Raw genomic sequence first — 44,720 nt, forward strand, 5'->3', positions numbered from 1 at the left:
GCGGCGGCTCCGAATTCGGGATGTGCTCGAGGCGTTTGGCGACGAGCCCCATGCCGTCGAACAGCACGAAGATGCCCGGCGGGGTCGGCATGCAGCGGGCAAGGTCGACGAGCACGACGTCGCCGTCGTGCAGGGTCGGCATCATGCTGTCGCCCTCCACATGCATGATGCGCAGGTTTGCCGGGTTGGCGCGCAGCCGATGCGTGATCCACGAGTTTCTAAAATGGTAGGGTTCACCGTTTTCCACTTCGTCGGCGACGATCTTGCCACCACCCATCGATGCGGTCACCGCGACAGAGGGGATCGCCACGAAGGGGTCCGCCACTTCCATGTCCGGCTCATCGCCGTCGACCACGCCCTTGCCATGCAGCAGCCAATTGCGATCGACCTTGATGATCGCAGCAACCTTGTCGAGCTTTTCGATGTTCGGGCGTTCTGAGCGTCCGCGCATGATGTCGTAGACGAAGGACCTGTTGACGCGCGCCTGTTCGGCCACCTCTCGCGCGTTCAGCCCCATCTGTTCGGCTCGGGCTCTCAGTCTATCGGCAATCGTGGTGCTCATGGTTTTGTCCGGTATGTGGAATTTGTGGATTAGAGAGGATTGATTCATCCGCGTCAAGCAAATAGAACATAACAGGAACACATTCACAAGCGGGGATGCGGCATGGCGACCATCGAGAAGGATTATTTCGCGCTGGAGGAACTGGAAGAGCGCTGGGAGGTGCCGCAGCGGGACCTGGTCTATCTGGCCGAGAATGGCCTGCTGAAGGTGTCGGTTCGTCTCTATGGCGTCCACCTCGAGCAAGGCAGCTACGAGGAGGTCGACGAGGGCCAGTGGTGCAGCATCCCCCACAGCCAGGCTCCCTTTCACGGGCTCCAGGACCTGCGCACCCATGACGCCTACCGGCTGTTTCACGAGGGCGCGCTGCGCATCGATCGCTTCGATGCGCCAAGGGATCGGTACTGCGTCGTGCTGCGACCCGAGGACGGGATCATGATCCGCAAGGACGAGTTGGTCGTCCGACGCGAGGAGCGCGACCGCGCCGAAGCCAGGCATGGTCTGGGCGGCACGCAGCGAACATCCGGAATCGTCTTCGAGCAACGGCACGATTTCAGCGAGATCGTTCTCGGGGAGCGAACCTTCGTGCTCGGCCAGATCCAGGCGCGCGTCGTGCGCATCCTGCATGAGGCGGCCATGCGCGGCGTTCCATGGCAGCCCGGCAAGGCGGTGCTGGCCGAGGCCGGCTCCTCCTGCACACGCCTGTCGGACCTGTTCAAGAGGCAGCCGGAATGGCGCAAGCTGATCCAGTCCGATCAGCGCGGCCGCTATCGGCTCAATATCCGTTTCTCCTGACCCCCCTCCCGCAAGCCCGGGCTCGTCGGGCGTTTTCATTTCTGCATGCCGGCAACATCCCCTCCCGTCCCCTTCTCATCCCCCTCTCGATCCCCCTTTGCGCGTAGCAGACGGTGATTCCGATCCCCTGACGATCCACTTCCGATCCCGACGACACCAATCTCATCCTACGCCATCCTCTCCGCAGGTTTTCGTCAGACCCCAAGGAGAACGAGATGGCTACCAGACACCTCTCTCAGATCGAGCTCGCCGCTCGCTGGAACATTTCGCACCGCACGCTCGAACGCTGGCGCTGGACGGGTGAAGGCCCGCAATACGTCAAGCTCGGCGGCCGCGTCGTCTACCGGCTCGAGGATGTCGAAGCCTACGAGGCCGAGCAGATCCGCCAGAGCACTGCCAGCTACCGCCACCAGGCTTCGGCGTGAGGGTGCGGCGATGACGATCCCCAACCACATCACCCTCGGTGATCTGCGCACCATGCAGATCGCGGCAATCGTTGCTCTGCCGCCCGAGCAACTTGCCCTTCTGCAGGATGCGGCCAGTGAAGCCCTGCGCAGCGCCAAGGCCACCAGCGACTGGCTCGAAGGCGCCATCGCGCTCAAATACGCTGACCGCGCCGTCATGGCGCGTATGGAAGCGAGCAAGGACACCGGAACGGTTCGCTTCGAGGACGGTGCGGTCACCGTGATCGCCGAACTGCCGAAGCGCGTTGATTGGGATCAGGCACAGCTTGCCGATCTGGTCGAGCGCATCAGCGCCGCCGGTGACGACCCCACCGAATATGTCGATGTCAGCTTTAAGGTGCCCGAGCGCAAATACGCCGCCTGGCCCGAGTCGATCCGACAGTCCTTCGCGCCCGCCCGCACCGTCAGGACCGGGGCGCTCAAGGTAAAACTCGAGCTCAACGGAGGCGGGCAATGAACGGCGCGCTTCCCATCATCTTGGCCGACCAGCGTCTCGCGGCACCCCGCAGCATCAAGGGCTGCATCTTCGGCAAGTCCGGCATCGGCAAGACCTCGCTGCTATGGACGCTCGATCCCGCCACCACGCTTTTCATGGATCTGGAAGCCGGCGATCTCGCCATCGAGGGATGGGCCGGTGACACGATCCGCCCCAGGACCTGGGACGAATGCCGCGACTTCGCGGTGTTCATCGGTGGCGCCAACCCGGCACTACGCGACGACCAGCCCTACAGCCAGGCGCATCACGACGCTGTCGTCACCCGGCTCGGCGCTCCGGATCAGCTCGACCGCTACCACACGGTGTTCATCGACTCGATCACGGTTGCCGGCCGGCTCTGCTTCCAATGGGCCAAGGGCCAGCCGGAGGCGTTTTCCGACAAGACCGGCAAGCCCGACATTCGCGGCGCCTATGGCCTGCATGGCCGTGAGATGATCGCCTGGCTGCCCCATCTGCAGCACACGCGCTCGAAGAACATCTGGTTCGTCGGCATCCTCGACGAGAAGCTCGACGACTTCAATCGCAAGCAGTTCGTTCCGCAGATTGATGGCGCCAAGACCGGGCTCGAGCTGCCCGGCATCGTCGACGAAGTCATCAGCATGGTCGAGCTGAGGGATGATGACGGCGCTCCCTACCGCGCCTTCGTCTGCCAGACGCTCAATCCTTACGGCTTTCCGGCCAAGGACCGCTCGGGCCGCCTCGACATGATCGAGCCGCCCGACCTCGGCCGGCTCATGGACAAGATCCGCAGCGGCTCACGACTGACTGTCGCCGCGCCCGCATCAGCAGCTTCCACCCAACCGCCCGCCAATGCAGTTCAAGAACAAGGAGCCTGACCCATGTCGGCATGGAACGATTTCAACGATGCCCAGACCAACACCAACCTCATCCCCAAGGGCACGCTCGCCAAGGTGCGGCTCACCATCCGCCCCGGCGGCTTCGACGATCCGTCGCAGGGCTGGACCGGCGGCTATGCCACGCGCGGTTCGACCGGCGCCGTCTATCTCAATGGCGAGTTCACCGTGCTCGAAGGTCCCTATACCCGCCGCAAGATCTTCACCCTGATCGGGCTGTACAGCCCCAAGGGTCCGGACTGGGCCAATATGGGGCGCGGCCTGATCCGCGGCATGCTGAACTCGGCCCGCGGCCTTTCCGACAAGGACCAGAGCGAGGCGGCACAGGCTGCACGTCGCATTTCCGGATTTGCCGATCTCGACGGGCTGGAATTCGTCGCCCGCATCGACATCGGCACCGACACCAATGGCGACGACAAGAACGAGATCCGCTCCGCCGTTACCGCCAGCCACAAGGACTATGCCGCGATCATGGGGATGGTCGCGGCAATGCCGCAGCCCGGAGCCGCACAGGGCAATGCCTATGCCGCCGCCAAACAGCACGGCGCAGCGCCGTCTGGCCGTCCCTCCTGGGCACAGTAGAGCGAGGATCCGGCCATGATGCTTCGTCCTCGCCAGAAGCAATTCGTCGAGCGCAGCGTCCGCGCGCTCGACACCCACGCCAACACGTTGGGTGTGGCACCCACCGGCGCTGGCAAGACCATCATGTTGTCGGCCGTTGCCGGCCGGATGATCGGCGATACCGATGCGAAGGCGGCTGTGCTCGCCCATCGCGATGAACTGACCACGCAGAATCGGGAGAAGTTCACCCGGGTCAACCCCGACATCACCACCTCGATCGTCGATGCCGGCCAAAAGTCCTGGGGCGGCCGGGTCACCTTCGCCATGGTGCCGACGCTGTCGCGCAGCACCAACCTCGCCAGCATGCCGGCGCTCGACCTGCTGGTCATCGATGAGGCACACCACGCCACCGCCGACAGCTACCGCCGCATCATCGATGAGGCGCTGAAGCGCAATCCGTCCTGCCGCATCTTCGGCGTCACCGCCACGCCCAATCGCGGCGACCGCAAGAGCCTGCGCGAGGTGTTCTCCAATGTCGCCGACCAGATCCGCATTGGCGAACTGATCCGCTCCGGCCACCTGGTGCCGCCCCGTACCTTCGTCATCGATGTCGGCGTCAGGGACGACCTGGCCAAGGTCCGCAAGACCGCAAGCGACTTCGACATGAGCGAGGTTGAGCGCATCATGAACCGCGCGCCGGTCATGGATGCCATCATCCGACATTGGAAGGAGAAGGCCGCCGGGCGGCAGACCGTGGTGTTCTGTTCGACGGTCGACCATGCCCGCAGCGCCACCGATGCCTTCAACGAGGCCGGTGTCGCAGCCGTTCTCGTCCATGGCGAGATGGCTGATGGCGAGCGCCAGGCGGCGCTTGCCGCCTATGCTGCCGGCGACGTCCAGGTCGTCGTCAATGTCGCCGTGCTGACCGAAGGCTGGGACCACCCGCCGACCTCCTGCGTCGTGCTGTTGCGCCCGTCCTCATACAAGTCGACCATGATCCAGATGGTCGGTCGGGGTTTGAGAACCGTCGATCCCAACGAACATCCGGGCGTCGTCAAGACCGACTGCGTTGTGCTCGATTTCGGCACCGCCAGCCTGATGCATGGCTCTCTCGAGCAGGAGGTCGATCTCGCCGGCCACGAGGCCTCCGGCGAAGCGCCGACCAAATGCTGCCCGCAATGCGAGGCGGACATCCCGCTCGGCTGTCAGGAATGCCCGCTTTGCGGTTTTGTCTTCGACAGCATCGGCGACGACGGCGGCAATGTTCCGCTCGGCGATTTCGTCATGTCGGAGATCGATCTCCTCAAGCGCTCCAGCTTCCAGTGGTGTGACCTGTTCGGTGACGATGCAGCACTTATGGCCAACGGGTTTTCCGCCTGGGCCGGCGCCTTCTTCCTCAACGGACGCTGGTACGCGGTCGGCGCGGCGAAAGGGATCGAGCCGCGCCTGCTCTCGATCGGTGAGCGCATGGTGTCCCTGGCCGCCGCCGACGACTGGCTGAACGAGCACGAATCCGATGAGAGCGCCCACAAGACACGGCGCTGGCTGTCGCAACCGCCCACCGACCGGCAGCTGGCGTACCTTCCGGCCGATTACCGGCACGATTTCGGGCTGACCCGCTATCAGGCTTCGGCGCTGCTCTCCTTCCAGTTCAACCGCAATGCCATCCGCAGCCTGGTCTTCGGCGCGGACGGACAGGACCTGGCGAGGGCGGCATGATGATCGACCCGACCGAAGCCGAACAGGCAGCGATCCGCAGCGCCATGAAGCCGGTCGCCGAGATCATGGAGGAGATCGGCTGGCAGACCCGGCTTGCCGATCTTTCCGAACAGCAGGTGCTGACCCTGATCGAGGTGACCGCCACCGGTTTCCAGGACGCGCTTCGTGAACACGCCGCCGCCAATCCCACCCTCGTTCCGGAGGTGCCGTTCTGATGAAACTCTGCACAAAATGTGGCGTCGAAAAGGACCTCGGCGAATTTGGTCGTCGGAAGCTGAGCGCGGACGGTCGACAGAGCTGGTGTCGAGATTGCCGGCGTGAGTACCAACGAATCTACGCTCAGAACTGCAGGGATCCGAAGCGACATCGCGAAGCACAACGCCGATACCGCACGCGGCATGCCGAAAAGCACCGTGCCCACTGCATTGTCAGGAAAGCGATTCTGAGCTGCCGGATCATCGTGCCCGTCTGGTGCCAGCGCTGCGGCTGTGTGACCGAACTCGAAGCTCACCACCACGACTATTCGCAGCCACTCGCTGTCGAATGGCTGTGCTCGATCTGCCACGGGCGCGCGCACCGTCGCTACGAGGGAGGCGATCATGCTGGACTATAATCGCCGCCTGGGCTTCGCCGACCACATCAACACAGCCATCGATGCAGCACTTGTCGCCGAGAACGAGGCCACGCCGCCGCGCGATTACCTTGGCGGCTCTCGTCTCGGTGTTGCCTGCGAGCGCGCCCTGCAGTTCGAGTTTGCGGCGACGCCCAAGGACGACGGCGCCGGCTTTACCGGCCAGACGCTGCGCATCTTCGCCATCGGTCACCAGCTCGAGGATCTGGCTATCCAGTGGCTGCGCGCCGCCGGCTTCGATCTCTATACGCGCAAGGGCAACCGACCCGACGGCGAACAGTTCGGCTTTTCTGTCGCAGGCGGACGCATTCGCGGTCATGTCGACGGGATCATCGCCGCTGGCCCCGAGGGTTTTGGTCTCGCCGTTCCCGCGCTGTGGGAATGCAAGACCATGAACGCGAAGAACTGGCGCGCCTGTGTCAAGGATGGCGTGACGAAGTCCAAACCCGTCTACGCCGCTCAGATCGCCCTCTACCAGACCTATATGGAAGCCTCGGTGCCCGGCATTGCCGCCGCTCCGGCGCTGTTTACCGCCATCAACAAGGACACCGCCGAACTCCACCACGAGCTTGTGCCGTTCGATGCCGGTCTCGCGCAGCGCATGTCCGATCGCGGCGTGCGCATCCTGCAGGCGACGGACGCCGGCGAGCTGCTGCCGCGCATCGCTACCAGTTCTGACTTCTTCGAATGCCGCTTCTGCCCATGGGCCAAGCGCTGCTGGGAGCAACCCGTATGAGCGACGAGCATGACGACGACATGACCGGCTCCCCGAAGCCGCCCGTCAGCGGCGAGATTGTCCATTTCAATCCATGGCGCGACTTCAACGACGCGCCCCGCCAGATTGACGTGTTCGGCGACGAGCCAGACCCCGAGCAGATCGCGCAGTTCATGGAGGTGGTGTTCGGCTACTGCGAAGGCCTGATCCCGGTGCGCAGCTTCATCGACAAGGGTCAGGGATTCGATGGCCGCCCGCACAACATCTGGATCGACGCCGACAACACCGTGGCCGAGAAGATGGCGACCTTCGCCAGCTGGGCCGGCCGCGAAGGCGCCGCCGTCTATGTGATCCCCGGTACCGTTGCCGCCAAGGGCCAGGCCAAGGCCGCCGACATCCTGCAGATGCAGACCGTGGTCGTCGATATCGATACCGGTGACATCGCCGCCAAGCGCGCCCATCTCGAGCGCCATCTCGGGTCCCCCACCATGGTGGTGGAAAGCGGCGGCGTGACACCGGATGGACAGCGCAAGGCCCATGTCTGGTGGAAGCTGACCGAGCCGGCCGAAGGCCACGATATCACCCGCATCTGCCGTTTGCGTGGTGACATTGCCGCCAAGGTCGGCGGCGACACACATTTCCGATCGCCGCATCAGCCGATCCGGGTGGCCGGCTCGGTCTATTACAAGAACAGCCTCAAGACGCAGGTGCGCATCGTCGAGCTCAATGCCGATCTCGAGCGCGATCTCGAGGAATTCATCGAGGCCGTCGCCGACATGCCGCCGGCGCCCGGCATCTCGCTCCAGCCTGACTTTTCCGTAACTGACAAGCCGGCCGTCGCCGATGTGCTGGTGACCCCGGTGCGCGAGGGCGCGCAGGATGACTGGTCGCGCTTCGAGGGCGCCTCGGCCGCCATCGGCCACTACATCCGCATGGTGCACGACGGCCGGCTGTCGAAGGGCGAAGGCTGGCAGGCAATCTGTGAATACAACGCCGCCATGTTGCGGCCTGCCTGGCCGGTGGAGCGGCTGAAGCGCGAGTCGGAGCGGCTCTGGTCCATCCATGTCGAAAAGCACGGTCCCCCGCTGGTCCGCCTCGACAGCGCGGCACCCGCGCCGAACGAGCTTCCCACCTTCACGCTCGGCGCGCTGCTTGACGACACCACCCCAATGCCGGCCGACATCATCGCGCCGCGCGTGCTGACGCCGGGTGGCCTTCTGGTGCTCGGCGGCGCACCAAAGGTCGGCAAGAGCGATCTGTTGATCACCTGGCTCGTGCACATGGCCGCGGGCGTGCCCTTTCTTGGCTTCACGCCGCCGCGGCCGCTGCGGATCTTCTACCTGCAGGCGGAGATCCAGTATCACTACCTGCGTGAGCGCATGCAGCAGATCGGGTTGCCGTCCGACATGCTGGCCGCCGCCCGCGACAATCTCGTTGCCACCCCGAAGCTGCAGATGCTGCTCGATGCCGAGGGCAGTGTCCGCGTCGCCGCGGCGATCCGGCGCTCCTTTCCGGCCGAGCCTGTCGACATCATCTGCATCGACCCGATCCGCAACCTGTTCGACGGCGGCCCGGATGGTGGCGGCGAGAACGACAACGCCGCCATGATGTTCTTCCTGAAGGACCGGGTCGAGACCCTGCGCGACCACATCGATCCCGACTGCGGCGTCATCCTCGTCCACCACACCAGGAAGCTGTCGAAGCAGCAGCTCAAGGACGATCCATTCCTTGCGCTCTCCGGCGCCAGCGCGTTACGCGGCTTCTACACTACCGGCCTCATCCTGCATCGGCCGGACGAGGACTCGTCCCAGCGCCGGTTGGAGATCGAACTGCGCAATGGCCCGGCGCTGCCAGCCAAGCTGGTCGACAAGGTGAATGGTCGCTGGGTCGAGCTCAACCCGATGAACGAACGGCTGGTACGTGCAGAAGTAGGCGCCAAGCACGATGCTGAACGTGTGCGCAAAGGCGATGTGATCCTGCAACTCCTCTTCGATGAGGCCCGTTCCGGACATCTTTATACCGCTTTGCAATTCGCTGAAGCCTTCGAGAACAAGGCCGGGCTCGGCGGCAAGGACACGATCCGGGAGCGGATCAGCGTGCTTGCGACCAAGGGTTTCATCAAATTCGTCCGTGATGGCGCACCGTTCGGGCTGCCCACCTCAAGGTCGAAATTTGGCTATCTCTGCGTCGAGGGCATGAGGTTTCCGACCGGCGAAGCCGACGCCGATGCCGAGACGGGTGAGATCGTGCCCGTTCTCAATCCTGTGCTGCCGACCATCTACAAATGTCCGCAAAGCGGCGCGGCGCTCCCGGTCGAGAACCCGACCGTATGGGTCTATCCGGAGGGTGTCGAATGATCATCTGGCACCGCGTCCCGTATTGCGCAGCATTGCGCAGCTTCAAGTTGGGGAAGTTGGGAAGTTTTCTCCCAACTACCTGCGCTGCATCACTGCCGATTTCGCAGGCTCGCGCGCCAGCAAGTTGGGAAGGCCTTTCCCAACTACCTTTGATCTTCCTCGCACCATCACGCTGTGACACGCAGCTTCAAGTTGGGAACGGCTTGAACGTTTCTGGCCTCCACAACTTGATTTTATCAAGCAATCACAAAGGCTTGCCTGCCTTTTCAAGTTGTGGGGGTGAAACCCACCCTTACAGGGTGGGGAGGAGGACGCCCAGCGTAGCCGCTGGCGTCTCCTCCTCCCTCTGCCCGGTTCGGGAAGGTCCGGCGTGTCTTCCGTCCGTTAGCAGTAAGAGGTGAACCATGAATCAGCGACATGTCGTGCATGCGCTCAACTTTTCCAATCCTCCACAAGTAGGCACGGTGCTGCTGCGCGAAGGACAGCGATACGAACTGCTCGAAATCCGACCCTACGTCCGACGCGATGGAAAACAGACCTGGCTGCTCGTCTGGCAGTCCCACTGTGCAGATTGCGATCGCGCGTTCGAGGTCATCACCGGCATCAAGACCTCCGTCGGCAACCTCAACCGTCGTTGTTCAATCCATCATAGTCCAGGGCGAGCCGTCTCGGCCGCCGGTGTTGCACGCCGCAATCGCTTTCTACGCCGCAAGGCATCTCGCAAGCCGTGAGCGCAAAGATCCCGACCAGACGACGGTGGCCCGTACCGCCAAGCACATGACCGCCGTCGTCCTCCACCACAGCAGCCAACCCGAGAAGGAGACCACCCATGGCTGACCCGACTCTGCGCATTGCGGATCACAGCGCAATCCCCGCACTCCCCGTCGCGATGGCCCACCATCGCCCGATCCTCGCCCTCGACCTCGGCACCACCACCGGCTGGGCATTGCGCGATGGCGATGGCCTGATCACCAGCGGCACCGTCTCGCTGCGCCCGGGCCGCTTCGATGGCGGCGGCATGCGCTACCTGCGCTTTGCCAACTGGCTGGCCGAGATCGACCGGCTGTCCGGGCCGATGGCCGCGATCTGGTTCGAGGAGGTGCGCCGCCATGCCGGCACCGACGCTGCCCATGTCTATGGCGGGCTGATGGCGACGCTGACCGCTTGGGCCGAGCAGCATGGCGTGCCTTATCAGGGCGTTCCGGTCGGCACGATCAAACGTCACGTGACGGCCAAGGGCAATGCTGGCAAGGAGGCCGTGCTTGCCGCGGTCCGTGCGCGTGGTTTCAGTCCCGCCGACGATAACGAGGCCGACGCCATCGCGCTGTTGCTGTGGGCGGTGGAAACCGCAGGCGGTGTGCGATGAGCGGTTGGACGCCGAGCATGGTCGAGGAGCGGCTCGCAGAAGCCGCCGCAGTTCTCAACCGTCTGCCCGAACCGCGGCGGCAGGGATATTTCAACACCTGGCCGGATTACTTCTACGAGTTCGCCGACCTCGTCGGTCAGGAACCGCAGCCGATGCGCCTCGTCCCGTCGCCCGCCGCCATCAGCCAGATGGAGGAAACGCTGACCTGGACCTTCGACCTCGACCCGGTCGACGGCAGGATCGTGTGGATGAAAGCCCATGGTTGGCGCTGGAAGGCGATCTGCGGCCGGGTCGGGCTTCAGCGGTCCGCAGCCAACCAACACTGGCTTTATGCGCTGTGCCTCATCGCCCTGAAGCTCAACCGGCGGCGTTTCAATCGCAACCTGTCGAGGCGCAAGGTGATCGAACTGGCTTGTGCGTCGCAAGCATGAGAACCGGGTAGAACTTTGTTCGGCGGACAGTTTTCGAACGGACAAAACCGGCTTGTTTGGGGTAGATTCTGGATATGCTCGGGAGAGCAGCGCGCCCGCGACGGTGAAAACCATCGCGGGCGTTGTCGTTTCCAGTACTACCGTCACCATCATCAGCATTATCGACGAGATCAGCATCATGCCCGTTCGTCCTCCGCTCCATCGCCCGGTTGGCCGGCGCGAAAAGCGGGAGCGCGATCGGGACTACGCTCGCAAGCGGGATCCGCTGGCCCGTGCGCTCTATCGCTCGAAGCGCTGGCGAACGGAACGCGCCGCCTTTCTGCACGATCATCCGCTGTGCGTGGAATGCGCGCGTCACGATCTGATCCGCCCGGCAAGCGTCGTTGATCATATCGATCCGCATGGCGGTGACGAGACCGTGTTCTGGGATCGCAGCCGCTGGCAGGCGCTGTGCGCATCGTGCCACGGCCGGAAGACGGCAGCGAAGGATGGCGGCTTCGGCAATGCCCGGCGCTGCTGATAGGCCCCCCGGGGAGGTCAAATCTCTGGAGAGTTCGACCCCAGGACCGCGCGCCACCAAAAGCGCATCCGTGGCCAAAATGAAGCATGGGGGGTGCGCGGCTAAGATGTTGATTTCACTGGATACCGAAAATGACAATCGCTGAAACTGCGCATATCGGTGTTGATGGCATTGAGCGTCAGCTGGCCGTCGAATATCGCAAGCTTGATGATCTGGTTCCCTATGCACGCAATGCTCGCACGCATTCGGAAGGGCAGGTGGCCGAGATTGCCGGATCGATCCGCACCTTCGGCTTTACCAACCCGGTGCTGATTGCCGAGGATGGCACGCTGATTGCTGGTCATGGCCGCGTGCTGGCGGCGCGCAAGCTTGGCATGGATACGGTGCCGACGATCGTGCTGACGGGTCTGTCCGAGACGCAGCGCCGGGCGCTGGTTCTTGCCGATAACCGCATTGCCATGAATGCCGGCTGGGACGAGGAGCTGCTGGCGCTCGAACTGTCCGACCTGCAGGAGGCCGGCTTTGACCTTGGCCTCACCGGCTTTGCCGATGACGAGCTGCAGAACCTGCTTTACGGCAGCCATGACGAACAGGACGGGCTGACCGAGGACAGCGCCATTCCGCAGGTGCCGGTCACGCCGGTGACGCGGCGCGGCGATCTGTGGCTACTGGGTGATCACCGGCTGCTGTGCGGTGATAGCACCTCGCCGGAAGATGTTGGTCGCCTGATGGCTGGCGAGCGGGCGGCGCTGTTTGCCACCGACCCGCCCTATCTCGTCGATTATGACGGAACCAACCATCCGACGAAGAAGACCGCCTCGGCGCGGGCGAAGAAAATCGCCAACAAGGATTGGTCTGAAGATTATATCGAACAGCCCCACTGGGATGATTCCAGCCAGGGGCCAGAATTTTATGAAGCCTTCTGCCGGGTGGCGATCGATCATGCCATTGCCGAGGATGTCGCCTGGTATTGCTGGCACGCCTCGCGCCGTCAGCGCATGCTGGAAAATGTCTGGGACCAGTTCGATGTTCTGCATCATCAGCAGATCATCTGGGCCAAGTCGCGCCCGGTGCTGACGCGTTCGGTGATGCTGTGGGCGCATGAGCCCTGCCTGTTTGGCTGGGTTCGCGGCAAGAAGCCAAGGATCAATCGCGAGGGTTTTGAAAGCTGGCCGACCACGGTGTGGAACATTCCTTCGTCCGAGATCGAGACGCGCGAGCATCCGACCTCGAAACCGGTGCGGGTGTTCACGCTGCCGATGCAGCTGCACACAAGACCGGGCGACATCTGCTACGAGCCGTTCTCCGGTTCGGGCTCACAGCTGATCGCCGGCGAGAAGACCGGCCGCCGCGTCTATGGCCTCGAACTGTCGGAAGCCTTCTGCGATGTGGTCGTCAAGCGCTGGCAGGCATTCACCGGCAAGGCGGCCAGGCTCGATGGCGACGGCCGCCGTTTTGATGAGATCGCCGCCGAGCGCGTGCCCGATACCGGAGATACCGCCAAGGATGCAGCGGCATGAAGCAGTCGCGCACCATGTCGCTGGTGGAATCGCTCACCAATGTCGCCATCGGCTATGGCATCGCCGTCATCACCCAGATCCTGGTGTTCCCACTGTTCGGGCTTTCCACCACGCTGGCCGAGAACATGGCGATGGGCGCGATTTTCACCGTGGTGTCGATCGCACGCAGTTACTGTCTGCGCAGGTTGTTCGAGGCGGTACGCCTTCGCGGTGACGGCACTGGATAATGCATGGAGTTTTGACATGGCCGGCCGCAAGCCGCTGCCAACGCATCTGAAGCTGGTGAAGGGCACGGCCCGTCCGCACCGCATCAACAAGGCCGAGCCGAAACCGGTGGTGGCAGTTCCCGCGCCGCCCGATCATCTTGATGAGGACGCCCGGAAAAAGTTCTCCGAGATGGCCGAGCTGCTGGCCCGCCATGGCGTGATGACGGAACTTGATGCGGGCGCGCTGGCCCGGTACGTGGTCATCTGGCGGCGCTGGCTGGAGGCGGAGCAGGAAGTGAAGCGCCGTGGCCCTGTGGTGAAGACGTCGAATGACAACATCATCCAGAACCCGTTCTTGGCTGTGGCCAACAAGTGCCTGGCGCAGATGGCGCAGATCGAGGCCGAATTCGGACTGACGCCGTCCAGCCGCTCGCGCATCCGTATGGCGGAACCCGCCGAGACGAGCGATCCGTTCGAGGAGTTCCTGAACCGTGGCCGCAAAGCCTAGTTCCCGTGCTTCGCGCCCACTGGACGGGAGCGGCAGGAAAGCACCACCCTGTCCGGTTACAGCCTATGCCCGTGCGGTGGTTGGCGGCCGGATCGTCGCCGGCCGGCTCGTGCGTCTGGCCTGCGAGCGGCACCTCGCGGACCTGAAGGTGGGGGTAGAACGCGGCCTGGTCTGGGATGGCGCTGCGGCACGTCATGCGATCGACTTCTTCGGCCATCTGCGCCACTCGACCGGCGAATGGGCCGGCGAACCCTTCGTGCTGCAGGGCTGGCAACAGTTCGTCGTCGGCTCGCTTTATGGCTGGAAGCGCAAGGATGGATTGCGCCGCTACCGCACAGCCTATGTCGAGGTAGCGCGCAAGAACGGCAAGTCGGTGCTTCTGGCCGGCACGGCGCTCTATGCGCTGATTGCCGATGGCGAGCCCGGTGCACATGTCTATTCGGCGGCAACCACGCGCGATCAGGCGCGCATCGTCTTTGGCGAGGCCGAACGCATGGTGGCGGCGAGTTCGGCGCTGCAATCGAGGATTACCAGAACCGTGAACAATCTGGCCGTGCTGCCGACCTCGTCCTGGTTCCGGCCGCTGTCGGCGGACGCCAGCAAGATGGATGGTCTCAACATTCACTTTGCCGCTGTCGATGAGGTGCATGAACATCCTGGACCCGAGATCATCCAGAAGCTGAACACCGCCACCGGTGCGCGGCGCCAGCCGCTGATCTTCGAGATCACGACGGCCGGCTATGATCGCCATTCGGTCTGCCGCCAGCATCACGAGTTCTCGGTGAAGGCGCTGGAAGGCACGGTGCCGACGGAGTCTTCAGATAGCTGGTTTGCCTATATCGCCACCATCGATGAGGGCGATGATTGGACTGACCCTGCGGTCTGGGTGAAGGCCAATCCGAGCCTTGGCGTGACGGTGAAGCTGGATGACCTGAAGCGGCAGATCGACGAGGCTAGGGAAATGCCGGCGCAGCAGAATGCGATCCGCCGGCTGCGGCTGAACGAATGGACCGAGCAGGTCACCCGCTGGCTCGACATGGGCGTCTGGGAGGAGGGAGGTCTGCCGGTTGCCACTGACTGGCGCATCGTCAAACACGATCTGGAAGAACTGGAAGGAAAACTGCTTGGTCGTGAATGCTATGGCGGGCTCGATCTTGCCCGCGTTAACGATCTGTCGGCTTTCGTGCTGTTGTTTCCACCGACGCTGGATGACGAGCTTGGCGGATTGGCTGACAAATGGATTGTCACCTGCCGTTTCTTCATCCCCGAGGACGACATTCTGCGCCGCGTTCGCCGGGATCGTGTGCCCTATGATGTCTGGCGTGATCAGGGCTTTCTGACAGCCACCCCCGGTAATGCCACCGACTTTGCCTTTGTCGAGAAAGAAATCCTCGAACTGGCGTCCCGCTACGATCTGCGTGAGCTGTCTTATGATCGCACCTTTGCCGGCGAGATCGTCCAGCATCTGCAGGATGAAGGCTTGAACCTTGTCCAGTTCGGTCAGGGCTTTTTGTCCATGGCAGCACCCACAGCGGAACTGGAGCGGCTGTCAGTGTCACGATCACTTTGGCATGGTGGCCATCCGGTGTTGCGATGGAACGCCTCCAATGTTGCCGTGCGCCATGATCCGGCCGGCAACATCAAGCCGGACAAGGAACGCTCCAGAGAGCGCATCGACGGCATTGTCGCCATCTGCAACGCTCTCGGCCGGGCTCTGGCCCGCGACGTCAATGCCGGCCGCTCGGTCTATGAGACCCGCGGCATCCTGATGCTGTAAAGTGCTGACGAAAGAACCCAATGGCATTCTGGTCGAACTGGTTCGGCGGCGCAAAACCGCCGGCCGCATCTCCGCGCGCGTCGTTCCAGGATGCGGGTGGCGGGATCGTCATCACCACGGCGCAGCAGCTGGAAGAGGCGCTGCGCTCGGGAACGGTGACCGCCTCGGGGGCTGCGGTGACGCCCGACAGCGCCATGCGGGTGGCGGCCGTCTATGCCTGTGTGCGCATCATCTCGGGTGCTGTGGCGACATTGCCGCTGCACATCAAGCGCCGGGTGGATGAGCGCACCCGCGAAGACGCCTCCGACACGCCGATCTGGACGGTGCTGCGACGACGGCCGAACCGCTGGCAGACGCCGTCGCAGTTCCGCCGCATGCTGCAGGCGCATCTGCTTTTGCGCGGCAATGCCTACGCCATGATCGTGCGGTCACGCGGACTGGTGCAGGAACTGATCCCGCTCAATCCCGACCGGGTCGAGGTCAGGCAGACGGACGATCTGGCGCTGGAATACATCTACACCCGCCAGGACGGACGGCGCATCCGGCTCCGCCAGGATGAGGTGTTCCATCTGGTCGGGCTGACGCTGGATGGCGTACATGGCGTGTCGGCGATCTCTTACGCCCGCGAGACCATCGGGCTGTCGCTGGCCATGGAAGATCATGGCGCCACCACCTTCCGCAATGGCGCCCGTGTCAGCGGGGTGCTGAAGCATCCGAACAAGCTCGGGCCCGAGGCGGTTGCCAATCTCAAGGTCGGGCTCGAAGAGTTCCGCTCCGGCGGCGAGCAGGAGGGAAAGAACCTGATCCTTGAAGAGGGCATGGATTATGCCCGCATCGCCATGACGGCCGAGGATGCGCAATGGATCGAGAGCCGCAAGTTCAGCCGCACCGACATTGCCATGTTCTTCGGCGTGCCGCCGCACATGATCGGCGATACGGAAAAGTCGACCAGCTGGGGCACGGGTATCGAGCAGCAATCGATCGGCTTCGTCGCCTGGACGCTCGAGGACCATCTGACCATGTGGGAAGAGGCGATCAACCGCGACCTGATCGGCGCGGAAGACGATCTCTACGCGCGCTTCAACCGGGCGGCGCTGGTCAAGGGCGACATCAAGGCGCGCTGGGAGGCTTACGTCAAAGGCCTGCAATGGGGCGTCTACAGCCCGAACGAAATCCGCGCGCTCGAAGACCAGAACCCGCGCGATGGCGGCGATGTCTTTTATCCGCCGCCGAACACGGCCGGTGTGCCGGCAGATGAGAACCGTGATCGCCATGAGAATGATGGCGGCAGCGATGGTGACATTGACCCCAATGATGAGGACGCAGGCAGATGAGCCTTCTGGATAGTTTGAAACTGGCCGCGACGATGGTGGTCATGGGCGTTGTCAGCCTCGCGGTCATCAACCCTGCTTTCCACTTTGGCACCTTCATCGCCGGCATCACGCTTGGCGGATACTTTTTCCTGTTGGCGCTGGAGAACGTTCGATGAGCCTTCGCAGATTGCCCGAAGCGCGGGTCTTTCCTCGGCCGCAGAACTACCAGTGGGACGCACCGAATGACGTGCTGGCTAAATGGGCCGAACATCCGCTTGTTGCCGCAGACGATGCCGACACCACGATCTCCATGTTCGACGTCATTGGCGAGGATGGCTGGACAGGCGGTGGCATCACCGCAAACCGCATCTCGGCAGCGCTGCGGTCGATCGGCAACAAGGACATCACCGTCCGCATCAACTCGCCGGGCGGCGACATGTTCGAGGGGATTGCGATCTACAATCTGCTGCGCGCCCATCGAGCGAAGGTCACGGTCGAGGTGCTGGGCTGGGCGGCTTCCGCTGCTTCCATCATCGCCATGGCCGGCGATGTGATCCGCATGGGGCTCGGCTCCTTCATGATGGTGCACAATGCCTGGGGCTTGGTGATCGGTAATCGCCACGACATGCGTGAAGCCGCCAGCCTGTTCGATGGCTTCGATTCGGCGCTTGCCGACATCTACGAAGCCCGCACCGGAATGGCCCGCGTGGAGATCGAGCGCCTGATGGACGCCGGGACCTTTATGACGGCGGCACAGGCGGTTGAATGTGGCTTTGCCGATGCCGTCGACGACACCGAAATCCACCCAGAGACCAATGCGTCCGCGCAGGTCCGCCCCGAAATCCAAGCCAGGCGCCGCATCGATGCCGCCCTGGCGAAACAGGGCGTCTCGCGCACGGAGCGGCGCAAGATGTTCAACCAGATTGCCGGCATGCACGACGCTGCCGACACGGCCACGCATGACGCTGGCTTCCACGCAGCCGCCATTCAGCGGCTGATCGACACCATTAGATCATAGGAGACCCGAGATGGGTATCGAACTGAACCCCGGTGGCCGCGGGCCAGTCCGGGGTATCCTCGGCGTGCGCGCCGAAACCGGTAACGCCACCAAAATCCTGGCCGAACTGCAGAAGACCTTCGAGGACTTCAAGGTCGAGCGCGACAAGGAACTCGCCGACATCCGGGCCGGCATGGCCGATGTGGTCCAGACCGAAAAGGTCGACCGTATCAATGCCGAGATCACCGCCCTGCAAAAGGCCCTCGACGAGACCAATGCCGCGCTGGCAGCGGTCAAGGTCGGTGCTGTTGGCGGGACGACCGATCCGGACAAGGCCGAACATGCCCAGGCCTTCGACCGCTTCTTCCGGCGCGGTGTCGATGCCGGCCTGCGTGATCTCGAGGTCAAGGCCAAGCTGACCACCCAGTCCGATCCCGACGGCGGTTATCTGGTGCCGGAAGAGACCGAGGCCGGGATCGACCGGGTGCTCGGCACCGTCTCCACCATCCGCTCGCTCGCCCGCACCATCTCGATCTCGACCAGTACCTACAAGAAGCTGGTCAATATGGGCGGGGCGACGTCGGGCTGGGTTGGCGAGGAACAGTATCGTCCTGGCACGGCCACGCCGACCTTGCGCGAGATCGCCATCAATACCGGCGAGATCTACGCCATGCCCGGTGCCACGCAGACCTCGCTCGACGATGCGCGCATCGATCTTGCCGCATGGCTGGCCGAGGAAGTGGCGATCGAGTTCGCCGAACAGGAGGGTGCTGCCTTTGCCCATGGCGACGGCATCAACAAGCCGCGCGGCATCCTTGCCTATGACACGGTGGCCAATGCCTCCCATGCCTGGGGCAAGATCGGCTTCGTCGCTTCAGGCAAGGCTGACGGCTTTGTTGCGGCGACCGCCTCGGCCAATCCCGCCGATTGCCTGATCGATCTCTACTATGCGCTCAAGTCCGGCTACCGGAACGGGGCGTCGTGGCTGATGTCGGATGCGACCATGAACACGGTGCGCAAGTTCAAGGACGCCGAAGGCGCCTATGTCTGGGCGCCACCCTCCGGCCCTGCACAGGTGGCCACCATCCTCGGCAAGCCGGTCCATACCGACGACAATATGCCGGCGGTGGCGGCCAATGCCTTTCCCGTCGCCTTCGGCGACTTCGGCCGCGCCTATCTGATCGTCGACCGCATCGGCATCCGCGTCCTGCGCGATCCCTACACCGCCAAGCCGAACGTGTTGTTCTACACCACCAAGCGGGTCGGCGGCGGCGTGGTCAACTTCGAGGCGCTCAAGCTGCTGAAGGTCAGCACCTGATCCACATGACGGGCGGCTCCGGCTGCCCGTCTCTTCACAATTCCCATTCATCGAAAGGACTCCTGTCATGAAGGACGGTATCTCCGGCCTCAGCCTGGTTGCGTCTCTGGTTCCGGCCGTGGTCACGGCCACCACCAAGGGCAGCCATGCCGATCTGCAGGGCTACAACGCGGCAACGCTGATCATCACCACCGGGGCGATTGCCGGCGACGGCGTGTTCGACGTGAAGCTGCAGCATGCCGACACCACGGACGACGGCGACTTCAGCGACGTTGCCGCAGCCGACCTCCAGGGCACTCTACCGGCAGCGCTCGAAGCCGACACGGTCTGCAAGCAGGGCTACAAGGGCAACAAGCGCTACATTCGTGCCGTCATCACCAAAACCTCCGGCACGTCGATTGCCGCGGGTGCGATCTTTGCGCTCGGCCATCCCCACGACGCGCCGGTCGCCTGATCGGTCAGAGCGGCCAGACAGTCGGCAGCGCCGAGATTCTGGCCACCCCCCGTTCATCAACCTGTTGGAAGACAGCCATGCTCGCTCCCGTCCGCACGGTTGCGCCCGCGACCATGCCGGTGTCGCTGGCCGAGGCCAAGGCCCATCTGCGCGTCGATCACGATGACCAGGACGATCTGATCAGCGCCCAGATCAGGGCGGCGACCGCATATCTCGATGGCTATGCCGGTATCCTCGGCCAAGCGCTGATCACACAGACCTGGCGACAGGATTTTGATCGCTTTGCAGATCGCCTGACACTGCCGCTGGCGCCGGTCACCGCGATCGACAGCATCAGCTACTTCGATGCCGGCAATGTGCAGCTGGTGCTCGATCCGGGCCTCTATGCCCTGCATGCCGATGCCTGCGGTGCCTATGTCACCCGGCGGTCAGGCCAATCCTGGCCGGCCGCCTTCCGTCGCGCGGATGCCGTCTCGATCATCTTCACCGCCGGCTATGGCGCGGCGGCCGACGTGCCGGAGCCGATCCGGCAAGCCATCCTGCTCATCCTCCAGCGCCTGTTCGATGGTGCAGACACCAGCATCGATGTTGCCATTGACCGCACCGTCCATGCCCTGATCGCACCCTATCGCAGAAGCCCGATCTGATGGCCAGGATCACCGCCAATGCCCTGCGCGACCGCGTCAGCCTGGAAAAGCGCGAAGAGATCGACGACGGCTATGGCAACACCTATGGCCAGTGGGTGCCACAGTTCGAGCGCGACGCCTGCATTCTACTCTCCAAAGGCGGCGAGACCGTCATTGCCGCACGCCTGCAAAGCGTTCAGCCGGCGCTGATAATCGTGCGTTTCGATACCGAGACTGCCACCATCACTCCCACTTGGCGGCTGATCGAAACCCGTTCCGGCACCGTCTACAACATCCGCACCGTCGCCGACATGGAGCGCCGCCGCCGCTTCATTACCATGCTGTGCGAGGCCGGTGTCGCGACCTGACGGTATTCCCGATCACGGCGGCGGGCGCCAGCACGGCCGCGGCACCCCGGATGACAGTCTGGTATCAAGCCCTATGCCAGAACGCCCCGCCCCCCGCGCCCGAATGCCGGCACGCCGCGCAATTCCGCGAAAGGACAACAGCATGACCACAAACATGCCCATGGACGCGGCGCATCCGGCCGCGCCTGACAAGTACCATGTTTACCGGCCCCTGCTCGATCTGATTGGCCTTGCCGAGGGCACCGACCGCAGGCGCAGCTATAACGAAACACTCGGCTATGGCGCCTACACCGGCGGCGACGTCAATCTGGTCGCCATGACGCTCAAGCAGATCGATGCACTGCAGACGAAGATGCTGAAGCATCCGAACAACAGCCTCAACTCCTCCGCGCTCGGCCGCTACCAGATCGTGCGCACCACGCTCAGAACCATCCGCAAGACGCTTGACCTGCCAGCCTCCGCCCTCTTCGATGCGGCCATGCAGGATCGCTGCGCCTGCTACCTGCTCGGCCTGCGTGGCATCGACAAGTATCTCGCCAGCCGTCTCTCCGAAGACACCCTCATCAACAATCTCGCCCGCGAATGGGCCTCGCTGCCCACTACCTCCGGCAAGGGGACCTATGCCGGGCAGAGTGTCGCCGTCTCCCCCGATCGCGTCCGGCAGGCCCTCGCCGAGGTTCGGTCACGCCACGCCGAAACCCAGCCGACACGCGAAATCGTCATCGAGCGCGAAGTCGACAGGCCGGTCATTCCCCACACCGTCGATGCCGAAATCCGCAAGCGCACCGATCAGTGGAGCTGGATCACCACCATATTCGGCTCCGGCAGCGCGGGCCTCGCCGCGCTCGCCGGCATGGACTGGCAGACAGTCACGGCCATCGGCGCGCTCGCCCTCGGCGGCCTCGTCATCGCACTCCTCCTGCGACGCCAGATCGTCTGTGCCGTCAAGGACGTGCGCAGGATGATCGAGGGGTGAGCCACAAACCGGCGACAGTTCTGCGAAATAGCCGCGAGTTCCAGGTGCGCGCAGCCGACGAGCTCGATCTGCTGCCGGATGGGTCGGCTATCGCCGAAATGCTCGCCGACTACAGCGTCATGCGGGACCAGGCGCGCATTTGCCGAGTGTGATTCTAGATTTTCCGAATGACCTTCGTCTCGATTAGAGCATGAAGATGGGCACGCAGTCCTGCGGGGACGTGTCCACCGCTGATCACGACGCCGGCCTCCATATTCTTCTCCAGCGCGTGCCCAGTCAGGTTGGCGCTGGTCAAGAAGGCTGAATTGCCGTCGGCAACGGCCACTTTCGCGTGAACCCGTCCTTCGGCGAACGGTGCCGGCCGGTCGGTCCAGACATACAGCGCTGCCGAAGGAACACACCGCCGCATCGTAGCAATAGGATCGACGGATAGGCTCCCGCCATGGCTCGTGGAGGTCTCCAACAGAATTCGGATGTCGATGCCGCGAGTGCTTGCAGCATTCAATGCATCGACCACCGAGGAGACGTCGTATGCAACAAAGCTAACGAGAAAGAGGTCACTTTGCGCGTGACCGATGAGATCCAAGAGCACCTGCTCCGTGCGGCGGGTGGCGACGAATGGTGTCGTCGGGCCGGTCCAAACTAGTTCGACGCTGTTCTCGCGCTGCGCCTGTTGGCGGGCGAAGGCTGCGCCGACCAAGATCCCGGCCAGAACATCGCCTGATATTTCCGTCTGTTTCCAAGCGGCGATCAAGCGATCAAGCGCTGCGCGAGCAGCCGGCGTGCTCACGAGCTGATGCAGGCTTCCGTATCGTTCGACCGGCATCAAGCCGCGGACACGATCAGCGAGTGCTTCGATCCTCGACGGAGATAACATGGCCACGAGGTCTGTGGCCGCGACCAATATCGCTTCCATCAGACGGTCTCGAAGAATGCCGCGTCGGGATTTTCAAGCGTGGGTACCACGAGAGAACGATCGAGATGGCGGTTTCCCCGCTCACAGGACGTTTCCGAGACGAACGAACAGGCGTGACATGCTGCGCCGTGAAGTGACTGGTCCTTGCTCGGATCGTGTTCTGAACAGAGTGGATCGGAGGCGCAAATATGGGCGCGATCCAGCGCTTGACGCAGAAGTCTCCCGAGATTTTCAGGCTTTCCTAGCTCTACGAGCCCCCCCAGAGTGCCATCGGAATCTGCTGCAGCCGTGTAGATGAGAAATCCGGCTTGATCCCTCCCGTCCTCGACGTCTGCATATATACGCTCACGAATACTCGCAGCGTTGTAGCCGCACTCCAAAGCCAGTTCCCGTATCAGCATGTGCGCGAGCGTGTGTAGCATGACATAACGAACGCCCGGGTAACCTTGGTTTGGGTCCAGGTTCCTCTTTTGCCGCCATCCGCGATGGCCTTGCCTTAGCCGAGAGTCGAGAGCCTTCACTGGGGCTTTATTCGCCCAAGCCTTCAATGCATCTGCATCGAAGCGAACGAAAATTCCTTCACCGTGAACTTGAGTGGCCGGGACCCAGTTCGGTGCTGCGCGTGCGAGTGGGGCCCGTGGGGCTGCCTCATCTCCCGTTCCTTCATCGGGAGACTCGACTCGTGTGAATCCAAGGAGGGCGTTCACCTCACGAAGCCGCTCAAGCAGCAGAACGCGTGTGATCGCCGCACCGAAGCCAGAGGGTACGCCCACCTTCTTACTCATGAAATGCGGATAGTCGGTGGGTGGGTTCTCGGCTGTGAGGACATCCCATTCCGGCCCTTTGAGGTCGCTCTGTTCGACGCCCGGTCCGCCATTGCGATGGGTTTCGATTGCGGACCAAATCTGCTCGTCAGTGAACTGCTCGATGCCAGGCAGCTGCGCCGTCTTCTTCAGGGTCTTGACGACGAACGCCACTTCGGCCGCCGAAGTGACGTCTTCAAAGAACGTCCAGCCATCCGCGACCAGTTGCGCCAGAGGGCTTCCCACCTGTGGGATCGCGAGAACCGAGAGTGTGACCGGGAACCAGCTATTCGTTGCGCCGAGGAGAATTGCGCGAGGTTCCTCGGTGCAATCGTCCTCAAAGCGATCCACGTGTGGATGTCGTCCTCGGCAGGCTGGAAGGTTGTCTCGACCTGCCTGACCAAACGCCTGCGCCATGTTCTTCGATGCGCCGCAGCCATCGCATTTGACCCACAGGTTCTCGGTTTGAAGTGACGCGCCGCTCTCGAAGAACCTCAGCGTCGCACGACAGGTGCTAGGTCCACCGTGAACGAACCAGTGCCAGGCAAAGTCGTCCAGGTGGCCAGCCCGACACGCCATGAGAAAGCGTGCCGGGACCGCATCGGCATCCCTGGCCCTTTGATCATTGTTCGATCCACGACAGCCCTCATGGACGAAACGCGTCAGTTCAGGGCGATATCTGTTTTCCTTCAGCTTGAACAAGCCGGCGTCATAGGGTGATAGCAACCCGCATTTGACGCAGCGCAGCCACCGCGGGAAGGGCTTTACGGGCACGCCGATCAGCGCGGCGGCCGAAAACGGGTCTGCGATTTCCCTCTCGCCCACGGGCGGCATACGCAATGATTCGACTTGGGGTCCGAGCACGCCCCGGACGTTGGCGAGCAACCGTGCCTCTTGTATCGGCTGACACCTGTCCTTTTCCCAGCGGTCGATCCCCATCGTGACCACCGACATGTTCGGGAGGTCGATCAAGGCGCCCGGGCCGTAGGTCCAAAGCAACTGGCTCGGTCGAATTTCTCCTACGGGTGTCCTGCTCATTGCTGATCCTCCTGGGGCTGCATCACCCGTGGTCTCCAAGTCGGATCACTCGTCGAACGATCGTCCTCCATCACGAGCCTGACACCAGGCTCGACTTCGCGCATGGACATCGGGACCGTCCAGTCGGTCCAAGGCTTGATGCCCGGCGCCGAAAGCAGCGGATAGGCGGTGGGTCCTGCGCCGTGCTTTTGGTAAACGAGCGTGCGGCCCCCTACGCCCGCTTCTTTGGCCCAATCGTCAGCGCGGCTCTTCATCTCGGCCTCGGTCAGGGTCTTCTTCCCCGAGTCTTCCGTGACTTCCCAGGTGCGAGCGGCGACGGCGCCAATCGTATCCAACATCTCTTTGCGGCTCGGACTGTTCATGGCGCCAGCGCCGTCATTTGCCGCGAAGGGGTCGTAGGAGTGACGCATGATGGAGAGCATCGCGCCGGTGAGCCCTCGGTCCAACGCCCGTGGCGAGAACGGGGTGACGGATTGAGCTTCGACGTGCTGGTAGAAGGTCGCGTGGTAATGCTCGAAGGTCTCGTAATGCGACAAGTCCCGAGGCCGCGCCCACGTCAGCACAGTGGCCACCAGTCCTGGCGGCGTTCGGCCCACACGGCTGGTCGCCTGGATGTACTCGGCCGTTCCCTTGGGTTGGCCGTTTACGACCATCACTCCGAGACGATTCACGTCGACACCGACCGACAGCATGTTCGTCGCGAGAACGACATCGATCGGGCGGGCCTCCCCGGGCTTCCTGTTGGTCACCCATTTGCCTAGTGCCGGGTCGAAGGTGCCACCGAAAGGAACCTCGAGCTGATCAAGGTACCGCGGGATGTCCTGACTCGAGACGCGCGACGTCAGTTCGCTGATTTCCTCGACCCGCCGTTGCGAGAGCCCCGGTCGGTCCACCAGGCTCATCTCGACGCGGAAGGAACGCGTTTGGACGTCGTCTTCCGCCAAACGCTTCATCCCTCCGAGTTCTCGCAGCGAGTTGAAGTAGCCGACGAGGGTCATATAGGGGTCGGCCACCGGGCCGAACCGATCGAACAGCGCCTGCGCGGCGGTGAGGAACGCCGTATAGGTCCTGATCAGCACCGCAGGGCGAGAGCTGCCGGGTGCGCAGATACCCATGTACCGTCGGCCGGGTTTCTCGCGGATGGGTCTCTGGACCGAGAAGAAATTGTCTTCGACGTCCAGGCCCGAAGGGGGAAACACCGAAATGCGGCGCATGAACACATTGCGCACCTGGTTATCGGCCCGCCGCACGGTCGCGGTGGAAGCCACGACCTTGGGGCGAACCTTCTTGTCACCCAGAGCCCAGCTGCTCAGCTCGTCGACGGCCGTTTCGTAAAGACCCACCATGGTGCCCAGCGGGCCGCTGATGAGGTGGAACTCGTCCTGGATGATCAGGTCGGGTGGTCGGATTGCGCGGACCGGCTTCACATTGGCGGCCGGATATGCCCCCCTCGCTCGGTGCCCCGTGCCGCAGTCGTGACTCGGCCAGAGCAAACCATGGCGTCCGCATTCCTGCTCGACGCGGCCGAAAAGGTTCCGAACCTCGGGACGCCACGCCATCATCGCGAACTTGTCGACGGTCGCGATCATCATCGTCGGTGGGCGGTGATAGATTTCCTCGTCGACGACTTTCACGGGAAGGCCCGGGTGAGGCTGCCCAGTGGATTTCGCCTTCGAGAAATCGCAGCCGCCCAGCTTGTCGCCGCAGTGGATCAGCGTTCGGCCGGCGATCCTGTCGACCTCGATGTCGCGGCCACCGGAGATCTCCGAGCCGCACCAAGGGCAGCTGGTCAGCTGTGCAGGCGATGCAATGCCCGCCTTGTTGCGATCGTTGTTTCGAATGGCCTCGACAGCCTGGTGAGACGCTTCGGTCGTGCCCGGTGTCACGCGATTGCCGACCCAGAGACCGAGCGTGAAAGGTTCCTTGCCCCAGGTCTTGTCGTCTGCACGACGGATGACCTCCATCGCGCAGAGCAGCGTCGTCGCCCTCTGGAACTGCTGAAGAGTAAGCAGTCGCAGCGTGTAGCGCATGATGACGGCGAGACCGCGTGATGCGTCGAGGCCGCCGAGATCATTCTTCAGTCGGCGCATGGCCATGGCGAAGGCCGCCACACCGAGATAGGCCTCGGTCTTGCCACCACCCGTCGGGAACCAGAGGAGATCGGCGAACGCCTCGACCGGCTTCGTCCGGTCCGGGTGAGTCGGATCAGCGAGCGACGGGATCGACAGGAGCAGGAACGCCAGCTGGAACGGGCGCCACGATCTGTTCTTCGGCACGTCCAAAGTGGTCACGTCGACGGCTTCGTTCCGTCTGCGCTTCAGAGCGTAGATGCTTCGGACACGCTGCATCGCCATGGACCGGTTGGCAAAGCGGAACGCCTCCATCGCTTTCGGGTCGGCGAAGAGAGTGTCCATGCCCTCTCGGAGGCGGCGCAGGATCTCCTCGCAGCGCTGAATGACGTCCTTGCCCGGATCATCGAAGCCGGTGATCTCCGACCCCAGCCGGGTTTTCTGTTCGCCGATCCAAACGGCGTAATCGTCGACGAGGCACGAAAGGGCGTCGCGCAGCGCGTCCGGCGCCATCTCCGCCAGCCGCTTCATGTCGAGCCAGCCCTCGTCGACCATGCGCCGCATGGCAGGGCGGTCCCTGGGATCAAGGCCCGGCGTTTCGGTGACGGCGACTTCGTAACGCGGGATGATCTCTGTTCTGACGCGATGGGCCTTCGTAGGGTCCTCGGGCGTCGTATCGGCGTGAACGGACACCCCGTGTCCGACCGCGAACTCCAGCCTGTTGCGATAGATGAGCGCGAGACGGTCGCGTTCCGGGTCGTCGACGACCACTTCGTTGGAGGGGCGACGCCGAAAGACCGCCTTGTCCCCGTGATCTTCGGTGGCCTCGACGGTGATCTCCGGCTGGAACAGCCAAGCGCGGTCCTTATTGTCTTCGGGTTCCAACTGCCCGTTGACGAGGAACAAAGTGACCAGGCGCTCCCCCTTGTTGTTCGTCCGAACCGTCCCCTGCAGGCGGACGTCCGGTTGATCGGGGTCGGGAGTGGACGGCTTTATCGGCCCGTCGACGAGCGGAACCGTGACAACGCCACCACACGGGATGCGCTGCCAGACCCTGACCTTCACCTCTTCCTGGTGACCGGTCTGGCGATTCTTTCGCGTCTTGACAATCTCGTGCTCATCGTTCGGGACCCGCTCGTACCGTCCCCACCGTGCATCGACGGCCAGCTTCCCGACATCGGGCGCCACGCAGAAGGTGAGGCCCAAGCTGGAGGGAACCAGCGACTGGTTGTTCGTCGTATCGATCTCGTCGAGTGCATCGTCTTCGGGCTCTACCCGGCCGGACACACTGGGGAACTCGGCGCCAGGCTCGTGCAGCGGCGCCGTCCGTTCATCCTCGAGGTCGCCCACCTCCTCGGCTGCCGAGGCCGGTTCGACTTGGGGCGCTTGATCGTCATCCGGCCGCCGCGGCGCCAGCTTGCCGACCAGATAGCGGTCGCGGACGCTCATGTCCTTGATCAGCTCATGGGGCCCACCGGCGGGGCCGAGCAGATCGTCGCGCACGGCGAGTTCGAGGAGGTCGCGGGTGTAGACGACATCGTTGATCAAAGGCACTGCGCCGGGGTCAGAAATGCCGAGCAGCGGCAGGATGCGGAGGAACTCGTTCCATGGCAGTCGCGCCGCGGGGCCGGTCGGCGCGGTCAAGCCTAGGTCTGCGAGTGGTACGGATGGATCGGCGGCGTGCCAATGGCCGAAATGGATCGTGGCGCCGTCGATGTCCGAGCGGATGCGAAAGATACGACCCACCTCGGAGACGTTGCCGCCATCGTCCACTGCGACGACCCAGTGGCCCTCCTCGATCGCGCCGTGAGCGGTTGGCCCCAGGTCGATACAGACGGAATAGCGGGGCGCGTTGGATGTCCGCTTAACGATCCAGGCGCTGAAGGATGGTTCGGTAGTCGTGGTCAGATCGGCCATGGTCAATCACTCTCAGCAATTCGGTAACGGGCGCCTCGGCGTTCACCCTGGCGTTCGACGGCGCCACGAGCCAAGAGATCGTTGATCGCGGCATTCCACTGGCCATCGGGGATGTCGACATAGGTGAGGATGTCCGACTTGCTCAGCCAAGTTCGCCGTGTCTCAAGAAATGCCCTAATCGCCTCAGTCGCGCCGTTTGGATTTCCCGCAACCTTTGGCGCAAGTGCGGACGCGCCCTCAAGATTGAAGGATTGCTGAGAAGATTTTTCTCTAGAACGAGCTCGCGCTTTGACGTCCCCTGGTGCTTTTCTGCCATGCAGACCGTGCTCGACTTCTTCTTCAAATCTTTGGTGATTAAGTTCGGAGAGCCGCCTTAGAACTTCCATGCGAGCACCATTGGAAATGGTAAAGCGGACCCGATCGTTCTCGGGTAAATAATCAACCTCTCGAAATGAGTGCCCAAGATCAATATCGTTCCATCCATAGGCATTTAGGACGGCGATATCCATTTCCGTGTGCAACTCCCGAAAACGCTCCATGTCCTCGGATCGATCTTCTTGATTGTGGAATTGGTTGTAAATCTCGGTGAGGCCAGCCGAGCGCTCAAGCATGAGCTGTTGGCGCGTTTGGAAGTACCGCTCCCCTATCAGCTCAAGTTGGTCCGTTGCCTGCTCGCTCGGCATTGGCCAAGTTTCGAGGATAGCTGACGTGGAATAGCGAAGAGTTGAGGCGCCAAGAGTTCCACCCTGCCATCGCGCCCAAGTATCGTGTAGTGTGGATTGGAGAACAGAAAACTCCCGCCAACCTTCGAAGAAGAGAACTTTGACCTGCATATTGTAAACCGCTGATGTTGGTACGCGACTCACGCACAGGTATTTTGTGACTGAGGCGATAGCCAATACGTTAGTTTTTTTGGAAAATTCCCGCATTAAGCCGGGTCTTAGATCCCAAAGCTTCCAAAAGCAGTCTTGGTGGATCTGACCAGTTAACGAGTCCCTATAAGGTTTGACTAGCTCTTTAACCCGCTGGAATGCCGGCTCATACTGACGAGCTTTGTCTTCTGGCCAGTCACGGAAGTAGATCACCCACCTATAAGGCATCAACCTCGGCATTGTGTTGAGATCTTGTCCATTAAAAAGTGGAAATATAACTTCTTCGCATTTCGGGTCTTTAGAAATAATCTCGGCGCGCTCTTCGGCTGTGAGCTCGAAGCCTCGACCCATAACGTCTTGTCCCTGCGAGAATAGGCCTTTCAAGGCTTTTAGTTTCACTGGCCGCTTTATCTGGAAGTCCTCTTCCAAGGCGCCGTTGATCGCTTGGACCGCACTGTCATCGAGAACTTTCGAACCCTTCCATTCGTCGCGTGCAATCCACGCAATCGATACGACAACGGCAGCATTGCCGGGCCACGGAAATCTCGAGTTCGCGCGATAGATCACGCCGCCTTTCTCAATGATTTGGTCGAGGCAAACTACTCGGGAGCCTGTTTCTGTGATCGATTTGGTTGCAAGCAAGCCAAAGTAGCCCCTTGTTCCAATGAGACTGAACGCACGCAAGAAGAAATAGGCGCAAAGATCGGGGGAGCCGACGACGCCGTTTCGGACGAATTTGAGGTATTCTTGATAGGATAGGCCCAGTCGGCGACCTAATAGTCTGCCTCCCATGAAGGGTGGGTTTCCCACAAAGGCGTCAAAACCCCGGTTCTTTCTCGCAAATACTTCAGGGAACTCTAGAGGCCAATGGAATGGGTTCCGAGCGGTCCCATCAGGAGAGTCTTTGCCCAGGTCGGTTGATGCATCGCGTCGAAGCCGGTCTTTCGTAGTGTCGGCGCCACTCGTGGCCGCGTCGGCCAATGCTGCAAGCGCTTCAACACGTGCAGCCCTATCCCCGGCCCGGTCCTCAGCCAGAATGATGCCGACGAAGCTGTCGGCGATGAGAACCGGCAGTGCCATTTCGCCACGCGACTGCTCGTCGAGCGCTTCCATGGCTTCCACGTCGTGAATGTCGCGAATAGGAATCGCCCGAAGACGCGCACGAAGCTCAATCGCCTTGTCGACCGCTGATCGGATGGTGCGGCCGAACAACCGCATTTGGGCCTTGCCCGTGGGGTTCATGTCGAGCTCGACCAACTGATCAAGGTCGTGGATCCCGAGCAGACTGTCACCGCTGCGCAGATTGTGGTCGAGGAAGCCGAAGGGCCGCCCTTTCGACATGGTGGTCAGCCAGAGCGAGAGCTTGGCCAGCTCCACGGCCAGCGGGTTCTTGTCCACACCGTAGAGGCACCGTTCCGCCACGAGGCGACGGGCGACGATGGCGCGTTCCTCTACGTCCTGTGACAGGGGGTCGAAGCCTCCGGAGGAGGCGTCAACGATCCGCCCTTCGCTGTCGATCTGCTTGCCGCTGGCCTCCGTCACCGACCAAGCCTCGACCAGACGATCCGAGAGCCATCGGCACGCCTGAACCAAGAAGGCTCCGGACCCCATAGCAGGGTCGCAGATCTTCAGGTCGAGCAACTCCTCGGCGCTCTTCACCTCCCAGTCCTCGGGCGCCTTGCCCTCCGCCGGACCGCGATAGGCGACCGGCGTCAGCGTCTCCTCGACGATCTTCTCCGTCAGGCTCTTCGGCGTGTAGTGCGTGCCGCTCTCGCGCCGGTCGGCGCCGCGCACGACGACGAAGGCGCCCTTGTGGTGGACGAGCGGATAGCCCCAGGGGTCGGTCCGCAGGAGGGGCGCGTAGGGCAGGATGCGGTCGCGCAGACCGATGTCGCCGCGGCAAACGGTGAGGAGGCGCGCGGCGAGATGATCGTCGGCCGCCCGCTCGAGGGCGTTGCGGATGGCGGACTCCGAGCGTTCGCTCAGTTCCTTCAGCAGTTCAGCAACCCTCGCCGGGCCATCCAGGCGCGCCGACTCGATCTCTCCGAGCGTCACGCGTGGGCTCTTGGCCTTCGCGCCGCTGTCGAGTTCCAGCGTCACGTCGTCGACGCGCTTCACCGTGCGTTCGAGGAGGCCCTCGTAGACGTGGCCGATCTGCTCCACGTCGAGCGCGCGGTAGGACAGCGTGCGGCCTTCGAAAGTCTGGATCGCTTCCAACAGCAGCAAAACGGTGCGGTCGTCGATCGGCAGCGGTTCGGCCGGATCGCTGCGCCAGCTCGTGCCCTTCTTGCGCCCTTCGAGGAAGGGGTAGCGATCGGGGTCGAACAACGAACCTCCGAGCGCCGGTAGCTGCAGCGTCGGATGATCGATGCCGCCATACACGCCCCGAAACAGGGCGAGCAACCGCGACCAGGCGGATCGGCGACGCTCGAGGATCTCTTCGGAATCCGCTCGCAGCTGCATCCGCAGGCTGGAGATGGCGTAGAAAGAGTCGTAGCGGGGATCGCCGAGCAGGAGCAGGCCGCGTTCCTCGGCCGATAGCAGGAAGACGAGCCGCATCATCACCGTCAGACCGGCCTCGTAGAGCTCTCGTGGATCGACATCGCGCAGAAGTTCGCGATTGCGATCCTGGTCGGCGCGGTCGAGGGCCTGAACGAGCACTTCTACGGCGCGCCGGACCTGTTCTCCCAGCGCGTCGGTCACTTCGTCCTGGTGCTTCAGCGACCGCTCATATAGCGCCGGCAGCTTTCCGTCATCGGGGCCGAAGAAGCGGCGAATGCCCAGAAGGCTGACGAAGGCGCGCAGCGTTTCCGGTTCCTGGCCCCAGAGCCGCGCATACCAGCTCGCGAAGCCTGCCACGGCGCCGACGGGCGCGTGGACGAGCATCCAGCGCTCGCCATTGGTGACGATGCCAGTGGGGCATCCCGTCGCCCGGAGCAGAGCGACCATCCGGTCGGCCGGGGTGATCGCGAGGCCATCGAAACGGCGAGTCGCGTCGAGATCGGTGTCCGGCTGGTAGACGTGGATCAGCAGAAGTGGTTCGTCGGAGTTCGTTGGATTCACGACGGCCAGATCGGGCGCGACCGTGACCCCGTGTTCGGGCATCGAGACAGTCAGCTTCTCAGGCAGTGTCGCGCCCTTGCGTAGCACCGTCTCATCCATTTCCAGCGCGGTGACCAGCACGTCGTCGATCCAGGCCGCGTGCAGCGCTGGAAGGTCGGGATCGTCCATGTCTACGGCGTCGCGCCATTCCTCATAGGTCCGGCGAAGCCGCTGAGGCCGCCCGGAAGGCAGAGCTTCGAGGCCTTGCGGGAAGACATCCCGCAGCACAGGCACCGCCAGAAAGGGCCCGGAGACTTCGATGAGGTTCAGCCATTCGTGATCGTTGCTCATCCGCGCTTCTCCGTCGCGAGGGAGTTCGGAACCAGCAGCACTAGGGCCACGGGAAAGGTGTGCTCGACGACATTGGAGTGCCTTTCCTCGATGGCGCGCAGCTCCTGCTCACGCTCCTTCGGGATCCGGGCCAGGCGTGCTTCGAGGGCCGCTCGGTCACGCTTGAGCTGAGTGCGTTCGTCCTCGGAAAAAAGAGAGAGCTGCACGGGTTGCTGATCTGCCGCGATCTCGGTCTTCAGCGCTCGTTCGAGATCGTCCAGGACCTGGCGGATGTCCTCGGCCTCCTTGCGTTTCCGGGTCTCGATTGTGTTCACGAGGAAGCGTAGCCGGTCTTTCGAGCGTGCCTCGACGGCTGCCAGTATGGAATCGCGCTGTTTGTCGAAGCGCGTCCTCAATGCGTCGAACGTCGCATCCGACAGGGCCGCGGGGTGCGACTCCTCCAGCCATCGTCGGACCTCCGTGACTCGTTCCTCCCGCCGGAAACCGGCATCGCGTAGATAGCCGCCAGCCTCCGTGAGCTCCTCGTGCAGACGATGATGGTTCCCGCCGGTCACGACGAGGCGCGACATCACCACCACGGCTGGCCCCTCGATCCTCCCATCCGGAAGCGACCGAACGGTTACGCGGTGAAGCTTCTTTACGTCGTCACGCGCCCAGATCTCCGCGCGCAGGAGCCGCAGGCTCATTTGGACGAGCCGATGGTTCAGGTGGACGAGGACGACATCGTCACGGCCCTTGGCGATCTCGTGGTCGAAGGTGATCGGGCGGACCTTCTGCGTGTAGGGGTGTTCTAGCCCCTCGAGGCATCGGGACCAGGAACCCGAGAGCGGCGGCATTCGGAAAACCGTGCCATCTGGTGCACCGGCCAGAGACACGGGCTCCAAGTCGGGTTTGTCCGCAAGACGCAACGCCGTGCGTACCGCCCGCTCGATGTGGTCGGGCACGAGGCTCTGTTCGCGCCGAGTCTCGTTCAGCCGCTCGTGGAGTTTGGCCACACGTTCGCGAAGGTCGCGCTCCGCCTTCACGAAGCGACGAGATTTCTCCATCCGGGCTTCGGCTTGTCTCGTATCGAGATCGCGGCGGCGCCCCTCGAGCAGGTCGGGCAGTTGAGGTGCGATGACGGGGTTCACGCTCCCCATGTCGGCGCGCATCGCATCCAATTTGCGAAGCGCACGGAGGATATCCTCACCATGGCCTCCTGCAGCGTCCACCGGATGGCAGATGACGACCTCGCTCGCGCGTTGACCATGACGGTCGATGCGCCCGTTCCGCTGTTCCATCACGTTCGGGTTGTACGGAATTTCGAGGTGGATCATCAGATGGCAGTGGTTCTGGAGATCAATGCCCTCGGAGGCGGCATCGGTTGCCAGCAGTATCCTCACCGGGGACTCCGAGGGGCTGGCCTGGAACGCGGCTTTCACGCGCTCACGTTCTTTCGGGTCCATGCCGCCATAGATGATAGCCAATCGCTCGCCCCCGAAGCCGTGGGATGCGAGGATCTCCTGCATCCACTGCTGAGTGGCGCGATACTCCGTGAACAGGATCACCCGCTCGTTCGTCCACTGGTCACCGTCCTTCAGGTGACTGGCCAGCCAATCCAGCACGGCGGTGGCCTTGGCGTCTTTTCGACGAGCCGCCTGCTGAGCCCAGGACCGCAACTGGTCGAGCATCCGGCGTTCTTCGTCGGTCGGTGGCCGGACGTGCTTGCCTGCTTCCTCAATCGCTTCAGCCTCGGCGGCGTCGCGCTGTGCATCGTCGGCGTAGTCTTCTTCGGTTTTCGCTATCGCCCGCCGAAGGATGCGGTCATCGAACTTCTTCTGGCTGCGATCGCTAGCCGCCCGACCTTCGATCGTCGCGATATGTCGCTCCAGTGTCGCTGCGAAGGCTGCAGGTGACGACGACAGGCGCTTACGCAGCAATTGGTGCACGAAGTGATCGACGGCCCGCCCTCCATCAGCACTGCTTTCGCGACTCTTGATGTATGTCTCCAGCTGCCTCCGGGCGTTCCTCTCGTCCTCGCTATACTCAACTGGCAGCGCCTCAAGCCGCCGTTTGGGGTAAATGGGCTTGCCCTTCGCATCGACCAAATCGCTCTTCAGCCGACGGACCATCACTCTGGCGAGCTGGGAGTCACTCGGGAGGACGTTTCTCGCAAACCGCTGATCATCAAGGAGTTCGAGGAGCGCGGTGAAGGACTCGGTGTAACCATCGTGCGGCGTGGCGGTGAGAAACAGCTTGTGCTGGAAGTGTGGCGCGGCCAGACGAACCAGCCGCGTCCTGAGGCTTTCGACAGCGTAGCGGCCGACGGTCGGGGCAACGTTGTGCGCCTCATCAATGATAAGCAGGTCGAACTTCCTGGGATGGCTGACGTGCGAAGGCAATGCGTCCCGCAGAAGGCGCAAGCCTTCACCCTGCTTGGCCCAGTCCATCGACGTGATGAGACGAGGAAAAGACGTCCACGGATTGGCGTGGAGACCTCGCTCACGGCGCAAACGCTTGACGTAGTCCGTATCGACGATCCGGAACTCGAGTCCGAACTTCTCCTGCATCTCGACGCGCCACTTTTCCTGCAACGAGGCAGGGCAGAGCACGAGGACAGTGCGGGCGCGGTGACGCAGGAGCATCTCTTGAACGACGAGCCCTGCCTCGATGGTTTTCCCGAGGCCGACGTCGTCAGCGATCAGAAGATTTGTGCGCGCCATGTCGATCGCGCGCACGAGCGGATCCAGCTGATAGTCCTCGATGCTGACACCGCTGCGGAATGGAGCCTGCAGATATCCGCGATCGGCGTTCGTCGCAGCCCCCCAAACCACCGCATCGAGGAAGGCTTGAAGTGTCGAAGGGTCATCCAGTCCGGTCATGCGCGGCAGCCCGGCCCGCTCGATCACATGAGCTCCGGGCTCCAGCTCCCAGAGCACTTCGATCTCTTCACCCAGCGCATCCTCGTCGATCGAGGCCAGCCGAACGAGATGCCGCTTAGGAAGTCCAGGGGCAACCGAACCGCCTTCGACCTCGGAGACGATCCATTGTCGGCGGCGAGCCTCGACCAGCTGGCCCGGCTCAGGCGCAGTGGCGTGAGCGACCTCGGCCACTATTTCATCTGCGGTCATCGACATAGATGGGCCCCGTTCTTTCTGCGCGCGTCGACGAGTTCGGCGATGCGGTTCGCGGCTTGGGTGGCGTCTTCGTGTTCCCAGATCCGGACCGTCTCCCAACCGAGAGCAATCAGCCGCTGATCGGTATCGGCATCCCTGGATCGATTGGTTTCGATCTTCTCCCGCCAGAAATCGGCATTGCTCTTCGGCCAGGAAGCGTGCTCGGGGCAGCCGTGCCAAAAGCATCCGTCGACGAACACGGCCAATCTCGCGCTGGGGAAAACGATATCGGCGACGCGCCTGGGCTTAGTCAGGAGCGGAACGTGGAGGCGATAGCGCAGCCCCTTGGCATGCAGAGCCTTGCGGAGGTCGATCTCCGCACGCGTGCCCTTCTGTCGCACGCGTGCCATGCGACGACTGGCGTCATGCGACGAGGGACTTACGCGCGTCATCCGGCACGGCTCCCTTCTTCTTTCTCTTCGCCTTCTGGACCTTGATCCCCAGATGGGCAGCAATGCTCCGGCCGATCACCTCGCCCAGAGTGACCGGAACGGCGTTTCCAATCATCCGACCCAAGGCCTTGAAATGAACGGGAGCTCCGTCGGGTATGAAGGAATAGGACTTGGGGAAGCCCTGAAGAATTGCGCCTTCTCGCAGAGAGATGGCTCGGTCCTGCTCGGGGTGTCCGAACCGACCGTTCCCGAAGCCGTAGAACTGGGTGGTCAAAGTCGGAGCGGGCTCATCCCATACCATCCGGCCATAGACGCCCGGATAGGTACGGCCCGTCTCACGCCGGTGGCAGTCGGCAATGAGATGTTTCGGCCAGTCTCGCCATGTTCCACCCGGTCGAGAGGCGCGAATTCTTTGAAGATTTAGGTCTGAGAGCTTTGATGCGGCATGCAGCACATCCTTGGGATGGGCTTCGCCGTGAGCGATCGGCGCGAGGATGCCGATCGCCTCGCGAACGGTCTTCGGGCGGCTGTGTGTCGGGGCGAGCAGCTCGATTGGTCCAAGCCGAGAGGCCAATAGCACCATGCGCCGCCGGTTCTGCGGCAATCCATAAAGGGAGCAATCGACTACCGCTTGGTGGACGTAGTAGCCCGATTTCTGGAGAGTCTCGACGAAGTCATCGAACACCGTGTGTTTGGCTACCGAAGGCACATTCTCCATAGTGACCAAGTCGGGGCGCGTGGCTTTGATCAGCCGCCCGAACTGGTAGAGAAGACCCCAACGGGGGCTTCCAACGACATCGTAGCGCTGGGCGTAGGTGGAAAATGGCTGGCAGGGGGCGCACCCGGCCAGCACCCGGATTTCGGCGTCGCCGAACAGGTCATTCAGATGTTTCGGAGCCAGGCGCCCCACATCTTCATTTATAAAGCGCGCTGCGTTATTGGCTTCAAATGGGTGGCGGCAGGCTTCATCGACGTCAATGCCCGCGACGACCCGAACGCCCTCCGAGATCAGGCCATGCGTAAGCCCGCCGGCTCCACAGAACAAGTCGACGCACGCGACATCAGCCATCAGCTTTCTCTCCCCCCGCATTTTCCCCCTTCTGTGAATCGGCCTCGGCCGCCTCGCCTTCCTTTTGATCGTCCGATGCTTTCCCGTGCCTCACCCAGTCATCAACTTCGTCGGTTTTGAACTTCCAAAGCCTCCCGACTTTGTGGGCCGGCATCTCCTTCTTCGCGATCCAGCCGTAGACCGTGTCTTTGCTGACACCGAGATATTCAGCGATCTCCTCCACGGAGACCCAGCGATCGGACATGGTGCGGCCCTTTCAGCCAGCATGATTCGAGCATCCAGTATCTCACCGACACAAGCAGGAGTAAACCAAAAGAAGTCTGATTTGACCCGGTTTTCTTGTATTTGGTCGGATGGCTGATGGAGTGTTTCGGCTGATGATGACGACCCCCAAGCGCATGTGAGGCCGCCATCATCCAGCTCGGTCAAGCGTCGGCTTGCTGAGCCTGGCCACGGTCGGAGGTGCTGGAGCGGACAATCGACTGCTCGTATTCCTCGACATCGGACAGGCGATAGACTACCCTGCCGCCTACTTTGAGGAACTTCGGCCCTTCACCAGTCCAACGCCACCGCTCAAGTGTGCGATGGCTGATCCCCCAGCGCACCGCCAGTTCAAGTTGGTTCATGCATGTTGCCTTCATTTTCGTGTCCTTTCGTCTTGGCAAGTTGGAATGCGACACGACGAAGGCGTGGCCGGAAAAAACTATCAAGGTAATACTGGCGGGAGCCACAAAACCGGGGCGTTGCCTCGTCTCGTCTTGAACAGAGAAGTTCCTCGAAAGCGAAGATTCACTTGCGAATACGAAGGCGTGCTGGCGCGATGTGGGGCATACTTCGAGCGAGTTTGTCGAAGAGTCCTTTCCCTCCAAGATTTACGAAGCAATTCGCCACGATTCTCCTGGATTCACTCGTGAGCGCTATTCTTTGCACAAACCAGTCAGATTGTTGCGCAATGGTGAGCAGGGCTACGTGAAATGTCCGCATGAGCGCGGCTGGCCACTCGCGTTTGCGAACTGCGTAAAGCTGCGCATACGAGGAAATGCCTGGAAGTGGGCAGGAGTTGTGGACGATTCGCCATGGCTTATCAGAGAGTTAGAGGATGAGTCCTTTCCCTCCGCCATTATCTTGTAGCGAACCCGAGATGAGGCTCCCGATGGGGGCCTTTTTCTTTTTGTTTCAAAGGCGTTTAGCCGATGCAGTCGAACCTCGGAGACTGGCGCCGGGTCCAATTTCTGTCTCCAAATGGCCCTTCGTCTCTAACCGAGCGAACCTCGCTCCGAGCGGTTCGGCTTCGCGAAAGCCAGCGTTTTCAGCCAGTTCCATCCATCGGATCGGCGCACCTTCTGCGGCCGTTCTCCCGGCTGGCGTCGCCAGCCAGAGAACGCGCGGTAGGCGTTTCATAGCGAGACGACGAGCGGTTGCCCGCAATAGCCCTAATTCAGCGCCATGCTTTGGTTGATGGCTTTGTTCACGGGCTGATCGTCCAAGGTCTTTTGCGGAGCTTTGCCATCGCATCCTCGATTGTGGTTGCGTAGTGGACCAGAGGCCGTTTCAGCCCGTGTGTCACGAAGACCCTTTTGATGTCGCGGCTGGCCCCCGTGAGCCAGAGCGCGACGCCGCGCTTGTGGGCCTTGTGCGCGAGACCTTCGATCATGTTGGCGCCCGTCGAGTCGAGGAAAGGCACCGCCGAGAAATCGACGATCAGCGCCTTGTGGCTGTCCTGGATGCGGTCGAGCACCGAGCCGATGGAAGCGGTCGCACCGAAGAAGAGCGCGCCGGTGATGCGGTAGACCACGACTTCCGGGTTCGCAGCGACCTCTTCGTCATAGCTGCCACGGGGGTGCGCGCTGTCTGCCTCGTCCCGTCCCACGAAGGGCGTGTGGGTGGCGATGGCGGTGGTCTTGCTCATCCGCTGGATAAACAGCACCGAGCCGAGCGCGAAGCCCACGACGATGGCCTCGGTCAGGTCGCGGAAGATGGTCAAGAAGAAGGTCGCGGCCAGCACCGTCGCTTCGCCCCAGCCTGAGCGGACGAGGATGGCGATGGCGGGCTTCTCGATCATGTTACAGGCGACGACGGCGAGGACACCCGCAAGCGCGGCCAGCGGAATGTAGGCGGCGAGCGGCGCGGCTACAGCCATGAAGAGCAGGATGAACAGCGCATGCAACATGCCAGCGACCGGACCATGCGCGCCCGAGCGCACGTTCGTCGCGGTCCGCGCGATGGTGCCGGTGACGCAGAAGCCGCCGAAGAGGGCCGAGCCGATATTGGCCGCACCCTGCGCCACAAGCTCGCAGTTCGAGCGGTGTCGACGCCCGGTCATGCCATCGGCGACCACGGCCGAAAGAAGCGACTCGATGGCGCCCAGAAGCGTGAAGGAGATCGCAGCCGGAAGAACCGCCATGATCTTCTCGACTGACAGGTCCGGCAGGCTGGGAGCCGGCAGCGTCGAGGGGATACCGCCGAACTTCGTGCCGATAGTCGCGACCGGCAGGTGCAGGAGCGCCGTCGCTAGGGCCGCGACACCCACCGCGATCAGCATGCCCGGCCAATGCGGTCGCCAGCGACGAAGCCCGAGGATGATCGCCACGGTAGCCGCCGAGACGAGAAGCGCGGCGGGCGTCAGGCTCGAACGGGCCTCCCACAGAGCTGGGAGCTTTTCCAGCAACTCACCCGGTTCATGCTCCAGCGTCAGGCCCAAGAGTTCCTTGATTTGGCTCGCGAAGATGATGACCGCGATCCCCGCGGTGAAGCCGACCGTCACCGGGAAGGGAATGAACTTGATGAAGGTGCCGAGCCGAAGGAAGCCGACCGCCGCCAGCATCAGGCCCGAGAGGAAGGTCGCAAGGATCAGCCCTTCCATCCCGTGTTGCGCGACCGTCGCCGCAACCAGCACGATGAAGGCGCCCGCAGGACCGCCGATCTGGAACCGCGATCCGCCGAGAAGCGAGACGAAGAAGCCGCCGACAATGGCGGTATAGAGCCCCTGCGCCGGGGTCGCTCCCGAGGCGATGGCGATCGCCATGGAAAGCGGCAGCGCCACGATGGCAACGGTCAGTCCGGCAATGGCATCCGCCCGCAGCTGCGTCAGCCCATAACCCTCGCGCAGGACGGTTACGAGTTTCGGGGTATAGAGCTCGGCGAAGCTGGGCAAGTCGCCGGTCTGTCTGGTCTGGTCTTTCATCTTGGGCCGCACCTTGAACGGGTTGCGGCGGGATCGTCGGCATGTCGTCGGCGGTCGCCGTCGCGAAGTCTGGGGTTAGTGTTTCGGGGGTGGAGATTTCAAGCGAACGCCGCGCCCGCCAGCCGTGCTGGGCGTGCCTTCACCGATCAGCTCAACACCGGCGAATTCGAGCGCGGCGACGACCTTGGTGAGGCTGTCGACGACGCCACGCACGTTGCCGGCGCTGGCCTCCATGCGCTGGATGGTCGGGACGGACAGCCCGGACAGTTCGGCCAGGGTTTTCTGGTCGATGCCGAGAAGGGCACGCGCCGCGCGCATCTGGGGGCCAGTGATCACTGCTCGATATCCTGCAAATCGCATATGATATTGAGATAATGATCTATTATATCTCAGATATCAATATCGATATTCTGAACATCCTGTTAGTGTGAAATTGTTGCCGTCGCTCAGACGGCGGGAGCTACAGAGTTACGAACGAAAAACCATATCCATCTGCTCCGCCCACGGCCGATCGGCTACCGCAACGAGGTCGTTCAGCGAGAGTGCCGGCGGTACGCGCCTGATGACGAGGTATTCGAGCACCTCCGGCGACAGATAGGCGAGCCGCATCATGCGGCTCACGAACCGGTCGGAGACCTTCTCGGCCGCCGCGATGTCCTGGATCGTGGAAGCGGCACCGGATTCCAGCTTCCGCCGCCAGCTCCAGGCGCGGGCTATGGCGCGCAGCACATGCGGATCCTGCGCCCGCCCATTCCGTAAGGTTACCTCGTCGGGCGGCAGGATCTTCGGCCGCCCATTGCGTTTGCGGATCGTCAGGGGGATGACGACGCGGATGGTGTTCGTCGAGTCGGTCATGCGCAGGCCTCCGTCTGGCGGGGAGCCATCATGTCCCGCAGGACCGAGCCCAGCCCCTCATGGCGCAAATCAACGGCGATGCCGTCTTCACCGACAGTCACCCGCTCGACCAGAAGCTGGACGATGCGGGTTTGCTCCGCCGGGTAGAGCGCCGCCCAGAGCTGGTCGAATTCGCCCAGCGCCTGGACGACCGCCTTCTCATCGACGGTCGAGCTCTCGTCGCGAAGGGCCTTGATCGTCCGCGCCGCTATCTCGGGCGCGCGGATCATACGGCGGATTTCGCCGACCACGGCGTCCTCGACCATGCCTGCGGGCAAGCGCAGCGGGCGCGAGGCGTCGCCGGTCGGGCGGTTTCGGATCAGGTCCATCGACGCATAGTAGCGGTAGAGGCGCGTGCCCTTCTTCGTCGCCGTCGGCGTCATCGCCGTGCCCGTCTCGGTGAAGATGATCCCCTTCAGTAGGGCCGGCGTCTGGCGGCGGGTATTCTTCGCCCGCAGGCGCGGGCTCTCCTGCAGGATGCTGTGCACCTTGTCCCAAAGGGTCTGATCGATGATGGCCTCGTGCTCGCCCGGATAGGCCGTGCCCTTGTGCACGGCTTCGCCGAGGTAGACCCGATTGTTGATCAGTTTGTAGAGGAAGCCCTTGTCGATCGGCTTGCCGCGCTTGTTCAGCACGCCTTCGGCCGCCAGCGCTTTCGCCAGCGTCGTGGCGGAGCCGATGGCGACGAAGCGCTCGAAGATCATCCGGACCGTCGCGGCCTCGGCCTCGTTGACCACGAGCTTTCGGTCGCGCACGTCGTAGCCCAGCGGGACGTGACCGCCCATCCACATGCCGCGCTTGCGGGATGCCGCGACCTTGTCGCGGATGCGCTCGCCGATCACCTCCCGCTCGAACTGTGCGAAGCTGAGGAGGATGTTCAGGGTCAGGCGGCCCATCGAGGTCGTGGTGTTGAACGACTGCGTGACCGAAACGAAAGTCACCTGATTGCGGTCGAAAATCTCGACCAGCTTGGCGAAATCCATCAGCGAGCGCGACAGCCGGTCGATCTTGTAGACCACGATCACATCGATCAGACCGGCCTCGACGTCCTGAATGAGGCGCTTCAGGCCGGGACGCTCCAGCGTGCCACCGGAGAAGCCGCCATCGTCGTAGCGTTCGCGAATGGTGGCCCAGCCTTCCGCCTTCTGGCTCGTCACAAAGGCCTCGCAAGCCTCGCGCTGGGCGTCGAGGCTGTTGAACTCCATGTCGAGCCCTTCCTCGCTCGACTTGCGGGTATAGATGGCGCAGCGCTGGCGGCGCGGAACGACCGCGACGGCTTCCTGATGACGGCTCATCGGTCGTCCCTCCGGGCCTCGCGCAAGCCGAAGAAGCGGTAGCCGTTCCACTGCGTGCCGGTGATCGCCCGCGCCACCGCCGACAGCGACTTGAACTTGCGCCCCTGCCAGTCGAAGCCGTCCTTCGTCACTGTGACGGTGTGCTCCACCCCGTCCCATTCACGCACGAGGCGGGTGCCGACCACCGGGTTGCGGGAATCTGCGATGATCGTCTCGCGCCCGACCCGGCCCTCGATTTCGTCGGCCAGCAAGTCAAGCGTCCGCCGCGTCTCGCGGGACAGGCCGCCGAGGGTCAGTTCCTGGACCCGGTAGCCGAGCCTCAGTTCGAGGTAACTGCGGCTATTGTTCGGAGCGGGCGTGCCGAAGAGGCTTTCCCACTTCGCCTTCAGCTCGACCACCGTCATTCGTTTCAGCGCTGCAAGCTGCGTGACCACGCTCGCGTCCGCCGCATCGCGGTTGCCCGGTTGCCATGGCGCAGCGTCAGTCTTTCTCTTTGTTCCTGGCATCATTGCCCTCCAACTCGGTTGCTCGGTTTGCGACGACCAACACGGCGTTTGAGGGCGAGAATGTCGAATGAACTTTCTCTGCCGGCAGCAGATAAATGACTGGACTGTTCGGACAGAACCCGCTTCAGCCCGATGGCGAGAATCTGGCCGAGTTCGCCAAGCCGCTCATCCGCCGACATGCGGTCGGGCGACAAGGGGTTGGGGGCGGAGGAAACGTCGTGCATGAGACCGTTCGCAATCAATCCTGATAAGCGAACGGTACGTGGAAATCATGAAAACACAAGCACAATCAATTATTTGTCAGGTTAGTACGCAATCATGAGTACTGGATGGCGCTCGTTCAGCGGCGGTTCAGATTGCCCGACCTACACTGCCCACATCTTATGGCTCGGGAGGAACACATGAAGCGCGTCGTACAAGTCACTGCCATGCTGGCAGCCCTCATTGCCACCGCCACTACGGCATCGGCCTACCGGATTGAGAAAGTGCAGGCATCCTCGCCGTCCCTTGGTAAGCATTATCTCTATTCCTGCATCTGCGACAACGGAAACCGCATCATCTCGTATTCAACAAGCCCCATCAACGGCAACGACTGCCTTACGGCCTGTTACCATGCCGGTTCCGGATATGGTGGGCCGCAGACGCCGCCCGTGAAGTCCCTCCCTGCCACCACGGCGCAACGTCGACAAGGTGCAGTAGGGCGATAACGTTACGCGGTGGCACGGCCTGCTCAGTGGTGCGTTGCCGGCCGCACGTCCCTGTCGGTGTCCAGGCGCAGCGCCGTGCGCCACAGTGACGTCTTGGTGAACAGGCCATCATCGAATCGTCGCGCGCCCTCAACGCGATCCTCTCGCAACAGCCCCGTCCAGCATAGCGGACGCAGAACCTGAACATAGAGGTTGCTGAGGATCATATCGAAGCGTTCTGACTCGCCCTTTGGCCCATAGAGCGTGTGGCGCAGTTCCGTTGCGGTCGCGCCATTCTCGACCTCGACATTCAGCACATTGAGGAAGATGTCCCAATTGCCCGGCAATCGTTCCGGCCGCCGTGCAAATTGCAGGTGGTCCACTTCGAAGAGATAGAACGGCGTGATGATGCCGAACAGCCGGCCAGGATGACCAACCAGGGACTGGCCCGCCTTGGTCAGCGTGAACTGGCCCTTGGAGTGACGCCCGATCTTCAGGGCAATCATCAGGTCGTGCAGGTCCATCAGCGGACCGAAGTCGATCTCGTTCAGCACCTTGTTGATGGCGAAGAGGTCGGCCTCCAGATAGCCCGGCCATTCGAACTCGGCGGCCGCCCAGTGGACGAAGCTGCGTTTGAAGGCTTTTGATGGCGTCAGCGGGATCGCTCCGTGCTCGTAGATATAGGCGAAGGTCTTTTCCATTGCCCGCACCATTGGCGAGTGCACGAGCGCCGGATCGTCATCGACCACTTCCTCGAACACGATCAAGATCAGATCTCCCGGCCGAACCAGCGAATGCGCCCGATGATCCTGATCTCCTCGGCCGTGCGCTCATAGGGGCTGTAGAACGTGTTGTCGGAGATGATGCGCACCCGCGGCGGCTCCGAATTCGGGATGTGCTCGAGGCGTTTGGCGACGAGCCCCATGCCGTCGAACAGCACGAAGATGCCCGGCGGGGTCGGCATGCAGCGGGCAAGGTCGACGAGCACGACGTCGCCGTC

At 62.8% G+C, this 44,720-nt stretch carries 45 protein-coding genes; 28 read left to right on the forward strand and 17 right to left on the reverse strand.

Going from position 1 to position 44,720, the window contains the following annotated elements:
* A partial coding sequence (locus F9K78_RS20100) for an XRE family transcriptional regulator (protein WP_151682630.1) occupies positions 1 to 562 on the reverse strand: 562 nt, incomplete at its 3' end.
* 102 nt (positions 563 to 664) lie between these two features.
* Between F9K78_RS20100 and F9K78_RS20105 the strand changes: the two genes are divergently transcribed.
* The 26 genes from F9K78_RS20105 to F9K78_RS20225 all read left to right on the forward strand — a co-directional run bounded on the left by F9K78_RS20105 (position 665) and on the right by F9K78_RS20225 (position 21,683).
* Positions 665 to 1,354 (forward strand): hypothetical protein, encoded by a 690-nt coding sequence (locus F9K78_RS20105; protein ID WP_055456500.1) that lies wholly within the window; start codon positions 665 to 667, stop codon positions 1,352 to 1,354.
* A 215-nt stretch (positions 1,355 to 1,569) separates the two neighbouring features.
* A complete protein-coding gene (locus tag F9K78_RS20110; protein WP_055456501.1) occupies positions 1,570 to 1,779 on the forward strand; it encodes a helix-turn-helix transcriptional regulator in 210 nt (69 codons plus the stop codon).
* Positions 1,780 to 1,789: 10 nt separating this feature from the next.
* A complete protein-coding gene (locus tag F9K78_RS20115; protein ID WP_055456502.1) occupies positions 1,790 to 2,275 on the forward strand; it encodes a hypothetical protein in 486 nt (161 codons plus the stop codon).
* Positions 2,272 to 3,150, forward strand: coding sequence for an ATP-binding protein (locus tag F9K78_RS20120; protein ID WP_151682631.1), 879 nt, complete (start codon positions 2,272 to 2,274; stop codon positions 3,148 to 3,150). Before F9K78_RS20115 ends, F9K78_RS20120 begins: the two co-directional genes overlap by 4 nt.
* A 3-nt stretch (positions 3,151 to 3,153) precedes the next feature.
* Positions 3,154 to 3,750 carry a hypothetical protein gene (locus tag F9K78_RS20125; RefSeq protein ID WP_055456504.1) on the forward strand — a complete coding sequence of 199 codons (597 nt, stop codon included), beginning with the start codon at positions 3,154 to 3,156 and terminating at the stop codon, positions 3,748 to 3,750.
* A 15-nt stretch (positions 3,751 to 3,765) separates the two neighbouring features.
* Positions 3,766 to 5,448, forward strand: coding sequence for a DEAD/DEAH box helicase (locus tag F9K78_RS20130; protein WP_151682632.1), 1,683 nt, complete (start codon positions 3,766 to 3,768; stop codon positions 5,446 to 5,448).
* Positions 5,445 to 5,663: a DUF6511 domain-containing protein gene (locus tag F9K78_RS20135; RefSeq protein ID WP_200952443.1), complete on the forward strand. Its 219-nt coding sequence runs from the start codon at positions 5,445 to 5,447 to the stop codon at positions 5,661 to 5,663. Before F9K78_RS20130 ends, F9K78_RS20135 begins: the two co-directional genes overlap by 4 nt.
* A 384-nt stretch (positions 5,664 to 6,047) precedes the next feature.
* The gene (locus tag F9K78_RS20140) at positions 6,048 to 6,815 is read left to right on the forward strand and encodes a hypothetical protein (protein WP_151682633.1); all 768 of its coding nucleotides are present in this window, start codon (positions 6,048 to 6,050) and stop codon (positions 6,813 to 6,815) included.
* The gene (locus F9K78_RS20145) at positions 6,812 to 9,151 is read left to right on the forward strand and encodes an AAA family ATPase (protein ID WP_208851941.1); all 2,340 of its coding nucleotides are present in this window, start codon (positions 6,812 to 6,814) and stop codon (positions 9,149 to 9,151) included. Before F9K78_RS20140 ends, F9K78_RS20145 begins: the two co-directional genes overlap by 4 nt.
* 404 nt (positions 9,152 to 9,555) lie before the next feature.
* Complete coding sequence (locus tag F9K78_RS20150; protein ID WP_109988921.1) at positions 9,556 to 9,882, forward strand: hypothetical protein; 327 nt, start codon at positions 9,556 to 9,558, stop codon at positions 9,880 to 9,882.
* Between the two features lie 158 nt (positions 9,883 to 10,040).
* Complete coding sequence (locus F9K78_RS20155; RefSeq protein WP_151682648.1) at positions 10,041 to 10,517, forward strand: crossover junction endodeoxyribonuclease RuvC; 477 nt, start codon at positions 10,041 to 10,043, stop codon at positions 10,515 to 10,517.
* Complete coding sequence (locus F9K78_RS20160; protein WP_121981643.1) at positions 10,514 to 10,948, forward strand: DUF6362 family protein; 435 nt, start codon at positions 10,514 to 10,516, stop codon at positions 10,946 to 10,948. Before F9K78_RS20155 ends, F9K78_RS20160 begins: the two co-directional genes overlap by 4 nt.
* Before the next feature lie 103 nt (positions 10,949 to 11,051).
* Positions 11,052 to 11,468 (forward strand): HNH endonuclease, encoded by a 417-nt coding sequence (locus tag F9K78_RS20165; protein ID WP_208851942.1) that lies wholly within the window; start codon positions 11,052 to 11,054, stop codon positions 11,466 to 11,468.
* A gap of 131 nt (positions 11,469 to 11,599) precedes the next feature.
* Complete coding sequence (locus F9K78_RS20170; protein ID WP_151682635.1) at positions 11,600 to 12,988, forward strand: site-specific DNA-methyltransferase; 1,389 nt, start codon at positions 11,600 to 11,602, stop codon at positions 12,986 to 12,988.
* Entirely contained in the window at positions 12,985 to 13,215 is a 231-nt protein-coding gene (locus tag F9K78_RS20175; RefSeq protein ID WP_056245954.1) for a DUF7220 family protein, read from the forward strand. Before F9K78_RS20170 ends, F9K78_RS20175 begins: the two co-directional genes overlap by 4 nt.
* Before the next feature lie 16 nt (positions 13,216 to 13,231).
* Positions 13,232 to 13,702: a phage terminase small subunit P27 family gene (locus F9K78_RS20180; protein WP_151682636.1), complete on the forward strand. Its 471-nt coding sequence runs from the start codon at positions 13,232 to 13,234 to the stop codon at positions 13,700 to 13,702.
* Positions 13,686 to 15,479 carry a terminase large subunit gene (locus F9K78_RS20185; protein ID WP_151682637.1) on the forward strand — a complete coding sequence of 598 codons (1,794 nt, stop codon included), beginning with the start codon at positions 13,686 to 13,688 and terminating at the stop codon, positions 15,477 to 15,479. Before F9K78_RS20180 ends, F9K78_RS20185 begins: the two co-directional genes overlap by 17 nt.
* A 20-nt stretch (positions 15,480 to 15,499) precedes the next feature.
* Positions 15,500 to 16,813, forward strand: coding sequence for a phage portal protein (locus F9K78_RS20190; RefSeq protein ID WP_235925485.1), 1,314 nt, complete (start codon positions 15,500 to 15,502; stop codon positions 16,811 to 16,813).
* Positions 16,810 to 16,968, forward strand: coding sequence for a hypothetical protein (locus F9K78_RS21990; RefSeq protein WP_167518142.1), 159 nt, complete (start codon positions 16,810 to 16,812; stop codon positions 16,966 to 16,968). Before F9K78_RS20190 ends, F9K78_RS21990 begins: the two co-directional genes overlap by 4 nt.
* Positions 16,965 to 17,810, forward strand: a complete 846-nt coding sequence (locus F9K78_RS20195; RefSeq protein WP_151682638.1) for a head maturation protease, ClpP-related — start codon at positions 16,965 to 16,967, stop codon at positions 17,808 to 17,810. The genes F9K78_RS21990 and F9K78_RS20195 overlap by 4 nt, the downstream gene beginning before the upstream one ends.
* A 10-nt stretch (positions 17,811 to 17,820) precedes the next feature.
* Positions 17,821 to 19,107 carry a phage major capsid protein gene (locus F9K78_RS20200; RefSeq protein ID WP_151682639.1) on the forward strand — a complete coding sequence of 429 codons (1,287 nt, stop codon included), beginning with the start codon at positions 17,821 to 17,823 and terminating at the stop codon, positions 19,105 to 19,107.
* Positions 19,108 to 19,174: 67 nt separating this feature from the next.
* Positions 19,175 to 19,561 carry a hypothetical protein gene (locus tag F9K78_RS20205; protein WP_144864371.1) on the forward strand — a complete coding sequence of 129 codons (387 nt, stop codon included), beginning with the start codon at positions 19,175 to 19,177 and terminating at the stop codon, positions 19,559 to 19,561.
* 77 nt (positions 19,562 to 19,638) lie between these two features.
* On the forward strand, positions 19,639 to 20,208 hold the full coding sequence (locus F9K78_RS20210; protein ID WP_151682640.1) for a head-tail connector protein: 570 nt from the start codon (positions 19,639 to 19,641) through the stop codon (positions 20,206 to 20,208).
* Entirely contained in the window at positions 20,208 to 20,555 is a 348-nt protein-coding gene (locus F9K78_RS20215; protein ID WP_151682641.1) for a phage head closure protein, read from the forward strand. Before F9K78_RS20210 ends, F9K78_RS20215 begins: the two co-directional genes overlap by 1 nt.
* Before the next feature lie 142 nt (positions 20,556 to 20,697).
* Positions 20,698 to 21,531: a lysozyme family protein gene (locus F9K78_RS20220; RefSeq protein ID WP_235925486.1), complete on the forward strand. Its 834-nt coding sequence runs from the start codon at positions 20,698 to 20,700 to the stop codon at positions 21,529 to 21,531.
* A complete protein-coding gene (locus F9K78_RS20225; RefSeq protein WP_167518143.1) occupies positions 21,528 to 21,683 on the forward strand; it encodes a hypothetical protein in 156 nt (51 codons plus the stop codon). Before F9K78_RS20220 ends, F9K78_RS20225 begins: the two co-directional genes overlap by 4 nt.
* Before the next feature lie 2 nt (positions 21,684 to 21,685).
* On the opposite strand, the gene drmC is transcribed toward F9K78_RS20225, so the two are convergent.
* From drmC to F9K78_RS20295, 14 genes are all read right to left on the reverse strand, one after another.
* Positions 21,686 to 22,447 carry a DISARM system phospholipase D-like protein DrmC gene (drmC, locus tag F9K78_RS20230; RefSeq protein ID WP_028032137.1) on the reverse strand — a complete coding sequence of 254 codons (762 nt, stop codon included), beginning with the start codon at positions 22,445 to 22,447 and terminating at the stop codon, positions 21,686 to 21,688.
* Positions 22,447 to 24,288 (reverse strand): DUF1998 domain-containing protein, encoded by a 1,842-nt coding sequence (gene drmB, locus F9K78_RS20235; protein WP_151682642.1) that lies wholly within the window; start codon positions 24,286 to 24,288, stop codon positions 22,447 to 22,449. The genes drmC and drmB overlap by 1 nt, the downstream gene beginning before the upstream one ends.
* A complete protein-coding gene (gene drmA, locus F9K78_RS20240; protein ID WP_151682643.1) occupies positions 24,285 to 28,274 on the reverse strand; it encodes a DISARM system helicase DrmA in 3,990 nt (1,329 codons plus the stop codon). Before drmA ends, drmB begins: the two co-directional genes overlap by 4 nt.
* A 2-nt stretch (positions 28,275 to 28,276) precedes the next feature.
* The gene (locus F9K78_RS20245; RefSeq protein ID WP_151682644.1) at positions 28,277 to 32,539 is read right to left on the reverse strand and encodes an Eco57I restriction-modification methylase domain-containing protein; all 4,263 of its coding nucleotides are present in this window, start codon (positions 32,537 to 32,539) and stop codon (positions 28,277 to 28,279) included.
* Positions 32,536 to 35,655 carry a DISARM system SNF2-like helicase DrmD gene (drmD, locus tag F9K78_RS20250; protein ID WP_235925487.1) on the reverse strand — a complete coding sequence of 1,040 codons (3,120 nt, stop codon included), beginning with the start codon at positions 35,653 to 35,655 and terminating at the stop codon, positions 32,536 to 32,538. The genes F9K78_RS20245 and drmD overlap by 4 nt, the downstream gene beginning before the upstream one ends.
* Positions 35,646 to 36,086, reverse strand: a complete 441-nt coding sequence (locus F9K78_RS20255; protein ID WP_028032133.1) for a very short patch repair endonuclease — start codon at positions 36,084 to 36,086, stop codon at positions 35,646 to 35,648. Before F9K78_RS20255 ends, drmD begins: the two co-directional genes overlap by 10 nt.
* Positions 36,058 to 37,155 carry a DNA cytosine methyltransferase gene (locus F9K78_RS20260; protein WP_051469293.1) on the reverse strand — a complete coding sequence of 366 codons (1,098 nt, stop codon included), beginning with the start codon at positions 37,153 to 37,155 and terminating at the stop codon, positions 36,058 to 36,060. The genes F9K78_RS20255 and F9K78_RS20260 overlap by 29 nt, the downstream gene beginning before the upstream one ends.
* Positions 37,148 to 37,399 carry a methylation-associated defense system helix-turn-helix domain-containing protein MAD1 gene (gene mads1 / locus F9K78_RS20265; protein ID WP_051469291.1) on the reverse strand — a complete coding sequence of 84 codons (252 nt, stop codon included), beginning with the start codon at positions 37,397 to 37,399 and terminating at the stop codon, positions 37,148 to 37,150. Before mads1 ends, F9K78_RS20260 begins: the two co-directional genes overlap by 8 nt.
* Before the next feature lie 181 nt (positions 37,400 to 37,580).
* Positions 37,581 to 37,796, reverse strand: a complete 216-nt coding sequence (locus tag F9K78_RS20270; RefSeq protein WP_151682645.1) for a helix-turn-helix transcriptional regulator — start codon at positions 37,794 to 37,796, stop codon at positions 37,581 to 37,583.
* Between the two features lie 827 nt (positions 37,797 to 38,623).
* Entirely contained in the window at positions 38,624 to 40,339 is a 1,716-nt protein-coding gene (locus F9K78_RS20275; protein ID WP_113397369.1) for a SulP family inorganic anion transporter, read from the reverse strand.
* 75 nt (positions 40,340 to 40,414) lie between these two features.
* Positions 40,415 to 40,675 carry a helix-turn-helix domain-containing protein gene (locus F9K78_RS20280; protein ID WP_113397368.1) on the reverse strand — a complete coding sequence of 87 codons (261 nt, stop codon included), beginning with the start codon at positions 40,673 to 40,675 and terminating at the stop codon, positions 40,415 to 40,417.
* 132 nt (positions 40,676 to 40,807) lie between these two features.
* Positions 40,808 to 41,194 carry a hypothetical protein gene (locus F9K78_RS20285; RefSeq protein ID WP_113397367.1) on the reverse strand — a complete coding sequence of 129 codons (387 nt, stop codon included), beginning with the start codon at positions 41,192 to 41,194 and terminating at the stop codon, positions 40,808 to 40,810.
* The gene (locus F9K78_RS20290; protein WP_151682646.1) at positions 41,191 to 42,528 is read right to left on the reverse strand and encodes a recombinase family protein; all 1,338 of its coding nucleotides are present in this window, start codon (positions 42,526 to 42,528) and stop codon (positions 41,191 to 41,193) included. The genes F9K78_RS20285 and F9K78_RS20290 overlap by 4 nt, the downstream gene beginning before the upstream one ends.
* Positions 42,525 to 43,034 (reverse strand): DUF2924 domain-containing protein, encoded by a 510-nt coding sequence (locus F9K78_RS20295; protein ID WP_151682647.1) that lies wholly within the window; start codon positions 43,032 to 43,034, stop codon positions 42,525 to 42,527. Before F9K78_RS20295 ends, F9K78_RS20290 begins: the two co-directional genes overlap by 4 nt.
* Positions 43,035 to 43,129: 95 nt before the next feature.
* On the opposite strand from F9K78_RS20295, the gene F9K78_RS21995 reads away from it, so the two are divergent.
* Together F9K78_RS21995 and F9K78_RS20300 are read left to right on the forward strand one after the other, a co-directional pair.
* Positions 43,130 to 43,282, forward strand: coding sequence for a hypothetical protein (locus F9K78_RS21995; protein ID WP_167518144.1), 153 nt, complete (start codon positions 43,130 to 43,132; stop codon positions 43,280 to 43,282).
* 153 nt (positions 43,283 to 43,435) lie between these two features.
* Entirely contained in the window at positions 43,436 to 43,741 is a 306-nt protein-coding gene (locus F9K78_RS20300) for a hypothetical protein (RefSeq protein ID WP_109988931.1), read from the forward strand.
* 23 nt (positions 43,742 to 43,764) lie between these two features.
* Here the strand turns inward: F9K78_RS20300 and F9K78_RS20305 are convergent, their stop codons facing one another.
* Together F9K78_RS20305 and F9K78_RS20310 are read right to left on the reverse strand one after the other, a co-directional pair.
* Positions 43,765 to 44,487 carry a hypothetical protein gene (locus tag F9K78_RS20305; RefSeq protein WP_109988930.1) on the reverse strand — a complete coding sequence of 241 codons (723 nt, stop codon included), beginning with the start codon at positions 44,485 to 44,487 and terminating at the stop codon, positions 43,765 to 43,767.
* Positions 44,488 to 44,489: 2 nt separating this feature from the next.
* Positions 44,490 to 44,720, reverse strand: a 231-nt coding sequence (locus F9K78_RS20310) for a S24 family peptidase (protein WP_167518145.1), incomplete at its 5' end; no start/stop codon positions are given.

The sequence above is a fragment of the Brucella pseudintermedia genome, from assembly GCF_008932435.1.
In the GTDB taxonomy this organism is placed as follows: Bacteria; Pseudomonadota; Alphaproteobacteria; order Rhizobiales; family Rhizobiaceae; genus Brucella; species Brucella pseudintermedia.

Bases quoted from the DNA above. Each gene is read 5' to 3' on its own strand.
- F9K78_RS20260 (WP_051469293.1), bottom strand. From the start codon at position 37,155: ATGGCTGATGTCGCGTGCGTCGACTTGTTCTGTGGAGCCGGCGGGCTT.
- F9K78_RS20110 (WP_055456501.1), top strand. From the start codon at position 1,570: ATGGCTACCAGACACCTCTCTCAGATCGAGCTCGCCGCTCGCTGGAAC.
- F9K78_RS20205 (WP_144864371.1), top strand. From the start codon at position 19,175: ATGAAGGACGGTATCTCCGGCCTCAGCCTGGTTGCGTCTCTGGTTCCG.
- mads1 (WP_051469291.1), bottom strand. From the start codon at position 37,399: ATGTCCGATCGCTGGGTCTCCGTGGAGGAGATCGCTGAATATCTCGGT.
- F9K78_RS21995 (WP_167518144.1), top strand. From the start codon at position 43,130: ATGACTGGACTGTTCGGACAGAACCCGCTTCAGCCCGATGGCGAGAAT.
- F9K78_RS20195 (WP_151682638.1), top strand. From the start codon at position 16,965: ATGAGCCTTCGCAGATTGCCCGAAGCGCGGGTCTTTCCTCGGCCGCAG.
- F9K78_RS20135 (WP_200952443.1), top strand. From the start codon at position 5,445: ATGATGATCGACCCGACCGAAGCCGAACAGGCAGCGATCCGCAGCGCC.
- F9K78_RS20155 (WP_151682648.1), top strand. From the start codon at position 10,041: ATGGCCCACCATCGCCCGATCCTCGCCCTCGACCTCGGCACCACCACC.
- F9K78_RS20210 (WP_151682640.1), top strand. From the start codon at position 19,639: ATGCTCGCTCCCGTCCGCACGGTTGCGCCCGCGACCATGCCGGTGTCG.
- F9K78_RS20170 (WP_151682635.1), top strand. From the start codon at position 11,600: ATGACAATCGCTGAAACTGCGCATATCGGTGTTGATGGCATTGAGCGT.
- F9K78_RS20220 (WP_235925486.1), top strand. From the start codon at position 20,698: ATGACCACAAACATGCCCATGGACGCGGCGCATCCGGCCGCGCCTGAC.
- drmA (WP_151682643.1), bottom strand. From the start codon at position 28,274: ATGGCCGATCTGACCACGACTACCGAACCATCCTTCAGCGCCTGGATC.
- F9K78_RS20215 (WP_151682641.1), top strand. From the start codon at position 20,208: ATGGCCAGGATCACCGCCAATGCCCTGCGCGACCGCGTCAGCCTGGAA.
- F9K78_RS20140 (WP_151682633.1), top strand. From the start codon at position 6,048: ATGCTGGACTATAATCGCCGCCTGGGCTTCGCCGACCACATCAACACA.
- F9K78_RS20105 (WP_055456500.1), top strand. From the start codon at position 665: ATGGCGACCATCGAGAAGGATTATTTCGCGCTGGAGGAACTGGAAGAG.
- F9K78_RS20130 (WP_151682632.1), top strand. From the start codon at position 3,766: ATGATGCTTCGTCCTCGCCAGAAGCAATTCGTCGAGCGCAGCGTCCGC.
- F9K78_RS20125 (WP_055456504.1), top strand. From the start codon at position 3,154: ATGTCGGCATGGAACGATTTCAACGATGCCCAGACCAACACCAACCTC.
- F9K78_RS20120 (WP_151682631.1), top strand. From the start codon at position 2,272: ATGAACGGCGCGCTTCCCATCATCTTGGCCGACCAGCGTCTCGCGGCA.
- F9K78_RS20180 (WP_151682636.1), top strand. From the start codon at position 13,232: ATGGCCGGCCGCAAGCCGCTGCCAACGCATCTGAAGCTGGTGAAGGGC.
- F9K78_RS21990 (WP_167518142.1), top strand. From the start codon at position 16,810: ATGAGCCTTCTGGATAGTTTGAAACTGGCCGCGACGATGGTGGTCATG.
- F9K78_RS20300 (WP_109988931.1), top strand. From the start codon at position 43,436: ATGAAGCGCGTCGTACAAGTCACTGCCATGCTGGCAGCCCTCATTGCC.
- drmB (WP_151682642.1), bottom strand. From the start codon at position 24,288: ATGAGCAGGACACCCGTAGGAGAAATTCGACCGAGCCAGTTGCTTTGG.
- F9K78_RS20160 (WP_121981643.1), top strand. From the start codon at position 10,514: ATGAGCGGTTGGACGCCGAGCATGGTCGAGGAGCGGCTCGCAGAAGCC.
- F9K78_RS20200 (WP_151682639.1), top strand. From the start codon at position 17,821: ATGGGTATCGAACTGAACCCCGGTGGCCGCGGGCCAGTCCGGGGTATC.
- F9K78_RS20275 (WP_113397369.1), bottom strand. From the start codon at position 40,339: ATGAAAGACCAGACCAGACAGACCGGCGACTTGCCCAGCTTCGCCGAG.
- F9K78_RS20285 (WP_113397367.1), bottom strand. From the start codon at position 41,194: ATGACCGACTCGACGAACACCATCCGCGTCGTCATCCCCCTGACGATC.
- F9K78_RS20145 (WP_208851941.1), top strand. From the start codon at position 6,812: ATGAGCGACGAGCATGACGACGACATGACCGGCTCCCCGAAGCCGCCC.
- F9K78_RS20255 (WP_028032133.1), bottom strand. From the start codon at position 36,086: ATGACGCGCGTAAGTCCCTCGTCGCATGACGCCAGTCGTCGCATGGCA.
- F9K78_RS20270 (WP_151682645.1), bottom strand. From the start codon at position 37,796: ATGAAGGCAACATGCATGAACCAACTTGAACTGGCGGTGCGCTGGGGG.
- drmC (WP_028032137.1), bottom strand. From the start codon at position 22,447: ATGGAAGCGATATTGGTCGCGGCCACAGACCTCGTGGCCATGTTATCT.
- drmD (WP_235925487.1), bottom strand. From the start codon at position 35,655: ATGTCGATGACCGCAGATGAAATAGTGGCCGAGGTCGCTCACGCCACT.
- F9K78_RS20115 (WP_055456502.1), top strand. From the start codon at position 1,790: ATGACGATCCCCAACCACATCACCCTCGGTGATCTGCGCACCATGCAG.
- F9K78_RS20290 (WP_151682646.1), bottom strand. From the start codon at position 42,528: ATGAGCCGTCATCAGGAAGCCGTCGCGGTCGTTCCGCGCCGCCAGCGC.
- F9K78_RS20190 (WP_235925485.1), top strand. From the start codon at position 15,500: ATGGCATTCTGGTCGAACTGGTTCGGCGGCGCAAAACCGCCGGCCGCA.
- F9K78_RS20245 (WP_151682644.1), bottom strand. From the start codon at position 32,539: ATGAGCAACGATCACGAATGGCTGAACCTCATCGAAGTCTCCGGGCCC.
- F9K78_RS20295 (WP_151682647.1), bottom strand. From the start codon at position 43,034: ATGCCAGGAACAAAGAGAAAGACTGACGCTGCGCCATGGCAACCGGGC.
- F9K78_RS20150 (WP_109988921.1), top strand. From the start codon at position 9,556: ATGAATCAGCGACATGTCGTGCATGCGCTCAACTTTTCCAATCCTCCA.
- F9K78_RS20175 (WP_056245954.1), top strand. From the start codon at position 12,985: ATGAAGCAGTCGCGCACCATGTCGCTGGTGGAATCGCTCACCAATGTC.